This window comes from Ferdinandcohnia jepli (assembly GCF_047246645.1).
Lineage (GTDB): Bacteria > Bacillota > Bacilli > Bacillales > Bacillaceae_L > Ferdinandcohnia.
The window spans coordinates 1-57,671 of sequence record NZ_JBFOKR010000022.1 but is presented as its reverse complement, the minus strand read 5'-3'; the positions used below and the strand labels follow the sequence as shown (position 1 = coordinate 57,671).

Annotated in this window: 43 protein-coding genes (1 of these 43 running past the window's edge); 6 read left to right on the top strand and 37 right to left on the bottom strand. The window is 37.3% G+C overall.

Annotated elements, in window-relative coordinates; translation table 11 throughout:
- On the bottom strand, positions 1–252 hold the 5' portion of the coding sequence (locus AB3M96_RS20185; RefSeq protein ID WP_412969406.1) for a DJ-1/PfpI family protein. It extends 327 nt beyond the left edge of the window; 252 of the gene's 579 nt are visible here — the first part of the coding sequence; the start codon lies at positions 250–252; its stop codon lies beyond the left edge, outside the window.
- A gap of 457 nt (positions 253–709) precedes the next feature.
- On the opposite strand from AB3M96_RS20185, the gene treP reads away from it, so the two are divergent.
- Entirely contained in the window at positions 710–2,137 is a 1,428-nt protein-coding gene (treP, locus tag AB3M96_RS20180; RefSeq protein WP_412969405.1) for a PTS system trehalose-specific EIIBC component, read from the top strand.
- Positions 2,138–2,232: 95 nt separating this feature from the next.
- Positions 2,233–2,949, top strand: a complete 717-nt coding sequence (treR, locus tag AB3M96_RS20175; protein ID WP_412969404.1) for a trehalose operon repressor — start codon at positions 2,233–2,235, stop codon at positions 2,947–2,949.
- A gap of 43 nt (positions 2,950–2,992) precedes the next feature.
- On the opposite strand, the gene AB3M96_RS20170 is transcribed toward treR, so the two are convergent.
- The 4 genes from AB3M96_RS20170 to AB3M96_RS20155 all read right to left on the bottom strand — a co-directional run bounded on the left by AB3M96_RS20170 (position 2,993) and on the right by AB3M96_RS20155 (position 6,026).
- Positions 2,993–3,586, bottom strand: a complete 594-nt coding sequence (locus AB3M96_RS20170) for an NADPH-dependent FMN reductase (RefSeq protein WP_412969403.1) — start codon at positions 3,584–3,586, stop codon at positions 2,993–2,995.
- 391 nt (positions 3,587–3,977) lie between these two features.
- On the bottom strand, positions 3,978–4,571 hold the full coding sequence (locus AB3M96_RS20165; RefSeq protein ID WP_412969402.1) for a putative ABC transporter permease: 594 nt from the start codon (positions 4,569–4,571) through the stop codon (positions 3,978–3,980).
- A gap of 176 nt (positions 4,572–4,747) precedes the next feature.
- Positions 4,748–4,942 carry a hypothetical protein gene (locus tag AB3M96_RS20160; RefSeq protein WP_412969401.1) on the bottom strand — a complete coding sequence of 65 codons (195 nt, stop codon included), beginning with the start codon at positions 4,940–4,942 and terminating at the stop codon, positions 4,748–4,750.
- Between the two features lie 166 nt (positions 4,943–5,108).
- The gene (locus AB3M96_RS20155) at positions 5,109–6,026 is read right to left on the bottom strand and encodes a DMT family transporter (protein WP_412969400.1); all 918 of its coding nucleotides are present in this window, start codon (positions 6,024–6,026) and stop codon (positions 5,109–5,111) included.
- Positions 6,027–6,191: 165 nt separating this feature from the next.
- Between AB3M96_RS20155 and AB3M96_RS20150 the strand changes: the two genes are divergently transcribed.
- A complete protein-coding gene (locus AB3M96_RS20150) occupies positions 6,192–7,520 on the top strand; it encodes an ATP-binding protein (RefSeq protein WP_412969399.1) in 1,329 nt (442 codons plus the stop codon).
- 90 nt (positions 7,521–7,610) lie between these two features.
- On the opposite strand, the gene AB3M96_RS20145 is transcribed toward AB3M96_RS20150, so the two are convergent.
- Positions 7,611–8,816, bottom strand: a complete 1,206-nt coding sequence (locus AB3M96_RS20145; RefSeq protein ID WP_412969398.1) for a PDZ domain-containing protein — start codon at positions 8,814–8,816, stop codon at positions 7,611–7,613.
- A 185-nt stretch (positions 8,817–9,001) separates the two neighbouring features.
- Positions 9,002–10,456 (bottom strand): S41 family peptidase, encoded by a 1,455-nt coding sequence (locus AB3M96_RS20140; RefSeq protein WP_412969397.1) that lies wholly within the window; start codon positions 10,454–10,456, stop codon positions 9,002–9,004.
- A 439-nt stretch (positions 10,457–10,895) separates the two neighbouring features.
- Here AB3M96_RS20140 and AB3M96_RS20135 point away from each other — a divergent pair, with 439 nt between their 5' ends.
- Positions 10,896–11,336, top strand: coding sequence for a GNAT family N-acetyltransferase (locus AB3M96_RS20135; protein WP_412969396.1), 441 nt, complete (start codon positions 10,896–10,898; stop codon positions 11,334–11,336).
- Between the two features lie 201 nt (positions 11,337–11,537).
- Here the strand turns inward: AB3M96_RS20135 and AB3M96_RS20130 are convergent, their stop codons facing one another.
- Positions 11,538–11,981: a GNAT family N-acetyltransferase gene (locus tag AB3M96_RS20130; RefSeq protein ID WP_412969395.1), complete on the bottom strand. Its 444-nt coding sequence runs from the start codon at positions 11,979–11,981 to the stop codon at positions 11,538–11,540.
- 153 nt (positions 11,982–12,134) lie between these two features.
- Between AB3M96_RS20130 and AB3M96_RS20125 the strand changes: the two genes are divergently transcribed.
- Positions 12,135–12,734, top strand: coding sequence for a nitroreductase family protein (locus AB3M96_RS20125; protein ID WP_412969394.1), 600 nt, complete (start codon positions 12,135–12,137; stop codon positions 12,732–12,734).
- Between the two features lie 457 nt (positions 12,735–13,191).
- Here AB3M96_RS20125 and AB3M96_RS20120 read toward each other — a convergent pair whose 3' ends face one another.
- Positions 13,192–14,748 carry a catalase gene (locus AB3M96_RS20120; protein WP_412969433.1) on the bottom strand — a complete coding sequence of 519 codons (1,557 nt, stop codon included), beginning with the start codon at positions 14,746–14,748 and terminating at the stop codon, positions 13,192–13,194.
- A 764-nt stretch (positions 14,749–15,512) separates the two neighbouring features.
- Here AB3M96_RS20120 and AB3M96_RS20115 point away from each other — a divergent pair.
- On the top strand, positions 15,513–15,929 hold the full coding sequence (locus tag AB3M96_RS20115; RefSeq protein ID WP_412969393.1) for a Fur family transcriptional regulator: 417 nt from the start codon (positions 15,513–15,515) through the stop codon (positions 15,927–15,929).
- A 300-nt stretch (positions 15,930–16,229) separates the two neighbouring features.
- On the opposite strand, the gene ftsX is transcribed toward AB3M96_RS20115, so the two are convergent.
- The 28 genes from ftsX to ganS all read right to left on the bottom strand — a co-directional run bounded on the left by ftsX (position 16,230) and on the right by ganS (position 57,391).
- Positions 16,230–17,123: a permease-like cell division protein FtsX gene (gene ftsX, locus AB3M96_RS20110; protein ID WP_412969392.1), complete on the bottom strand. Its 894-nt coding sequence runs from the start codon at positions 17,121–17,123 to the stop codon at positions 16,230–16,232.
- Positions 17,113–17,799 (bottom strand): cell division ATP-binding protein FtsE, encoded by a 687-nt coding sequence (ftsE, locus tag AB3M96_RS20105; protein WP_412969391.1) that lies wholly within the window; start codon positions 17,797–17,799, stop codon positions 17,113–17,115. Before ftsE ends, ftsX begins: the two co-directional genes overlap by 11 nt.
- Positions 17,800–18,175: 376 nt before the next feature.
- Positions 18,176–18,508, bottom strand: a complete 333-nt coding sequence (gene cccB / locus AB3M96_RS20100; RefSeq protein ID WP_412969390.1) for a cytochrome c551 — start codon at positions 18,506–18,508, stop codon at positions 18,176–18,178.
- A gap of 55 nt (positions 18,509–18,563) precedes the next feature.
- Positions 18,564–19,430: a YitT family protein gene (locus AB3M96_RS20095; protein WP_412969389.1), complete on the bottom strand. Its 867-nt coding sequence runs from the start codon at positions 19,428–19,430 to the stop codon at positions 18,564–18,566.
- A gap of 484 nt (positions 19,431–19,914) precedes the next feature.
- Positions 19,915–24,825: a lamin tail domain-containing protein gene (locus tag AB3M96_RS20090; RefSeq protein ID WP_412969388.1), complete on the bottom strand. Its 4,911-nt coding sequence runs from the start codon at positions 24,823–24,825 to the stop codon at positions 19,915–19,917.
- Between the two features lie 393 nt (positions 24,826–25,218).
- Positions 25,219–30,093, bottom strand: coding sequence for an Ig-like domain-containing protein (locus tag AB3M96_RS20085; protein WP_412969432.1), 4,875 nt, complete (start codon positions 30,091–30,093; stop codon positions 25,219–25,221).
- A 5-nt stretch (positions 30,094–30,098) separates the two neighbouring features.
- Complete coding sequence (locus tag AB3M96_RS20080) at positions 30,099–30,683, bottom strand: hypothetical protein (protein ID WP_412969387.1); 585 nt, start codon at positions 30,681–30,683, stop codon at positions 30,099–30,101.
- A 240-nt stretch (positions 30,684–30,923) separates the two neighbouring features.
- On the bottom strand, positions 30,924–32,870 hold the full coding sequence (locus tag AB3M96_RS20075) for a protein kinase domain-containing protein (protein ID WP_412969386.1): 1,947 nt from the start codon (positions 32,868–32,870) through the stop codon (positions 30,924–30,926).
- Between the two features lie 242 nt (positions 32,871–33,112).
- On the bottom strand, positions 33,113–33,871 hold the full coding sequence (locus AB3M96_RS20070; protein ID WP_412969385.1) for a PP2C family protein-serine/threonine phosphatase: 759 nt from the start codon (positions 33,869–33,871) through the stop codon (positions 33,113–33,115).
- Positions 33,872–33,906: 35 nt separating this feature from the next.
- Entirely contained in the window at positions 33,907–35,163 is a 1,257-nt protein-coding gene (locus AB3M96_RS20065; protein ID WP_412969384.1) for a DUF6382 and FHA domain-containing protein, read from the bottom strand.
- A gap of 106 nt (positions 35,164–35,269) precedes the next feature.
- On the bottom strand, positions 35,270–35,572 hold the full coding sequence (locus AB3M96_RS20060) for a pore-forming ESAT-6 family protein (RefSeq protein ID WP_412969383.1): 303 nt from the start codon (positions 35,570–35,572) through the stop codon (positions 35,270–35,272).
- Between the two features lie 42 nt (positions 35,573–35,614).
- Complete coding sequence (locus tag AB3M96_RS20055; RefSeq protein ID WP_412969382.1) at positions 35,615–35,917, bottom strand: WXG100 family type VII secretion target; 303 nt, start codon at positions 35,915–35,917, stop codon at positions 35,615–35,617.
- Between the two features lie 90 nt (positions 35,918–36,007).
- A complete protein-coding gene (locus AB3M96_RS20050; RefSeq protein WP_412969381.1) occupies positions 36,008–36,199 on the bottom strand; it encodes a hypothetical protein in 192 nt (63 codons plus the stop codon).
- 49 nt (positions 36,200–36,248) lie between these two features.
- The gene (locus AB3M96_RS20045; protein ID WP_412969380.1) at positions 36,249–37,652 is read right to left on the bottom strand and encodes an Mbeg1-like protein; all 1,404 of its coding nucleotides are present in this window, start codon (positions 37,650–37,652) and stop codon (positions 36,249–36,251) included.
- A 4-nt stretch (positions 37,653–37,656) separates the two neighbouring features.
- On the bottom strand, positions 37,657–38,382 hold the full coding sequence (locus tag AB3M96_RS20040; RefSeq protein ID WP_412969379.1) for a hypothetical protein: 726 nt from the start codon (positions 38,380–38,382) through the stop codon (positions 37,657–37,659).
- Positions 38,383–38,515: 133 nt separating this feature from the next.
- A complete protein-coding gene (locus AB3M96_RS20035; protein WP_412969378.1) occupies positions 38,516–38,767 on the bottom strand; it encodes a methyltransferase in 252 nt (83 codons plus the stop codon).
- The gene (gene essC, locus AB3M96_RS20030; RefSeq protein ID WP_412969377.1) at positions 38,760–43,370 is read right to left on the bottom strand and encodes a type VII secretion protein EssC; all 4,611 of its coding nucleotides are present in this window, start codon (positions 43,368–43,370) and stop codon (positions 38,760–38,762) included. Before essC ends, AB3M96_RS20035 begins: the two co-directional genes overlap by 8 nt.
- A gap of 13 nt (positions 43,371–43,383) precedes the next feature.
- Entirely contained in the window at positions 43,384–43,833 is a 450-nt protein-coding gene (locus AB3M96_RS20025) for a DUF5085 family protein (protein ID WP_412969376.1), read from the bottom strand.
- Positions 43,830–44,285, bottom strand: coding sequence for a DUF5085 family protein (locus AB3M96_RS20020; RefSeq protein WP_412969375.1), 456 nt, complete (start codon positions 44,283–44,285; stop codon positions 43,830–43,832). The genes AB3M96_RS20025 and AB3M96_RS20020 overlap by 4 nt, the downstream gene beginning before the upstream one ends.
- Positions 44,286–44,334: 49 nt before the next feature.
- Positions 44,335–45,123 (bottom strand): hypothetical protein, encoded by a 789-nt coding sequence (locus tag AB3M96_RS20015; RefSeq protein ID WP_412969374.1) that lies wholly within the window; start codon positions 45,121–45,123, stop codon positions 44,335–44,337.
- Positions 45,124–45,132: 9 nt separating this feature from the next.
- On the bottom strand, positions 45,133–46,311 hold the full coding sequence (locus AB3M96_RS20010; protein ID WP_412969373.1) for a hypothetical protein: 1,179 nt from the start codon (positions 46,309–46,311) through the stop codon (positions 45,133–45,135).
- Between the two features lie 60 nt (positions 46,312–46,371).
- Complete coding sequence (locus tag AB3M96_RS20005; protein ID WP_412969372.1) at positions 46,372–47,049, bottom strand: hypothetical protein; 678 nt, start codon at positions 47,047–47,049, stop codon at positions 46,372–46,374.
- A gap of 15 nt (positions 47,050–47,064) precedes the next feature.
- Complete coding sequence (locus tag AB3M96_RS20000) at positions 47,065–47,394, bottom strand: hypothetical protein (protein WP_412969371.1); 330 nt, start codon at positions 47,392–47,394, stop codon at positions 47,065–47,067.
- Positions 47,395–48,347: 953 nt separating this feature from the next.
- The gene (locus AB3M96_RS19995) at positions 48,348–51,137 is read right to left on the bottom strand and encodes a glycosyl hydrolase 53 family protein (RefSeq protein ID WP_412969370.1); all 2,790 of its coding nucleotides are present in this window, start codon (positions 51,135–51,137) and stop codon (positions 48,348–48,350) included.
- A 195-nt stretch (positions 51,138–51,332) separates the two neighbouring features.
- Positions 51,333–53,396, bottom strand: coding sequence for a beta-galactosidase GanA (gene ganA, locus AB3M96_RS19990; RefSeq protein WP_412969369.1), 2,064 nt, complete (start codon positions 53,394–53,396; stop codon positions 51,333–51,335).
- Between the two features lie 486 nt (positions 53,397–53,882).
- Positions 53,883–54,728, bottom strand: a complete 846-nt coding sequence (gene ganQ / locus AB3M96_RS19985; protein WP_412969368.1) for a galactooligosaccharide ABC transporter permease GanQ — start codon at positions 54,726–54,728, stop codon at positions 53,883–53,885.
- A 6-nt stretch (positions 54,729–54,734) separates the two neighbouring features.
- Positions 54,735–55,991: a galactooligosaccharide ABC transporter permease GanP gene (gene ganP, locus AB3M96_RS19980; RefSeq protein WP_412969367.1), complete on the bottom strand. Its 1,257-nt coding sequence runs from the start codon at positions 55,989–55,991 to the stop codon at positions 54,735–54,737.
- Positions 55,992–56,119: 128 nt separating this feature from the next.
- The gene (gene ganS, locus AB3M96_RS19975; protein WP_412969366.1) at positions 56,120–57,391 is read right to left on the bottom strand and encodes an arabinogalactan oligomer ABC transporter substrate-binding protein GanS; all 1,272 of its coding nucleotides are present in this window, start codon (positions 57,389–57,391) and stop codon (positions 56,120–56,122) included.
- Between the last annotated feature and the right edge of the window lie 280 nt (positions 57,392–57,671).

The window sequence follows — 57,671 nt, the reverse complement described above, 5'->3', positions numbered from 1 at the left end:
TAAGTTAAATACTTCATCAACATCTTTTATGTGAATAAGATCTCCACCCGGGATAATAATGCCTTCGTATTCAGTCGGATTGACGTCCTGATAGGTAAGATGTGGTACAAATTGCAAACCGGATTCTCCTGTGATTTTCCCATATGTATCTGCTACAGTAACCACTTGATAATTCCCCCGAAGCATAGCCGTTGTAACAGTAATCTCAAACTCAGAAAACGAATCGTATATCACCAGCAATACCTTCTTCATATTCGAGCCTCTCCTTTACAAGTCATCTGAATTATATATTCCACATTTGGTTTGTGTATCCCTTCCTCCTTTATAGATTCGTATATGATTGACCAAGGCTCTTCTTTTACCTCCTGTGGGCTTTCATTTCTGGTAGGGATATTATCAGTTTGATAACTTCCTAAAGCCGTTACAACTATAATCTGTATTTTTGAAATTCCACATTATTTTATACCGTATATTTCGTATCGTTCATATCGCCTTAATCCATGGAATAAAATACCTTTACGTAGTAAAACCTATCTACAAAATAAATTTTATTTTAGTTTAAAAAATAGTAATTGACACACTTGTATATACAGGTTAGAATGAAAACGTAATCACAACTTGTATATACAGGATGATAGCTATGAAAACGTCATCATCATTGGGATATTAAGTTAAAAATAAATTTCCATTTATGTAGGGGGATAAAAAGATGAGTAAGTACACAGATCCTGCTAAGGAGTTGCTTGACCACATTGGTGGTAAAGAAAACGTTGCTGCTGTTACACACTGTGCAACAAGAATGCGTTTTGTTTTAAACGATCCTAAACAAGCAGATATCGAAAAAATTGAAGGAATTGGTCTTGTAAAAGGTACTTTTACACAAGCAGGGCAATTCCAAGTTATTATTGGAAATGAAGTTTCTACGTTCCATAACGAATTTGTAAAACTTGCAGGTATCGAAGGAACTACTAAGGATGAAGCGAAGGTTGCTGCAAAGCAAAACATGAACTGGCTTCAACGAATGATGGGACATCTTGCTGATATCTTCACACCACTTATTCCAGCACTTGTTGTTGGGGGTCTTATCTTAGGTTTCCGAAATGTAATTGGTGACATTAAATTACTTGAAGATGGCACAAAAACAATTGTAGAAGTTTCTCAATTCTGGGCTGGTGTTCATGCGTTCTTATGGCTGATTGGTGAAGCGGTATTCCACTTCCTACCTGTTGGTATCACATGGTCTATTACAAGAAAAATGGGAACGTCCCAAATTCTTGGTATTGTTTTAGGTATTACCCTTGTATCTCCACAATTGCTTAATGCATACGGTGTTGCTGGGGCAGAAGAAATTCCAGTTTGGGATTTTGGATTTGCAACAATTGAAATGATTGGTTACCAAGCTCAAGTTATTCCTGCAATTTTAGCCGGTTTTGTACTTGTATACTTAGAGAGATTTTTCCGTAAAATCTCACCAAATTCAATTTCAATGATTATCGTTCCATTCTTTGCTTTAATTCCAACAGTATTAATTGCTCATACTGTTCTTGGTCCTATCGGATGGACAATTGGTTCTTATATTTCTGATGTTGTTTACTCAAGCTTAACATCTGCATTTGGCTGGTTATTCGCAGCAATTTTCGGATTCGCATATGCACCACTTGTTATCACAGGTTTACACCATATGACAAATGCAATTGACTTACAATTAATGAGTGAACTTGGTGGAACAAACCTTTGGCCAATGATTGCTTTATCTAATATTGCTCAAGGTTCAGCTGTTCTAGCAATGATCTTTATCAATCGTAAAAATGAAGAAGAAAAACAAGTATCCATTCCGGCATGTATTTCATGTTACCTAGGTGTTACAGAGCCAGCGATGTTCGGTATTAACTTAAAATACGGCTTCCCATTCCTTGCAGCCATGATTGGTTCAATGATTGCAGCAATTATTTCAGTAGGAAGCGACGTAATGGCTAACTCAATCGGTGTTGGAGGTATTCCAGGAATCCTGTCCATCCAAGCTCAACACATGGTTATGTTTGCAATCGCAATGGTCGTAGCAATCGCAGTTCCATTCATTTTAACAGTTATCTTTTCAAAAGCTAACGTAGGCAAAATCTCTTTTGGTAAGAAATAATATTTGAGTATAAGGAGGGAGATAATCCCTCCTTTTTTTATTGAGATACGTTACAATTAAAGAAAAATGCATATCAGAAGGATTGGGGATTCCTTATGACAAACAAGTATTTAACAATCTATAGTGAAATTGTAGATAAGATTAAAGAAGGCGAATTAAAACCACATACTCTTATACCTTCCGAAAATGAATTAAAGGACGAATATAATACTTCCAGAGAGACAATTCGAAAGGCTTTAAACTTGTTATCTCAGAATGGTTATATTCAAAAGGTTAAGGGAAAAGGCTCGATAGTCATAGATGTTAATAAGTTTGACTTTCCAGTCTCTGGGCTTGTAAGTTTCAAGGAGTTAGCAGAGAAAATGGGAGACAAGCCAAATACGATTGTTAATGAACTATCTCTTGGAAAGCCAGATAATTTTATAAAGCAACAGCTTCAGTTATCAGGTAAGGACCAAGTTTGGAAAGTGATTCGTACCCGGGAGATGGGCGGAGAAAGGATCATCTTGGACAAGGATTTTCTTTCGAAAAAATTTGTTCCTGAGTTAACAGAAGAAATCTGTGAAAACTCCATTTATGAGTATCTTGAGAATGAACTTAATCTTTCTATTAGTTTTGCAAAAAAAGAAATCATTGTTGTAGAGCCAACAGAAGAAGATCAGGAACTGCTCGATTTAGAGGGATTCCACAACGTGGTAGTGATTAAGAACTATGTATATTTAGACAATGCAAGTCTGTTTCAATATACAGAATCTAGGCACCGTCCAGATAAATTTAGATTCGTGGATTTCGCTAGAAGAACTCATGTTTAAATGCAAAATGGGTGCTCCTCAGATGAGGGCACCCATTTCTCTATTATCGAATTGTTTTAAGAGCTTTGCTCCAAGTTACAACTTGATCTAGCATTAAGTTTACGTTATCTAAATGTAAAGCTTGAGGCTTGAACTCTGAACCATTTTCAAAATCAGTGAATAATGACAATGTTGGATGTGTACGAACATCGGCAATCATTAATTCTCCCATGATTCCACGTAGGTGTTCTGCAGCACGAGCTCCACCTGTTGAACCATAGCTTACAATACCAGCTGCTTTGTTATTCCATGCTTCACGCGCAAGGTCTAATGCGTTTTTCAAAGCGCCTGTAATACTGTGATTGTATTCTTGAACGATGAATACAAAACCATCTAAATTCGCAAGTTTTTCATTCCAAGCTCCGATTCCAGGAGCGTCTGCTTCTCCTAGGAATGGTAATTTGAAGTCTGCGATATCAACGATTTCATAGTTTGCATCTCCACGTTGATCAGCGATTTCCTTTACCCATGCACCAACCTGTGGACTAACACGTCCTTGGCGAGTACTTCCTAAAATGATACCTATGTTTAATTTTTCGTTTGACATTGTTTCTTCCTCCTTTGGTTGATTACCAAATAATCTATCTAGAAAACCCATGGATTCTCTCTCCTCACAATTGGTATTTTCTTGAAATACCTTTAATTGATTTATCTTAAATATTTTTATCTTAACTTCAAGATAAATAATACCTTATATTTAGTTTTATGTCAACAGTAAAAACTAATATTTCATTACAGTTCGCTTCTTCTATATAGATTTTATTTTCTTAGCATAAGGTCTGATTATCAATATGTCTAATGTTATAAAGATTCTTGAAGACACATTTCAAGGAAAAGGTTTATTGTCTGAGTACTTTAAAAGCGTATGGCAAAATTAACATTTTGAGCTGAACTACCAAAGTGTGGAGCTAAACAAGGATGGGGAAAACTCTATGGGGTTTCCCTGTTTTATTTTACAGAATGAAAAATAGAACTCGTCCATTCGAGTTCTATTGTATCTGTTTTGTCGGGTTTTCTTCCGTAACAGTGCTTGGTGTATGTCTCTTTATTGCGAGTATAAGCTCCCCAATAAAATATAAACCAACTGTCGGCCAGATTAGTGACCATCCGCTTTCAATTGCATCATACATCGCAACGATACCTGGATGTATATAGGTTAGTACCAATAGTGATAAAATAATCCAATACGCTGAGAATGTTAAGCATACATGTCCATGGAGTTGGAGTTTATGTTCTGAGTAGTCCCACCATTTTCGCCCAAAGGATCTCTCTAACAAAAAGCCGCTGCCATACTCCACAAGCGTTGGGACGATAAAGCATAATAGCAATACATATGCCCAATGCATGTTAGTTCCTATTAGATAAATCAACAAGATAGGAGCAAAGCCGTACATCGGCTTAAATGGACCTAGAAAGAAGTTCTCTTTTAAAAAAACTCTCTTCTTAAAGTAGTTATAACTATTTTCCAACATCCAGCCTAAAAATGAATACATAGTAAAATAAAAAAGGACTACCATTACCCCATCCATAGTTAGGAGTGTAGGCTTAAAAAAATCAAAACCATTTACTAAACTATGCAACATGGCTAACTCACCTCGTGGAGAATATTTCCACATATATGGTTAGCATATTCCATCTAGAATATACAAAAAAATTGTTTTGACTTTATATGCCCTTTTTGAGACTGTTGGGATAAAGAAAGCTTTATCCCCCATCTATTCACCTAACTATTATTTAATATTAAAATTGTACATTACTTTTATATAAACCACTTAACATATACTGCAATGGCAACTAACGAAAGCACAATGACAACAGCATAAATTAGGGTTAAATTAATACTATTCTTTTTTGCGGCACTTCGATAGTTTTCATCGCTTTTACCTGCCAGCATAAGTGTGGATATGACTGCGATAATTCCAATTAGAATGACAATAATAAATGCTATTTGCATGATGATACACCTCTTTATTTATTCAAATGCGCCTTGGCATATTTCCGCCCGTTTTTTCGATCTGCTCAAAAACCCTCTGAAAACCGTGGCATCCGCCGGTTATCCATGCTGTTTTGCCCCACGCAAATTAATTTGTCACATTAAAGCTGGGCTTCTGAGAATAAAGTTAAATTGCTGTATTCTTTGATAGAGTAGACTTTTTCGGAATCTTCTCCCTAGTCTCTTGTACGATGATTACTGCTGCTATTACCATTATAATGCCCGTGTATTGCCATAGATTTAATTTTTCCTGAAATACAAAAAAACCAATTAATGCTGCTACAACAGGTTCGATTGTTGCGATTATAGATGCCCTACTGGATTCTATATGCTGTAAGCCCTTTGTATATAAAATAAACGCCATCATTGTTGAAAGGAAACCAAGGCCTACAACGAACAGCCACGTTTTGAAGTTGGTAAATAAATGAATGACTTCCCATAACCCGCTAAACGGAGTAACCGCAACTGCCGCAAAAATAAACGTATATACTGTTACAGTGAGAGAGTCATATTTTGCAAGTGCGAATTTACCAAAAATACTATACAATGCATAGAAGAATCCTGAACCAACTCCAACCACTAAGCCAAACAAGGAAATTGAACCCGTAAAGTTTGGAAAAACGCCTATTACAAATGCACAACCTACAAAGGTTACGAATAGAGCAATCATTTTTCGTAGAGTTAGTTTTTCTTTAAATAGAATCCTTGCAAATATCGTTACAAAAGCAGGTGCCGTATAGAGAAGTATTGCAGATACAGAAATTGAGGTTTCTTCTATCGCCATAAACATGCACCAATTAAATAAAACAATACTAATAATTCCTGTACCGACAAAATACTTACTGTCGGCTAACCTGATTTTAAAAGCATTACGGTTCCGAAAGAGAGTATAGGAAACCAAAAAAATGGTCGCAATGATTGCACGAGCAGCAACCACCTGTAACGGCGAAAAGCCTAACACGTAGAGATTGCTTACAAATAAACCAATTATTCCCCAAAGTGAAGCACCAGCTGCTATAGATAGAACTGCCACTTTCTTATCCATAATTCGCCCCCTATTTACCAACATACGAATGTTGATTGTTAGACCCTACCAAAGCTTATGTACAAGTATACTACTTATTACATCAAAACGTCATTTTTATGTATCTATTTTTTAAATTTTCGGTTATATTTATTGTAAAAAACTAGAAAGTTTGTGATGAGTTGTATGTTCAAAAGTTATAAAGGCAGAATCATTGCAACGTTTTTCTTTATCATTGTGATCGTTCTTTGGGACATTATTTTTTATGGCTTTAATAACTATTCTTATAATCTGTTATTAGACCTTACCTTTACGATAACTATAGGGATTATCGTTTGGTGGCTCGCATCATACTATGATAGATCAACTAGTCTATTATGTGACCTTACACAAAGTGAAACAAGATATAAAGAACTTATTGATACTACTTCTTATGTAATCGATAACTTAAATCAGGTCGTTTATCAAATCGACAAAGACCGAAACTTTGTCCTTATCAACCCTGCTTGGGAATCCCTTACTGGTTTTACAATAGAGGAAAGCCTAGGACGTAGTATAGATTCGTTCATTTATCCTGAAGATCAAGAGTACGCTACTAATCGCAGAATTAGTAATACCATTCAATTAAAAAAGGAAACTGCTAGGGAAGAATTCAGGTTTCGAAAAAAAGACGGTGGATTTATTTGGCTACGTGTCGATTCAAAAATTTATTATGACGACAACAGTCATGTAGTAGCAATTATTGGCACCCTAACAGATATAACAGATTGGAAGTTATCAGAAAAAGGGTTACTTCAATTAAATGAGAATCTTGCCATTCAATCAGATAAACTAGGGGTTATTGCTCAAATGTCCGCTGCTATTGCTCATGAGGTACGTAATCCGTTAACTGCTATATCCGGGTTTCTACAACTAATAAAAGAACGTAAAGAATTTAAAGAAGAGTATGTAGAAATCATCTTTGATGAAATGAAACGCATTGAGTTTGTTTTAAATGAGATGTTACTTTTATCAAAACCCCAGACAGTTGCTTTTACAAAGGTGAATATTTCCCAAATATTGCAGCATGTTTTAACATTAGTACGACCAGATGCAAATATGAAAAGCATCAAAATCGAGGTTTGTTCTACATTCGAAGAACCAATTTGGGTGTATGGTGAAGGAAATCAATTAAAACAAGTATTTATCAATCTACTAAAAAATTCGATTGAAGCAATGGATGACGGCGGAAAAATATATCTTTATCATGCCTCAGATCAAAATAATATTTCAATCTATGTGAAAGATGAAGGTGTAGGTATCCCTCAGGAAACTCTTGAAACAATTGGACAACCCTTTTATACAACGAAAGAAAAAGGTACTGGTTTGGGGCTTACTGTCTGCTTTAAGATTATTGAAAACCACAAAGGCAAGATTCATATTTCCAGTGAGTTAGGTGTCGGAACGACATTTGAGATTTTATTGCCGCATTATATAGAGATTGAAAAGAACAGTACCGATAAGGCTATTGTGTAGTACCCCATCAAAAAAGGATGGGGCTTTTTTATATGATTATAATTATAAAATAGTAAAGCCCAACTACTATCGTAGTTGGGCTAATTTTTTCTATACTGCTCGTCCCTTCCATCGTTTGCCCTCTTCAACAAAAAGCAGGCCAAGTTCATGGTGCTCACCATCGTATAGTGCTCGTTGGACGTAACGTACTTCACCGTTCGCATTTAGCACATCCAATTTGCAATATGCTCTATTTTTTTGGAGAGATTCATAGAAATCAAACACTGTTTTCACTTGATTTCCATTTACCTTTACAATCGTTTCTCCTACTCGAATTTGCATTTTTTCTGCAGGTGAATATGGAATTACACCCAATACGATTAATCCATGATTTGTTTTGGAGAAAATAGATGATCTAGAATCATCAAAAATATAATGTTGTAATGAGATTAGTTCTCTTCCAACTATTGCAAAACAAGCCACAAATGTTGCTACTGCAGGGAGCCAAATACTAATAACGGCTGCGATTGTAAGAACCGCACCAAGGAAAATTACTCTTTGCCCAACCAATCGAATCGTTTTAACCGGAAGCATGCTCTTCACTTTATGATAGAAGCCAATTCCGAACGGAACTAAGAACAGAGAATAAGTTTCTCCAGAAAGTGTAAAGACTGGCCACCATTCATAATGAGTAGTAAGTGCTTCTCCCGGAACAAGCAAAAAGATTGGAGCCATCCATAATCTTTGCGTAATATGCGCCCCGACTGGTAGACCACGTTTACTTTTTAACAGATCAGGTGATGTCCCGATATGACCTCTTTTCATTATCAATATTCCTTCAGCAACTACTAACAAACCTAGTAGAATCGCAACTGCTGATAGACTAGTAGAACCCATGTCTGCTAGTAAACTACCAATAAATGTATCTTTTTCTACCGATAACTTTGATACAAACAGAAGTAGTAAAAACGAAATACCTAAAACATAGGCTGGTGAAAGCAATCGCGCTTTAATCGGTAAACTAAGAAGAAGAGTTATAAGTGCAATTAAAACAATCGTTCCAAACGGGATAACTACTCCTACTGCAATTGTTACGATTGATATAACCAACCCAGCTATCCAAGCTCCAGGAAGTAACGAACGTAAATCATAAAAACCATCATTTACTCGAATATGAAACGCACGCCTCTCCCGTTTTACACGAAAATAACCTAATAATATTGCGTAACCAGCAAAGAAATAAACCAATGGATGAAGAAGGAATCTGCCAATTCCAAGCAAAAGTTCCAGCAACCATGCAGTTATCAAAAAAATCACCACCTACTAATAAATTCGATTGTTTCATTCACGTTCAATATACTATTCTTTATTTTACCAAATACTTGACATAAAGCATACTTTGTTTTTTATGGAAATCTAGTGAATATAAGAAAAGCGCAAGCGTACATTTCCAACTCTAATTAAAAACACCTCTCCTTATGTAAGAGAGGTGCTTGTTATCCTTATTCAAATAGAACTTCAATCGCTTTTTTGAGCTGTTGGTCGTTCTTATCATCTCTAATTGCTTCAATTACTTTTGTTTCAAGTCTTGCTGCTGTTTTTTCATCTATTTTACCGGTTTCTTCTAAGTCATTTGCCACTTGGAAAGCTTTTACTGCTTTTACAGTTTCTTCACTAAAATATCCATCCACACGACCCGGATCAAAACCTAGGCCCTTTAGCATGACTTGTGCATTTTTGATTTTCTCATTGTTCATATTAAGCGCAAGTTCACTTTCGAATTGAATTGGATTTGCATAGAAAAACTCTGGTTGTTTAGCCTCTACTGTTGGTTCGATACCTTTTTTATGAATCCAATTTCCATCAGGAGTTAACCACTTGAACATGGTAAGCTTCAAGTTACTTCCGTCTCCCATATCACGCGCCTGCTGAACAGTACCCTTACCAAACGTTTTTTCACCAACAATGTCATATCCACCAGCTTCTTTTAACGCACCGGCAAGGATTTCAGACGCTGAGGCACTACCTTGGTCAGTTAGAACAACAATTGGATATTTCTTCTGCTCTTCAAGGGTAGAGAAAAAGCGCTGCTTTTGACCATCACGGTTCTCAATTTGTACATATGGCTTTTCCTTTGTAATAAGCTGTTTAAGGATTTCCTCAACACTTTCCAGGAGTCCACCAGGGTTACCACGAACATCGATTACAAGACCTTCTATCTTTTGATCTTCTAATTCACTAAGACCTACTACAAAGTCTTCTGCCGTTTTTTGAGCAAATGAAGTAATTTCGATATAACCAACCTTTTTATTTTTGAATTCCTTTACGGACGTATACACAGTTTCAATTGGGATTGTGTCACGTGTTACCTTCACTTCCATTAAATCAGTAACACCAGGTCTCATTACTTGAAGAATAACATCAGTTCCTTTTTCCCCACGGATTTTTAGAACTGCTTCATACAAATCAAGACCTTCTATACTTTCACCATCAATTTTGATAATTTGGTCATTTGGCTTCAAGCCAGCTTTTTCAGCAGGTGAATCCTTGAACGGAGCAACAATGGTTACCTTACCTTCAACCATACTTACTTCTGCCCCGATTCCTTCAAACGAAGATTCGAGAGAGTCGTTAAACTGTGCAGCTGTTTCTTCATCCATATAAGCTGAATATGGATCTTCTAAGGTTCCTACCATTCCTTGGATAGCGCCTTCTATAAGTTGATCTTCATCCACTTTTTCTACATAGCTTGATAATATAAGATTGTATGCTTGTGATATTTTAGATAGTTCACTGCCTTCAGATTCTTTTTGATCCCCTTGGTTATCTGTAGGGGCAGGCTGTTGAACGAGCGGTTGATCATTTCCTTTATCCAATAACTGAACTGTCAGGAATGTTACCCCAGACCCTAGTAGAAAGGTTAGTACCATGTATAATGCGACAATTTTACGATTCACCTATGTTCCTCCTCATCTCTTTAACAGTGCTTATAAAAGCCTTAAACATTTGTATGTATCTTTATCGGTTACTCCTTTAAAAGAATAATATTAATGTTTGTAGCTTTTATGTTCTTATTCATGTATTCCTCTAAGCAAATAGTTTGAAAGCCAAATCATTATCTAACTTTTGAACTATCCTACCAGAGTTACGGAAAAGGCACCACACATGCTTAGTGCGATGCCTTGGTATTTTACTATATGAAAAGCTTGTACCAGTTATGATTAGAAAATCTCGAGTGCCTGCCTACATGAGTAAAAATCAATGTGAAATTTCTTGATATTCCTACTATTTATTATAGAAGTTTTTTGAATGATGTAAAGAAAAATACTTTTTCTGTACTCTCACCGAAAGTTGGTGATGTATGATATAGAAAAGTGTTTTTAAGGAGTGAAGACTATGGGATATGAGATTTGTGAATTAAAAACTGTTGAAGAATGGTTAACTGCTTTTCCTGTGATGAATCAGCTACGAACACATTTAGACGAGGACATGTACATCCAGATGCTAACAGAAATGAGTAAACAAGGTTATCGGTTATTCGCGTTGATTGACGAAAATAAGGTATGTGCCGTAACAGGTGTCATTAATTTGATCAATCTATATAATGGGAACCATATTTATGTGTATGACCTTGTAACAGATGAGGAGAGCCGTTCAAAAGGCTATGGTGAAGCACTTCTTTTATATATACATGAACTGGCAGAGAATCTAGGTTGTTCCTCAGTTGCTTTAAGCTCTGGTTTACAACGTAAAGATGCCCATCGTTTTTATGAGGAGAGAATGGGTTACAAGAGAACGAGTTATGCATTTGTGAAAGAGCTGTGGAGTTTTTTGTAAAATGGCGGAGTGGTAACTCTGTGTTTTGCTGCTATCAGCCGTATTTTTTGAATAACGACAGTAAATCTAAGATAACGACAGTGTTTGTGTTTGCGGCCTAACAGCTGTATTCTTTATTTAAAGGCCGTAAACTCCCTTTATTTGTAAAATATTATTGTGTATTTTCAAATCCCCGTTTGTTTCTTAATCCAGACTGGGATTTCAAACTGATGACCGCTCCAACCCCCAGTAAATCATTCCCTTCATTTCCTCAATCCGCTTCATACCGAGCTTTTCTAGAACACGAATCGACGCAACATTATCTATATCACATTCCGCTTGAACTTTTCTAACTGCCTCATGTAAAAATGCCCACTCTACTAAAGCAATTGCAGCTTCCGTTGCATAGCCTTTGTTATGTTCGTCTGGATCAATCCCGTAACCTATTTCAACGGTTCCGTTGACAGGCTTACCTTTAAAACCAATGTCCCCTACCGTTTTACCGTCTTCCTTTCGTTTCGCCAACCATACATACCAACCAATTGTACTTTGGTCTGATTCTGTTTGGTTGAGTGCATATTGGATATGATCTAATAAGGGATAATTCGAATCAGTAAAAGATGCCAACGTGCATGGAACTAAACATAAACGCTCTGTTATTAACATGATATATTCTCCTTAATTTGTAACGAATGATAGATAGAATGTACCTTATTTCCTGTTAGGTAACAATCTATTTTTAGCTTAGTGGAAACACTATATTGGAAAAACAAAATGTTTGAAGCTAAAATAGAAGTATCTGCAAAGGAGGAGAATTTTGTGACACAAGTAAAAACAAAATCAGAAAATACACGCGAAGCACAATATGAAGTTAATCCATTATTTATAAACAGATGGTCACCTCGCTCATTTTTGGAGAAAGAGGTTCCTGAAGCTGACCTTTTAAGTGTCTTCGAAGCTGCACGCTGGGCACCTTCTGCCAACAATTTTCAGCCATGGAGATTTATCGTTGCAAAATCAGAGGCAGATCTCAAGCTATTCCATACGTTCATTAACCCAGGAAATCTTGTCTGGTGTGAAAAGGCTCCTGTCTTAACCCTATTGATTTCAAAAAAGACAACAGACAATGGGGAGAATCGTTACCATGCATTCGATTCAGGTACTGCTTTTGGTTATCTTGCTTTAGAAGCCGCGAACAAAGGATTAGTTACACATGCAATGGGCGGTTTTGACAGAGACAAAGCCAGAGAAGCACTACAAATTCCAGACGACTATGAAATTCAATGTGTAATCGCAATTGGCTACCAAGGAGAAAAGGAAGTTCTTCCTGAAAACCTGCAAGAACGTGAACAGCCAAATAACCGTCGTCCTTTAGCGGATACATTGTTTAATGGGAAATTCAATCAAACTCTGGTTTAAATGCAATATAGGCGTTAAACAAACGTTTGTTTAACGCCTTACCCCAATAACCACAAGCAATTCAAAAATAAGGCAAACGTTTGTCTGAATCGGGAAAACTCCTTCAAACAAATTTTTTTAGTTACTCGACCTTTAACAATGACTATGGGTATAACTTATCCACATTATCCACAAAACCCACATTGGTGGCAGTCACCACAGAAATACATTTGTCTTTTTACGGAGGACACTTCACACTGCTTTTTATCTTCCAAAAAAGCCGCTGTTTCGCTGCCTGACAGGCTTTACTCGAACAGTAAAAAGAGCCTTTTATGGCTCTTTTCTTGTCGTACTATTCTTAGAATGGAGTTATCCACAATTTCAACATTATCCACATTCGGCTTTTATTTCACAATAGATTTTAGCAGTTCTGCTTTTCAATCAGAATCTACCGCCACAATCTTTCACTCATAAGACATTAATAAGGATCTGCTTCGCGGCCCATGTTTTCAGCCTTGTCGACAGCTTTATCAGCTGCTGCAGAACTCGTATGGTCAGCATCCTTCATCAGTTCCATCGCCTTAGATAATCCTTCTCTTACACGTCTACCGTAATCTTCATCAGCATTTGTGAAGTATTCTAGCATCTTATTTTGTATTTCCGGCCGACAAATCTTAAGGTTATCAACCAAATTACGGATTAATTCTTCTCTTTCCCACTCTTCAAAGCTTCGATATGTTTCACCAGCTTGTCCGAAATCGTTTGGCCGGTCAATTTTTTCACGAACTAACTTGTCATTATAATGTGGCTCATGCACTTTGCCTTCCTGCTTTGCTTCCTTCAAACCACCGATAGTGGATGGTTCATAGTTGACATGTGGATTTCCGCTAGGAGGCGTATCCACTTGGTAAGACATTTGACCACCTCGTTGATTTGTAGCGACACGCTTTTTCGGAGCGTTAATTGGTAGTTGCAGATAGTTAGACCCCACACGGTAGCGTTGTGTATCTGAGTAAGAGAATGTTCTTCCTTGTAGCATTTTATCGTCAGAGAAATCTAAACCATCTACTAATACACCCGTTCCAAAAGCAGCCTGCTCCACTTCATTGAAGTAATTCTCAGGGTTTTTATTCAATACCATTTTACCAACCTTTAAGAATGGAAACTTATCAGTTGGCCATAGTTTTGTATCATCAAGTGGATCAAAATCCAGCTCCGGATGATAATCGTCACTCATGATTTGAACACATAACTCCCATTCAGGATAATCACCTTTTTCAATTGCTTCGTACAAATCTTGAGTGGCATGACTAACGTTGGTTGCCTGAATTTCATTTGCCTCTTTTTGCGTAAGGTTTTTAATTCCTTGCTTTATCGGTTCCCAGTGGTATTTTACAAGTACCGCTTCGCCATCCTTATTTACCCATTTGTATGTATTTACTCCAGATCCTTGCATTTGGCGATAGTTTGCCGGAATTCCCCATGGTGAGAACAGGAATGTAATCATATGTGTTGCTTCAGGAGTATTGGCTAAAAAATCAAACATCCTCTCAGGATTTGATAGATTTGATACCGGATCCGGCTTAAATGCATGAATCATATCAGGAAACTTCATTGCATCACGGATAAAGAATATCTTTAGATTGTTTCCTACTAAATCCCAGTTTCCATCCTCAGTATAAAACTTAACGGCAAAACCTCTAGGGTCACGCGCAGTTTCAGGTGACTCCATGGCACCAGCAACTGTTGAAAACCGTACAAATACAGGTGTTTTTTTACCAGCTTCCTGGAATAATTTTGCTCGTGTGTATTTTGAAACCGGCTCATCTCCTACTTTTCCGTAGGCTTCAAAATACCCATGTGCTCCAGCGCCTCGGGCATGAACAACACGTTCTGGTACACGTTCACGGTCAAAGTGTGAAATTTTTTCGATATAATCGTAATTCTCAAGTGTTGAAGGTCCGCGATTGCCAACTGTACGGATGTTCTGATTATCCGTTACAGGATGTCCCTGTCGATTTGTTAGAGAGTCCATTGATTCACCCGTACCTAAGCGGTCATCGCCAGGTCCTCCCACACCTTCCACATTTGTTCCATGGTGTTTTTTCTCGTTCATTTCAGCACTCCTTTAACTTCAATAAATTACCATCTAATTATTTCCATTTACCATTCATTTATGTATCAAGCTGAATTCTTTATAATCATTCTTCACTTATTCTCAAATGTAAGTAAAAATTAATACCTAGTTGATAATTGATAGTTTTAGTTCCATGGTACATCTCTACTTTTTTGTAGATTAACATCCTATTCCCATTACTAAATATAGCTAAGCAGAGACTCCAATCAAAAGAACCATTATTTTACCCATTCTTTAATTATAATTATTATAAAAAAGTATTGATTTTTTATTAAGAAGTGTTATCATTGTATTCGTAATGAAAAACATCTAAGAAGAGGTGATCTCGTTACATAACAATAGACTAACTACAAGTTGGGGGAGCTCCAGTCGGAGATAACCAAAACAACAAAGCAGATTCTGAATACGGAACTCGTATCGCACAAGGTCTGGCTTAGAAATACCTGCTGAAGTTCTAGCATAATTAGATAAAGCAAACCTATTATTCTTCATTTTATTCTCACACTCTAGGTATCCGGCTTCACACTCGGATACCTATGCTTTTACTAGATTTAATTTGATTCATCGCTGATATTAGAGGAAATTGAGGTCTTTTCATAGAACTTTAGAAGTAAATCTTATAGAATATAATATAAATATTACGATTACAGAGGATGTTTATTGTGGAAGAAGAACTAACTGAACTTATACCATTTCTAAAGGAACGTGGATTGCGCATTACACCTCAGCGAACTTTAATCTTACAAACCATTATATCTTTAAAGGGGCATCCAACTGTTGAAGATATCCACCGCAAACTGCCTTATATAAGCCTTGCTACTATCTATAACAATGTGAAACTCTTTGTATCATTGCGGATATTAAAAGAATTGCCTTACGGTAACGGATTAAGCAAATATGAACTAGCGAATCAACCAAATCACTATCATATTTTATGCGAGTCCTGCGGGGAAATTATCGACTTTAACTTTCCACCATTAAAAGAGCTTGAACATGTAGCCTGCAAACTAACTCAATTTAAGATCCGCTCTCATCAAATGGAAGTATACGGATTATGTACAACATGTCAAAATCAATAACAAGTACAAAAGAAGGTGAAATATTGAATTCAGTCAAAGAGATTTGTCCAAAATGTCAAACTGAAATTAAATCACTTAAGCATACGATCAGCTGCGAGTGTGGAACAAAAATAAAATTAAAAAAATCAATCGCTTAACCTGCACAACTTGTTTATGTGACTAACAATGTTGTGTTTTTTTTTGATTAATTTTACTAGTACGTTAGGATTCTCCCAGAAGTAAGTACCTAAAATAGAGTAGGTGAATACCCTATTGATGCAAATAAAAGCACACCCCAAAAAGAGATGTGCTTTTTCAACTCTATACTTTTAAGAATTTACGAACAGACATTAAGCTTCCCCATACACCGATAAATGCACCGAGAACAAGTAATAAACCAGATACTTGGAAGGCAAATGGATTAAATGGTAACAATTCTAAGAAGGTACCACTCAACTGTGGTTGAATTAAATCATACAGGAAGTTGTAAGAACCAAGAATTATACCAATTGGAATTGCTGAGCCTAGAATACCTAAGAATAACCCTTCTAGGAAGAATGGCCATCTAATAAACGAGTTTGTAGCGCCAACTAGCTTCATAATCTCAATTTCTCTTCTTCTAGCAATGATTGTAATTTTAATTGTGTTAGAGATTAAGAACATGGCTGTAAAAAGAAGCCCGATAATTAACCCTAATCCAATATTACGAGATACATCAACTGTACTAAAAATCTTTTCAATTTTACCTTTTCCATAGTTTACACTGTGCACGAAATCAAAGGTCTCAATTTTTTCAGCAACTGTAACAATGTCTTTTGGTTCCTTTGTTTTGATTACAAATACATCATAAAGTGGATTACTTTGTTCATAAAGCTTAAATATTTGTCCATCCTCACCAAAACTGTCAATCATGCTTTGGAGTTCTTGATCCTTTGATGAAAATGTAATGGATGAGACTTGCGTAATTTTTTCTATTTCTTTTTTCAATGCATCTTGTTCTTCCTCTGTAGCTGTTAAATCTACATGAACCGAGATTCGAACATCTTTTTCAAGTGAGGTTGCCATACTATTCAAGTTCATCATTAGAACAAGGAATACTCCAACTAAAATTAAGGTTACAGTTACAGCACTCACGGATGCAAAAGTCATCCAACCGTTACGGGCAAGATTTTTGGTACTTTCTCTGAGGTGGCGGGTAAAAGTATTAATCTTCATAACCATACTCACCCCTTACTTCATCACGCGCGATTTTTCCGCCTTCAATAGCAATAACACGTTTTTTAATTGTATTTACAATTTCACGGTTATGTGTCGCCATCACAATTGTTGTACCACGGAAGTTAATTTCTTCAAATATATTCATAATCTCCCAAGACGTTTCCGGGTCAAGGTTTCCTGTCGGTTCATCAGCAATCATCACGCCAGGTGAGTTAACAATTGATCGTGCAATTGAAACACGTTGCTGCTCCCCACCGGATAACTCTTGTGGAAGAAATCTAGCTTTATGCTTTAGCTTTACTAAATCTAATACTTCCATTACACGCTTTTTAATATTCTTCGGATTTTCCTCAATTACTTCTAACGCGAACGCTACATTTTCATATACCGACAAACGTGGTAGTAGCTTAAAGTCTTGGAACACAACTCCAATATTTCTACGAAGGAGAGGAACTTTGCTTTCTTTTAGCTTTGCAAGATTAATTCCATTTATCATAATTGAACCTTTAGTTGGCTTTTCTTCACGATACATCATTTTAATGAACGTCGATTTCCCAGCTCCACTTGGTCCAACCACATAAACGAATTCACCTTGTTTGATTTTCACATTTATACCGTTAACAGCCACTACGCCATTAGGATACTTTTTATATACATCTTGCATTTCTATCATTATGAAATCACCCATAATCGTTTTTTTGTAGTTTCTAAATGTATGAGAAACCCAATTTGGTTCGGTTATATATTTACTTATAGAGCATATCAAAACTTTGCGAAATAGAAAACGTCAAAAATCGCGTTATTTTTCACATTCTCCATTATAACATCAAAATTCGTCAAAATAAGACCAAAAATATTACATTTTGATTTCACTACGTTGAGGATGGTATAGGTTAGTTTGTCGAGAGTTAGTTTTGTAGGGTTTAGAAGTTATGTCTGTGGTAGAAATTGCTTGTTTTAGAAGAAAAAAACGATAACTAAGTCTAAATTTGAAAACTCTTTACAAAATAAAAAACTCTTTGCCGAAACAAAGAGTTTTTGTTATGGTATTATTTTTTACCTGCTAACCATTCAGCAACTGCATCTTTTTCTGCACCTTGAACGATTCCAGCACGCATTGCACCACGACCATTTTCAATGATGTCAGCAATTTCGTCTTTTGAGTATTTCGATCCAATTGTTTGTAATGTTGGACCTGCTCCACCAGATAAGTCTTTACCATGGCATGCTGCACAGTTTTGTTGGAAGATTTCCTCTCCGTTTGCAGCGGTTGCTCCACCATCACCTGCTGGCTCATCTGTAGCATTGTCGTCCCCACCACAAGCAGCTAGAGAGAATACAAGTGTAGTGCCTAATAAAAAGCCTAGTAGCTTACGTTTCACAAAATTTACCCCCTATTAAAATATTTACCATTATACAAATATTATTATACCCAATCTACGCCCTTTTAAAACCCTCACCTAATACCTCTGCAGCATCCATAACTACGACAAACGCAGTAGTATCAACGCTTCGAACCACTTGTTTCAATTTTGTGAACTCTGTCTGATCAACCACACACATAAGCATTGGTCGTTCATCGTCAGTATATCCACCATAGCTTGACAGCTTTGTAACACCTCTGTCCAGCTTTTCAAAAATCATTTGACGAACTTCATCCTGCTTGTTTGTAATAATAAGAGCCATCTTTGAATAGCCCAGACCCACTTGTACAAGGTCAATCGTTTTACTTGTTACAAACAAACCTATTAATGCGTATAAACCACTTTCAATATTAAATACAATTGCTGCTGCTAGTACAATTAGACCATCTATTAACAAAACACATTTACCAAGGGAAATCCCTGTATATTTATGTACTATTTGAGCAGCCAAGTCTGTCCCACCTGTAGAGGCGTTCCCACGGAATGTAATTCCTAATCCTAACCCGACACCAATTCCACCAAACAAAGAACCTAATAAAGGGTCAAGTGTAGCAGGCTCTAAATTCCGAGATAGAAACACTACAAGTGGTAAAAATAGTGTTCCTATTAAGGTTCGAATACCATACACCTTTCCCAGGAATATGACGCCTGCAATAAAAAGTGGAATATTAAATGCCCATTGAACATATGCCGGTTCCCAACCGAGAACTGCATACATAATTGTACTTATTCCACTAACTCCTCCAGACGCAACTTTATTTGGCAGCAAAAACAAATTAAATGACAGTGCAACTATAGCTGAACCAAGTAGTATGTATATATATTCCTTTACCATCTGGAGCTTTGGATTTATATTGTGCTGACGTCTTTTTTTGTACATGTTAAAACCCCCGTTAAAAGAAAACTCTTCTTTCTTTCAAAAAGTTTCTCTTTTTTTTGATAACTTCCATAGATGCAAGGTTTAGGAACATGCCCTTGTATTGTACTTGTTCCATGTAAAATCAATCCAAGATTGTTTTAGAAGAATCTTACCAACTATTCCTTTTTGAACCTCTAAACACCACTAGAATCAATAACCTTTGGAAGTATATCACGGCTTAAAAACCCTGTAAACGCCAGCAATATAACGTGGTAAAGCAACAAAATATACCCTACTACCCCTAGTTTGCAACAAGTAATGAATAAATATTACAAAACATATTCCTTTGCGCATGAACCTATCCACATATCCCCAAAATCCACATTGGTGTCAGGCACCACAAAAATACATTATCCCCGATTTGTCCACCCCAGACGGACACACCTACTAAAACGTCTAAAAAAGGACACCCAAAAGGGTGCCCAGAGAATTAATTTTTTACATGTTAGTCACTGCCAGACTTGTTTTGTTTCTGTTTTTTGCTTGATTGACCATTATCTTTCCCTTTGATAAAGGTCCAGATGTCAGAGACTGTTCTTCCGGTGTACTTATCCTCCACTACTACATACCATGAATATGTTTTACTAGGCTCCAATCCTTGCCAAACCGCTTCTGCAATACTTCCACTTTTTGCTTTGTCGGTAGCAATTATATTGTCTGTATATACATTAACCGCAAAATAGTCGGTAGCAACTCGTTTTTTACTTGGGGCCAAGTCCATATTAATAACAAACTCATCTTTTTCAGGGAATGCGCCAGGTTCATAGTAGTTATAGTCCTCTAGATACGGTGAATACGTATTTACCAATATACGATTGTTATCTTGATCGAAGTGAAGCAGTCTCATATATCCTTGACCACCTTCTGGTCCTGCTTGATAATCTGCAAGCATTTGTGTAACTAGACGTTCAGGTTCACCATCTCCATTATCGTCAATCTCATCTACTAAGGTTTGCGCCTCATGATAGTGGCCACTTAAAACCGCGATTACATTCTGATTTGGAACGACAATCTCATTATAAAGCTTTTCACCGAGAGGATGTCTTGAACCGGTTGCCAGTAAGTACTCATGGAAATTTAGAATCGCTTTTCGGTCTGGATGTGCAGCAAGCACGTCATTTACCCACTGGATGCCCTCATCTGTTACACCCCAGCCTAGATACACCATAATAAAGTCATTTCCGCCTGCTGAGATTAGATCATAGTGACCTCTGTTGTTTAAATATGATCCACCATAGTATGGTTTATCTTTGAATCGCTGCTCTCCAAAATACTTATAGTACTCTGTATAATCATTGCTTACTTGATCCACATCATGGTTACCTGCTAATACTCCATAAGGAATTTGGTTGTCATCAAGCACCTTCATAAATGTATCGGCATTTTTCCATTGATATTCCTGAGTTGACTTGTTCACTAAATCGCCTGTGTGGAAAACATATTTAATCTTCAACTCTTTCTGCTTTTCCGCAATCCACTGTGTTTGCCTTTCATAAATATAAGGAAAGCTTTCGGAGTAAAATTGAGTATCTGACATCCAGACAAATGTGTAATCATATTCATCCGGTGTACTTGGGATTTCATCTTGAATAAGTACGTTTATTTTTGAATCCTTAACATACTCTCCAACAGCAACTGGTCCTTTCAACTCAAAATCTTCTGTTCCATTGGCAACTTGATAATCAATTAAGATCCATTTTGCTGAAGCATAATTCCACGCGTACATCGATACTTTTCTACCTTCAAGAGAATTCCCTTTCCAAAAAAGCTCCACTTTGTCATTTTCGTCAACCGAATCGTCCACAGTTACATCAAAACGCTGGTATGGAAACTGAGTATCTGAGTCTGAAACTAAATAGTTACCGTCCTCCTCTGCAACAAGCGAAATCTCCTCGGATGAAAAAGCCTGTTCTCCTGCAGGAATCATTTCAAGAGGCGGCTCAAAATCAGTTGCATTTTTAAAACCACTCACATTCCCGTTTGAACTCACATCATACTTATATCCTTCATAAAAGGTAACATCTAATTTATCCTCGGTTGGATCTGTTACCATTACTTGTAAAATCGGGTCACCACCGACTGTTTCGTTATTTGATGGTGACACTACCTCTGGTGAGTCTGGATTTTCATCTACTACTGTAAACTCAACTAATTTCTTCTGTTTGTTACCCGCTAGGTCAGTTGCCGTGATAAGTAGCTCATGCTTCCCGGCTGTTAGTTCTGAAGAAGAGGTTTCAAAAGGAACTTCAATTTCTTTTCCATCCAGCATTACATGAAAGCTTTCAACACCCGATAGCTTATCTTTTACATCTGCATTAATTGAAAAGGAACCTTTGTATTCTTTTCCATCCTTTATATTGGTTTTGATAGTAGGTGATGTATTATCTACAACTACTTGGGCAGTTACCTCTTCATCAATATCTTGGACTTTTACAGTATGTTTTCCATCTTTAACTGAAGTTGTGTCCCACTTATAGGTTCTTGATCGTGCTTCATTATTAGAAATTGAAAATGTAAAATCAACAAATGGGTTTGCATCATTCATTTTTAAAATTTGATTTTGGTCACTGTAAGCAGGGTCTCTAATGATTGTTCCATCTGCGAGTACGAGGCGGACATTTTTCAAATCATAATCATCACGGTTTTCTGCTGAACCTAAATCAAATGGCGACGCCTTATTTCCTGACCGCACTGTAATAACTGTATCCCCAACAGCTAGGCGTTCAGGTGAAATTGGAATACTAAACGTCTTCCACTGTGTTAGCCAGTCGTCATCCATAATGTAAAGAACTTCTTCACCCATTGTTACAGCATTTTGAAAATACGTATTGAGGCCATTAACATCAAACGCAAAGTAAGCGGTATGCTCAACGGATTGATATAATCCATCTTTTATTTCATTTCCATCGATAAACATTTTAATATCTTCTGGGCCATCCTTTGCAGAGGTAGCCTTTAGTACCTTTTCTCCAATGAGCAACTCATCATTTTTAACATTTACTCGTAAGCTTGAGAAATCAAGATCATTTGTAATTGTCACGCGGTAGGTTTCACTTGTGACCTCTGTACTGCCATCAGAAACTACAAAATAATAGTCAACATACTGATTACCAATTAAATCAGGTGAGAAAATTGTATGATGATAAAGTAAATCATCGAAATTTTCTTGTAAAATTGCTTCTCGATACGTGTCCTGATTATCTATTTTGTAAAAGAGGCGTACTGATTTTACTTCTTTATCATCAGTTACGTTAGCTACGATATCAATATTGTCCTTCTGATTAACCTCTGTTACAGTTGTTAGGTTTTCGATAGTAGGCGGAACTGTATCCTCCTCCATTTGAACGCGCTTACCAGGGACCTGGAATCCTTCTACTTGACCTGGCGTCGCATCCAGTATTCCGACCTTTTTTACAACTGTTGATTTATCTAATGGATATTGATAGATGATTCCTTTATTTGCATGGGTATCATCTACATTTGGCTCATCATTGTAGTATGCAACTGATATCTCTTTATGAGTATTTGTACCAACCACTAGTCCACGCATACTGCCGTTTGCCATTCCATCACTAAAGATTTTAACGATATTTTTATTTTCAACTAAGCTTGAACCATAGTTCGCATTAAAATCAGCTACAGTAGCCTGTGTGTTTTGGGAATTAATAATCCAAAACACCAGTGTTTCTCCAGCAGGTACGATAACATCCTCAGGTATAGATGGCCAAACCACATCTGTCGCTGGGTCAGTCCCATATCGGTAATACAGCTTGTAGTCCTTAAAATTTAAATCCTTATTACTGTTATTATAGATTTCAATAAATTCATACCCATCAGATGAACCGACATTTGTAGAATCAGGTACTATCTCAGTAACTAGTAGATACGGTATTTTTTCATACTCAACATCAGGCTGCTCCACCTGAATGGAGTATTGCTCCGTATGACTAGAATTCACACCATCTGTCGCTTCAATGAAATAGATAATCGATTCGTATACATCAAAGCTAGGAATCTCTGCAGTGTATGTTTCTCCATTAGGAGTCATCGGAATCGTTGAAAAATCAGGATCACTTTCTTTTTTATAATGAAGCGTAACGATCGGAACTGTAATGTTATCTTTTACATTTGCTTCTACAAATACCGGAGTTAATGGTTGGCTCCTAGTCACAGGTGTGTGAGTAATAATTGGTGCTTCTGTGTCCTCTGGAATATCAGGTAGAGTTACTGGTGTTTCCGGCACTTGAACTAGTTCGATGCTCCCCGGTGTTGGTGAGGTTAATACCTGGTATTTCTCCATTTCAGTACTTGTTGTTGGATATTTGTATTCAATAACCGCTCCGGTATTATCACTTTCACCGCTGAGATAGCTGGCTGATATGACCTCCATACCCGTATGGTCCTTTATTGCAATGGCACGGTTTCCTCCATTTGCAAACCCAGGGAATGCATCTTTGAATTGTACAACCTGATTCCCTGTTAGCTCCGCACCAAAGTTTGCATTGAAGTCCGATAGTGTTTTATCTCCGTTATTGAACCAAAAAACAAGTGTCTGTTGTGGTTCTATTGTAGTGACTGGTAGTAAAAAGGGCAGTTCATTTCCGGTATCAGTATATCGATAGATGAATGAGTAATTTGATAAAGGTAGTGGTTGATTTGTATTGTTATATAGCTCAAAATACTCATAATAATCAGTTCCACCGCCTGCTGTGTTTGGTGAGATTTCAGTAATTAATAAGTGAGGTAGATTATTATAATCTGCTTCTGATGAAGGTGCTATTTCTTCAGTAGTATATTGATATTCCTGAGAAACTACTACCTCAATAGGCTCACCTTTCGGGAAAACTACTTCACTATTTGTTTGTGTGACAGCTATGTAATAGCGTAAATTGTTAGTTGAAAGTTCCTCCTGTGGAATGATAGCCTGGTAGGCTGCGCCTTCCAGCAGGTTCATTTGAACAATTTTAAATTCTTCACCTTCTGCAATCTGATAGTGAAGTGAGGCATTGAATTCAGTTGAACTTGTTATCTCAGCAGTAATCACCATATCTTCTGATGAATTTACTTCAGTAACTGGTGTGTGCTGAATTTCCGGGGTATCACTGGTTTCTTCTGTAGGTGTTGTCTGTCCTGCCTCGGATTCGTCTGTAGGCATCTCTGGAGTTGTTTCTTCTTGTGTCTTATTAGTACTATTTTCTGCTTTCTCTTGTGGAGTTGCGTTTGTGGTCTCATCCGTTTTCTCAGCATACACAGGGTTTGAATTACTTGTAAAACTAACATTTGAAAGCAACATTACTAGCACAACAGAAAACACTAACCCTTTTTTAAACTTGTTCCTCACACGTTTCCCTCTCATACGTACCTCCACTATTTATTTCTAAGCTTCTAAACCAATCTTATCTGTATTCTATTAATAGCCTGTAAACTTCATGTAAAAATTATAATAAATCTGTGAGGAATGAGAGGAAAGACCTAAATCAGTCTGGTGCCAGGCACCACAGAAATACACTTTCACCGATTTGTCCACCTCAGGCGGACACTATTGTGTTATTCCCCTGAATTTGCACTTTATTTGTTTGAGGCATAAGAAAATGGAGTAACCGTAAGTTACCCCATTTCAATATTCTTATCATATTACGTTCAATTCTTCTAAAATTTACTCCTATAATAAAACTATTCATAAAAAACAGGTATCCACTTAAGCGGATACCTATTTTAAAGGACTTTACCAACTTATACCCTTCAGTAATTACACATTTTTCGCGTCTCTACGGCGGATGATGCTTCGTCTTAGTGCGACAGCTCCTGCAGCAGCAGCTCCTGCAAGACCTACGATTGTTCCTGCGAATAGAGTTTTATTCTCGTAGAACTTAACAAGTACGCTTTTCTCAACGATTTCAAAGGAAATTTCCTCAGTATGTTCATTCCCCGCAACATCAGTTGCATGAACTTCTATTTTATACGTATTAATCTCTGATAACGTTGTTGTAATGACTTGATTTCCATCTTCATTTGTAACATCTGCTTCAAAAAGCTCACCATTAATTGTCACGGATTTAAGGTCATCAGTTGGATTATCTAATTTAATTGAAACTGTTACAGGGTCATGGTACGTTTCGCCTGCTTTTACGCCTTCATACACAACAGCTGGTGCTGTTTTATCAATGATGAATTCAACGCTTAACTGCTGGATATTACCCGCTTTATCTTTTACTTCAAAGAATAATACGTGCTTTCCTTCTTCTTCGATTGGGTCTCCAAGATTATATGGTTGACCATTTAAAGTTAGTGAGATGATATCATAAGCACTCATATCCTCTATTAATAGTTCAGGCATAATTGTTTTATTGAAGTACTCATTTGAAATTGGTTCTGAAAACTTAATTACTGGTGATGTTTTATCAATTGTAAATATAATTGTACGTGCTGAAACGTTATTCGCTAAGTCAAATATCTCAGCTTTTAATGTGTAATCACCTTCGTCTTCAAGGGTAATTCCATTTTCAAACGGGCGGCCATTCAATGTAACATATGAACGTTCACGATCTAAATATCGGTCAGAGAAGTTAACAGTTGGTGCCTGGTTTTTATTAAAGAACCCATCCAATATCCCAGAAATAGTTAGCGATGGTCTTGTGGTATCAACGATAAAGCTAATTTGAAGGGTTGATTCATTACCCGCTTTATCTCTGGCTACCACATTGTAGTTATATGTTATTTCTTGAGACGCAGTTGGAACTCTTCCTGTAACATTCGATCCATTTAATGTAACAGAAACTATCGTATCTTCACTTTCAGCAAGTGCAAATTCAGGTGTAAACACTTCATTAATATATTCGCCATCCGTAATCACACGGCTTTGACCTCTAAACTTAGGTGTTATTACAGGATCTGTTTTATCGATTGTAAAAGCAATTTGTTGACTGTATTCATTTCCAGCCTTATCAATTGCTGCTACTTGGATCACATAGTCACCTTCTTGGCTGAAGTTATGACTTAGTCTAGCTGTATTGTTCGAAACTGAGAAAGCACCAGCGTTATAGCCTCTTCCATCTCTTGTTACAGTAATACGATTTACATCTAGGTTTACGTCCCTAATAGCAACATTTACTGGTTTATCAATATTGTAATGTTGAGCATTCTCTACACCGGTAATTTCAATTGCTGGCTTTGTAGTATCGATTGTAAATGTCTTGCTTGCACTAATTGGTCCGTTTCCTGCCTTATCCGTAGCTCTAATGCCAACTGTATATAAACCGTCGTCATTAAAGTTATAGCTTAGGCTAGATAGTTTACTAGAGTTTTTCCAAGCACCAATATTAAAGGTAGCCCCATCTTTTGTTGCAGTTAATTCAACTTCATTAGTAGTAAAGTTCAGTTCATCAACCGATACAGTAACTCTTTTACCTGTTGGATTGAAAGATTGATGATCAACTCCATCAATTTTTACAACTGGGTTTGTTTTATCGATAATAAACAAAATTTGATTATGCTTTGTTTTATTACCTGATTTATCAGTAGATTCAAAGTTAAGTACATACTCACCTTCTTCTTTGAATGTATGAGTAAGACTTGCCACTGAACCTGACTTAGTAAATGATCCTACTTGATAGTCCTTACCATTCTTTGTAACGCGAAGTGAAGTAGTGTCAATGTTTGTATCTCTTACAATAAACTCAACTTCTTTATTTACTTTGTAATTGAAATCATGTTCAACACCTTTTATCTCGAGTTCAGGGTACGTTTCGTCTACGGTAAATGCTACCACTTGCTTCTCCCCACTATTATCCGCAGCATCAGTAGCTGCTACCGTTACAACGTAATCTCCATCATCATTGAAAGGTATTTCAAGACTTGATTCCACATCCTGGTTCTTCCATTCGTTAAATGGATAAGAGCCTCCATTTCTTGTAACACTAATAGTAACTTTATTATTTTTGTAGTTTAGTTCATTTACTTTAATTGTTGCCTTTTGTTTTTTATCGTAATAGGTACCGTTTTTCACACCGTCAATTTTTATAACAGGTGCAATATTATCAACCGTAAATGTATGTTGTTTTTCATTTGCTTTGTTTCCAGCAAAGTCCTCCGCATTTACAATGACCTCGTATTCTCCATCTTTCTCAAAGGTTTGAGTAAACAAATAACCTGCTTCTGTTTCTTCCCAATTAGCATCTTCCACTACTTTGCCATTGACCTTAACCTCTAGTAAGTCCGAATTAAAATGTAGGTCATCTATATTAATTGTTAACTGATTGTTCTTTTGAACAAATCCCTTATTCGGAATACCTGCAACTGAAATTTCAGGCAACGTACGGTCGATAGTAAACGCTAGTTCTTTTGTACTTTCTTTTCCAAAGTAGTCCGTAGCTGTTACCGTTACAAAATACTCCCCTTCGTCTACTAGGTTTATCGTTTTTCTTTGTGTAAATAACCATACAACCTCGTCAGCCCATTCACCAGTTGGAATTTCTGTTGTTTCACCATTATGCTTTCTTATGACTGTTATTTCTGGAAGGAACGGTGTGTAATCTTCAACCGAAACAGTCAAGTTTACTTGATTCTCATTAAAGTAAGTTCCATTTACAATTGAATATAAAATTTCTGGAACAGATTTATCGATTGTAAACTGTATAGTAGACGAATGCTGATTTCCTGCTTTATCCTTAGCACTGATTTGAAGCTGGTATACGCCATCTGCAGTGAATAAGTGTGAAGTTGTAGCCGCACCATCTTTCACCTCAAGTGGATCGATCGTATACTCTTTGCCGTTTTTAAGTACTGCTACATCAGCATCCTCAAGATTTATATCACTTACATCAATCTGAACATTTTTATCCTCGGCATATCTAGAGTTATTCTCTACCCCAGTTACATTAATAACAGGTTTTGTTTTATCCATTGTAAAAGTAACAGTCTTTTCAGTTGCAGTATTTCCTGCATCATCAGTTGAATTTAGAGTAATACGATATTCCCCATCATTTTTAAAAGAGTACTTTGCTTCAGCTGTAGTACCCGATTTTTTTGAGAATGTTACATCTGCTTTAAACTCTGAATCGCCAACCTTTTCAATTACCGCATTAATTTTAGTCTCGTTTAGAGTCAACTCATCAAATGCAGTCATCACTACTTCTCTATCAGTTTTATAATAACCATTATTTTCTACACCTGTAATGGCTAGTTCAGGGGCAGTTGTATCAATCGTAAAAGTAACCGGTTTAAAATCATCTTCATTTCCTGCTAGGTCAATAGAGGTTACATCTATTTCATAACTGCCATCTTCAGTAAAAGTTCGATTTGAAAAAGCCTCTACACCTTTTACCTCAAGGTACTTTGTACCATTGCGTTTAACTGTTAATAGTCTTTTAGTTGTATCTTCATTTTTCTCAGTTAAATTAAAAGAGATTTCTTTTGATTCCTTGTATTTGTTACCTTCAGTCACCCCAGCAATTGTTACAACAGGCTTTGTTTTATCAATTGTTAAGGTGTGCGGACCAAGCACGTATTTTTCCTGCTGCCTTCTATCATTAAAGGAAACCTTGATTTGATAAGCTCCTTCATCTTGTAGTTTTAAAGTTGCTTTTCTCCCTCCAATTGAAAAATTCGGTGTGACTGTAATTGGAATACCATCTTTTTCAATTGTTGCCTCAAAATTAGACATTCTGATATCATTTATTACTTCAATTTCTACATTCCCATTGTAAAAACCATTGCTAGTTTTATTTTTAATATTAAATTCCGCTTCCTTCTTGTAGATTGAGAATAATCTTGTTGCAGGAGGATTCGTAACATTCCCGGCTTTATCCGTTGCTGTTACTGTTACTACATAATCCCCAGCTTGCTTAAAAGTAATTGTTTCCTCTCCCGAACTCCAATCAAGTTCATCCTCAATAACAAAATCTATTTCATCTTTTTTAACAGTTACATTTACATTTGCAGGATTATAATTCTCATCACTTATACTGATTTTTATTGCAACATCTTTGTATTCAATTGGATTATCTTCGCCTACTCCAGTAAAGGAGATTCCTGGAGCACTTGTATCTCTTTCAATTGAAAAAGATGCTGCCACGTCATTAGGAATATTCCAGTCATTATTTGCAAAATCAATATGTATTGGAATAACTAAATCTTCAGTTTCAGCAGGCACAGTGACAGTAACCTCATATAAGCCTTGAAACGCTCCATCAGTTTCAACTTCCTTGATTGACGTTGTTCCAATTTCAGTAGTTGCTGAAAAAGGAATACCTACAACAGGAGGTGCTGGTTCCTCACCAGGCGTACTATTTTCTGTTCCATCTACCGGGTTTTCTGGTTCGCTACCATCACCGCCAGGGTTACTTAGTTCTTCTTCCTGTGGTTCTTCTGGAACTTTTATTGACTCCAAATAGTTTTGATAGTCTTCCGTCAAATCCACCTTAAAAGTAATCTGGTCTTGATTTGAGAGCCATTCTTTTGTAAAGTCTTCTGAAATATCCCATTCATCATTATTAAATATGACCTTTCTCTCAATATCTCCTTCTGAAAATACATTCCCACTAAACAACGCTACCGACAATACAACCAACAACACAGCCGGTATCCAAAATACAGTTTTATTTTTTCGATAACTTCTTGATATCATGCCTATCACTGACTAAATGCCCCCCTTTTTTCGATTACTTGGTTTGTGTGGATAATCATTACATCCACTTCTATTTCAAAATTTGATTTTTCTTTTGTTACGTTCAACAATGCGGTTTCTCCATCACCTTCTGTAAGAATCGTTGTTTCATCTTCGTCTTGCAGAAGTGTTGTCTCATCGTCATCATCTGATAAAAGCATTGTTTCTTCATCATCAGTACCTAATATCGAGGTTTCTTCTTCCATATAAGCCGCAGTTTCTTTTTCAACTAAAAGCTCCGTTGGTGCCATGTATTTCTGATCATTTGGCAGAATAGCTGTTGGCTCCAGTTCCTGACTCATAATTGCTGTATCTTCCACTGCAGCAGGAACATCTTTTTTACGAAGTTTTATTTCGCTAGTTGTTTTCTTTGTTTCTGTATCGGTACGTCTAGATTGACCAGTAACTGCACTTGCTTTTTTCCGAGAGCGGTAGCCTGTAATGTCCGTCAGCACCTGTGAGATTTTAAGTTTCATAAAAACGATAATTGATATAATGAGAGTGATTATTGCTCCTGCTAATCCTCCATAAAACATAATCTGATATTCCAACTGACAGCCCCCCTTTCAAAACGAAATGCGCAAGCGCCTTGGTCAGCCCCGACAAGCGCTGGCCGACTAAAGTCGCCACGTCCTGTGGCAACGTCGGCACTAGCACGTCCTGTGCGTCGGAACCCCGAGTAGACTGTACCGCCGCAGGAGGGGTGAAGCGACCTCGAGGGGCTAGGCGCTGGAGCTAGACACGAAAATTTATTAGTAGAAGTTTTTTTATTCATTCGTTATAAAAGTCCTTTACGATATATTCAAATTCGCCATTCTTCTCATAAGCTTTTTATATGCCTCATTTTCTTTGGCACCTTCCAGTTTACCTGCTTCATCACATATCTTCTTTGCTTCACTGTAGTTACGCTGAGCCTCATCTTTTCCTTGCTCGACATCTAGTAAAAGATTCCCTAGCTTAACATAAGCGTTCAGACTTTCCGGGAACATTTTAATTACCTTTTGAAACTGTTCTGTAGCCTGAGAGTACTCGCCCATCTCTTGATAAATAACGCCTAAATTGACCATGACCTCTTCTACGTTTGGTACGTTCAAGTCTAGTAAGAGATTATAATGCTCAACTGCCTGCTCAAAGTCCTCTCTAGCAGCAACTTGATCAACCGCTTTTACATTCACACCTCTACTATAAAAAGCCTGTGCAAGCTTTTGTTCAAAATCAATCTCGTACTTTAACTGTAGTGATTCATTTTCAGTTAACGCCAGTACATCCTTTGCTTTTTGAACAACGGTTATTGCTTTCGTATTTGCTTCAGGAATTTGTCCTTTATAGGAGATGTAAATATTCGCTAACGAATTATAGTTATCTACCTTTTTAGAATCATTTGGCAGGTTGTCATTATACGATTCAAACTCCAGTAGGTTGTCTGAGAACTCATTGTAATCAATGTTCATTCCACCTAATGTGGTAGCAAGCGTTTTATAGTAAGTCGCATCTGGAATATCTTCTGCATCGACTTGTTTAAAATATTTCAAAGCAACCGGGTAGTCCCGTTTTCTATCAAAATAGGTCATACCTAACTTAAATAAGACTTCACTATTTTTATGGATATTTCCATATTCGTCATTAACATATTGTTCAATCTTTGTAAGACCGGCATCAACCTCATTACGGTTAATGTAGACATCAAGTAGATTAATATAAGCAGAGGCTCGCCCCTTATCAACAGCAATTGCTTTTTCTAAAAGTTGAATAGCATCCGTGTCATTTCCTTCAATCAATGAAATACTCGATTCATTGACCAAGCCCATATAATCCTGGAATTGTTCGCTCTTCATTCCCTTATAGCCAAAGACCGTTGTTGTAGAAAAAGCGAGAAACAGTGTAGCTGGAATTAAAAATAAATATAGCTGTTTGAATAGTTTCTTTCGGTAGCCTGCTGTTAGCTTATTGATGTTTTCCAAGTCATAAAATAGTTCTTCACAGGTTTGGTACCGATTTTCAGGCTCTGCCTGGGTACATTTTAAAATGATATGTTCGAGCCCCTCAGGAAGAGAAGGATTCCAATGCCGAATTGGTTTAACCTCATACGGTGGGTCATTTAGACTTTTACCCGTAACTAGGTGATATAACGTAAGTCCTAAGCTATAAATATCCGTCCTTGCATCCGTACGTTTTCCTGATAATTGCTCAGGTGCTGCATAGCTCTTTGTTCCAAGATTGGTCGTATCAGTTAAACTTTCATCCTTAAATTCTCTGGCAATCCCGAAGTCGATAAGTTTGATTTTGCCTTCTGGTGTCAGCATAACGTTATCCGGCTTCATATCACGGTAAATAATTGGATGTGGCTTTCTTGTGTGAAGATAACCAAGTACCTGACTCAGCTGCTTCGCCCAATCTATAACTTCCTTTGCCCCAATCACTTTTTCCCGCTGCAGCTTTTGCTTAAGAGATTCCCCTTCGACATAGTCCATTACGACATAAATATCACCTTCAGACTCGATAATGTCGTAGATCTTTGGAAGAGCTCCATGGTCTAACTTCTTTAACATATTCGCTTCGACTACTAAACTATTAATGAGCAGTTCATTATTGCTGTTACCGCGTTTGCGAATATCCTTTACAACAAGGGATTTATTTAAACGATTGTCCATTGCCAAATAGACAATACTCATCCCACCGCGGCCAATTTCCTTGAGTATCTCGTATCTATCATCGATAAATGTTCCTATCTTAATCAATTGTAATTCCCCCAGAACTGATGGACACTTTTGCTTACAAAATAGCCATGTTTAATCAAATGCGCCTTGGCGTATTTGCGCCCGATTTTTTTCGAGCTTGCTCGAAAATTTCCTCTTAAAAATCGTGGCATCCGCCGGAGGCTTTAACTTTATTCAGTCGGAGTTTGCCCCCCGACTGAATTGTATACTCCATTTGCATTCATCCCCCACTTATAGAAGAAGGGGACTTCTGTTGAATAAAGTTAAACAACATGTGCTAAGACAACGGAAATATTATCAACCTCTCTCCGTTCCTTAACTGCATCAATTAGTTTAATAGCTTTGTATTTTAACTGTTTTTCATTTAAATATTGATTTGGTCGTAGTTCATCTAGTAATTCGTCTTCGGTGATTTTATGGTAAAATCCATCCGTGCAAAGTAAGAAGAGTGTTCCTGGACTTGTTTCACCTGTTAAAATAACAACATCCAAATCCTTTGTTGCACCTACACATTGTAGTAGGACATTGCGACGCGGGTCCTGAAGAGCCTGTTCCTCTGTTATATTGCCGCGCTCCACCTCTCTTGCAACTAAGGTTTGATCCTTTGTCAACTTTTCAACCTGTTGTTGTATCTGATAAGCCCTACTATCGCCTATATGAACAATAAAATAGGTGGATTGGATGATAAGTAAAGCAGTTAATGTTGTTCCAATTTGTATATTGGATTGCCCGCCATACTCTAGTATTTTTTCATTTTGTTCCTTCACACAGACTTCTAGGGCTTCACGGATATCTGCATCGAGCTGTTCTGAATGAAGTAGTTCTGGAAGTTGATTTTCAAACCAATCCGAGAGTCCTCGAACAACGGTTGCACTTGCCAGTTCTCCATGCGCTAAGCCACCCATGCCGTCACAAACAACGAATAGTCCTACATATCCATCAGGTGTTTTCGCCGTTTTAATCAGCAAGGCATCCTGATTCGTCTTCTTCTTAATTCCAATGTCTGTATGATATGCATGCATAAATGCCAATTACATCACGACCTTACCTCAAATAATTAAAATAACTTAAACACAAATTCTTCATTCGCAAGCTTAATCATATCCTCATGTTTAATCTTGACTTTATTGTTTGGGTCTAGCTTTTTACCATTTAGAAAACTGCCATTCCTGGATTCCTTATCCATGATAAAGTACTCACCGTTATCAGAGATGAACTCTGCATGTACACGGCCAACAACTTTGTTATTTGACGTGTAATCCGTTTGAAGTGGATCTCTTCCAATTTTGAATACGTTCTTTGTTAACGCGATTTTTTCATTGTTCTTTTTTGAAAGTAAAAAAGGTTGCTGGTAAAAGGAAGTTCCCACGCCTAGCGCTGTTGTACCCTCTTCCTCTTCTGGTTCTTGGCTGGCAGTAAGTACAGTTGTACCTTCTTCTTCTGGATAATCAGCCTCAATTGAAACCCGGTTACCAACATTCGGTTTAATATTGATTGATGTACCCCCAGCTAATATTGAGTTTCCTTCTCCAAGCTCAGTACGGGTAATGCGCTTATATTGAACCTCTTCTTCAATCTCGAGTTTCTGACTTGTCTTCTTATCTACCTTTTTAGAACTATATTCAGATGTAATCACTCCATCTTTAGCAGACGATTTCACTTCATTTTCATAACCGCTCGGACTATAGTAATTAGGAGCCTTTGGTTCTTCATCCTGAATAGGTATTTTAGGTTGTACCTGAGCAGCAGTAAAACTCACAAGTTCATGCAGTTTCTTTTGAAGAGCATATAAATTAATTTCCTGTGACGTTGCAAAATAATTATGTAATTTTACAAAAAAGGACAATTCATCATTTTCATCATAGGAGTGTGAGTGTAGGAAGGTGGTAAAAAATTCACGAATTGATACCTTTTCAAAAATATTATTTTTAATAGGCATATATAGTAGGATTAATCTGTTTGAAAAATTATCAATAAAGATGTGTCTCTCATCAAAAACAAAGTTGTTCACATTAAACCCGATTCTTTCTGACTCAATTAATGTTTCAACGATATTCGAAAAATAGCCAAGTAACTTCTCCTTCGTCATCTGCTCTGTAGCTTGTTGTTCAAGGGTGATTTCAGACACAACATCATAGCGAAAGAATGCCTCATCGTCCTTATTAATTACAATGCATGGTAAAAGACCAGGCACCTGGTTACTTTTCAGTTTGTCAGCCTCATTGAAATCCACTCTTAGCTGATTAGGAACCTTGTAAAATATGAATTTTGAAATACCGTAATTCTCAATATGTAAATCAACCTGTTTTATCATCACTCTTGCACTCCAGACTCATATTTTTATTTCTCTTATTGGAAATTTATCGGATTGTTAAAAGTGAGGGTAATTAGCAGAGCCGATTACCCTCCTCACATGTTTCTTATTTAAATGCGCTTGCGTTATTGTTGATTGCTGTTTCTGCTGCATTATAGTTTGTAACAGTGTTGTCTAAGAATTTCGCGTAGCTGTCAACTACTTGGCGATATTCTTCGAACCTTGGAGCTAATGCATTGAAATTAGCACGGATTGTATTAGAAGCATCAGAGTTCCATGTAGCTGATAAGCCGTTCATTTCCTTCTTAATGTCTTCTAATGTAGTTGCAAGGTTTTGATTTAGGTTTCGGATTTGGCCGGCTGTTTTACTAACCTCACCAAGGGAAATCTTAATTCCATCAACTGCCATTTGGGGCACCTCCTTTGTCTATGAAAATATGAAACAACAAAATTAGTTTGTTAAACGTCTAGCTTGGTTTACAACTTCGTTTTGAGTTTCGCGGTATGTTTTTGCACTTAGTTTTAAGAATTCAGAGTATTGTCTCATTAAGTTCGTCATTTTTTGGAAGTCATCCATGAAGCCCTTAATTTGGGATACGTATGCCATGTTATCAGTACCTTGCCACGCAGCACCCATGCCTTCAACCTCTGTATAAAGAGCTTTGTATAGTCTCTCATAATCAGCAGATTGTTGGTCCATGCGAGTTGCAGCAGTTTCTAATTTAGCTGGATCAACTGTAATTGAACGCGCCATTCTTTTTCACCTCCTTTAAAGTGGATAAATATATTAAACAACTGGGACTAAATAGCCCAAGGTGCTTACTATGTTACTAACTTAGTAGTTTTAGATTCTTCTCAGCTCATAGCCAACTCTGCGATACTTATCTGCAGCAGTCTGAAGGCTAGTGGCACATTTTACAGAACCAATGCCCTTAAATTCTCGGTTAACATCATTCGAGATCTGATCTAGCTCTCTTGAGATTGCATTAATCTCGTAAATAATATTGTTAATTTTTCGTTGAACGTGAGGTTTCATTTGGGTTCCTCCTTTTTATTGGTTATCAAAGGACTCGTAATTAGCACCTCTATCGAATAATCCTCGCCTTACCCACAAGCTTAGATTCATTATGCTCCAACAATTGAGCAGCATTTTGCAGATAATTTATATTTTGATTCAGCCTTGTATTAAACGATGTCAAAATGTCTGCACGAAGAATATTATCAATATCTAAGAGATCTACTTCCCAATAAAGTGAATCGATTCTATCGTTTAAGGCATTTACTCTTCGTTTTAAGTTTTCAAGTCTAGCAGCGTGGTAATAAAGTCGGTCGATATTTACTTTTAGGTAAGGTTCGACTGGGAAATAGCCGCCCATTTTTGCAACAAGTTTTACGAAGGCAATTGCTGCTTTTTTTGCTAGGTCATTAAAGAACTGAGTAATCTCAGCTTTAATTTTTTGAGTAAGTTCCTTAACTGTTGATATAAGTTTAGTGATTTGATCTTTAACAAATTCAATAGCCCTTTTGATCCCTTTTACTGCTGCCTCTAGTATCTGAACAACTGCTTCTCTTATATACACAGATACTTTGTATATCTGGACTTTTGGTAGATTTGATACTAAATACATAATCGATGCCACTGCTGCATTTGCATAGGTTCTTTCCTTTGATTGACCATCAAATGATTTTTCAAAGTCACCAGTTGGAGTAAAATTTACACTCTCTAATCCATGTGGGTACATTAATCCATCGTCTAAATCATTAATTGCAATGGTTTTGTCTACATATTGAGCATAACCCAGAGATGAAACCATATCTCCTTCATGTACAATAAAGGTATTTCTTTCTCCTCTTAGAGCATCCTTTTGTTCCTGAGTTAAATTCCACCAGTAGAGAGGAGCCCCATTGACAATGTAGGAGCTTAACCTCTCATCTAAATTATTTACAAGAACATAGGCTGCTAGATTGCCACCCTTTGAATGGCCAAAAACATATTGCTCACCATCTAATCCCTGAATGAATCTTTCGTAAAATGCGTTCGCCTCTCGTTGTTGACGAATTTCAACTCCAAGGCCTGCATCCAAATTTGATACCCAGTCAGTAGCTACATGGCCCACATTTGTATAATCCTCACTCCCCCTGAAAAGCGCGGTCCCATTACCCTCTTTATCGATAAAAGCATAGCCAACAAAACCACTATAGGAGCTACCATCAGAGTTATTTGCACTTGTTGGATTATTATTCTCGTAACCAACTAACCTAATATCTTTTAATGGTGAGAACGCATTTTCATTATTATTAATGTATGCTTTTATTTCATCGAACTTTTTCTGGGAACCTTCATCCAATCTCGCACTACCAAGTTCTTCAATAATCCGTTCAATTGTAATCGGCTTATTTTCACTTGGCCTTAAGTTTTTTGGTAAATCTAAGTATGACAACTGCAGCAAAATATACTTTTCTTCCTCAGTTAAATTGGAAAGAGACATGTAATCACTCCTCAAAAGCTTCGTAATTATCGATTACATTTGCAGGGCTTTTCATGATCACACTAGGAGCAACAAGATCATCTGGATTATCAGGATCGAGTCTATCGTCTACATTTACTTCTCCATATACTTTTGCGTTTAAATTTGACCACGGTAGATTATTAACAAATGAAGTTTGAATATATTCTGTAATATCTTCAGATTGATCGACGAATCCCACTGATAATATATACCGTTCAACTCCTAAGCCTTTTAATAAATTAAATAAATTATAAATACCTTCACTATACTGGTTAATATCTGGTTCAGAAGCAGTTTTTACTCCAGCTATTATTTCCACCCTGACATTCTTGTTAGTTTGCAAGTAGTCGTCAACTGACATGTTTTTCATTGATTCATCATATTGATCGGTACCAGCTGCTAAAGTCACCTTAAAGTTGCTTCCTTCCGGTAATTCCTTTGCAATATCGTCATAAAGCTTTTGCTGCAACTCATAACCCCATTTTGCCGAAAGATAATCATCGATCCATTCACCTTTATCGTTATACTCCTCTACAACGAAAACGACATTTTCTTCACCTTTTGGATGAACAACGACTTTATCACCACCGTATAAATCCTGAAAAAGCTTACTTCCTTCTTTCGAATACATCACTTCAAATTCCTGGTCATACTTCTTCTCTAAATATTGAATTGCTTTTTCTTCAGTACCAGCACTACTTGAACTCATACACCCTGTTCCTCCTATTATTAAAATGAATAGAAGAAGGAATAATGCTACCCTCTTTTTCAACCTCATTTGGCACCTTCCTTGTTTTAAAAATTACTAGGACATTACTGTTTCATGTTTGTGTAAATTTCATTCAAACCAGCATCAACTTCGTACCATTGATAAACCCAAGCTCTTCAACTGTCTTATTGATGTCAAAAACAGTACCCGTTTTACTGTCACACACGATTGTGGTGTCCGTTGCAACAAAATAGCCATTTGATAGTTCGGTCATTGTATTTGCTAACAGGAATGTGACTTCATGAAGCTTGCTTTTGACTGGGATAAACACATCATGGGTTTCGTTCGATGCTGGGATATAGACTTCAACGAGAACTTTATCCATAATAGACAGCCTCCTCTTTCTTTGCTGCCCCGGTTAGTAATTTAACCAGCTTCACTTTTCCTTTTGTTAACACATATCCAAAGTCTTCTGGTATGTCCTGATACATGCTGTTTGTTACCTTGGATACTTTTAATAGATATTGGTCGGTAATGCCATTTCCAATCCAAATGCCGTCGCTTAGTGAGGTCTGCTTTTTAAACCAAGGCTCAAAAGCAATTGAATTTAGTCTGTCAGCTTGATCTGAAATAATAATATGAACATTCAGCGAGTCCCCTCTTTCTAAGAAGACCTTCAGTTTATCCATACCATCTTCAGATAAGTACTGTTGCATATCCATAAACGAATCCATTACACAATAAATCGGTTCAAACACTGGCGCTTCTGCACCTTCTGCAAGTGCATCCTTTGTTGTGTTATTACGGAATACAAGTGTGTTAAATAGGTAAACAATGGTTTGTTCGATATCGTGTGAGCTGGAAACATATTTGTATCTATCTCCATGTACGAGCTGCTCATTTGGATCAAGAACGATTACTTCATTTTTCTCATTTGCAATAAGAATTTCTGTGATACCCTGCATAAATCCAGAGCATGCCTCAGACGTATTCGCCAATACGAGATTTACAAAAGACGTTTTGAAATCAAAGTACATTACTTCTAGCGATTCCTTTTCAACTCCAACTGGTAGTTTACTTGATTTACTATAATGGACTTCATTACGCAGGTATTCAATATCGACCTTATCAGGTAAGACTGGAATTCGTTTAGCAGCTGCATTGCCCCACTTATCTCGGAGACCTTTACAGTAATTGGTGATGTATTGGTACATATCCTCGACACCTTCAGTAATGTGAGCCACTTGGAATTCGTAGACTCCATCTGACTTAAAAATACCTCGGCCTTTGTGTTTGGACGGGAAGACACCATTTACATTACCCAGTACACCTGAATATTCAGTAGTATCGTTAAGCTGCAACACGTAGATTTGCTTGAAGTTTTGCATTAAGCGGTAGCGAATTGCACCGGTATTGGCTGCCGTAACTATAAAATAAATACCGTACTTCGTTCCTTCACGTGTTAGGTAGGAAATTCCTTCTTCCTGTGCTTCATACATTTCTGAAAACGCTGAGTAGTTATGAATCACAATCACAATAGATGGTAGACCATCCTTAGATAAACGGTTGTACGTTTGTAAGTCGCCGCCATAATTTGAAAGCAGCTTTTTACGAGTCTCAATCTCGCTGTGAAGCATTTTAAAGAGATTATCAATCTTTTCTCCATCATGCGATAACAGAACGTCTCCCACATGTGGTGACTCACGGAACCAGCTAAGAGTTTCAGAGCTGAAGTCTAGTAAATACGTATTTAACTCGGCCGGACTATGTGACTCCATTAGCGAATACATTAGCGATGCGATAAATGTTGTTTTTCCACTACCTGCAACACCATAAATAACAGTATTGCCATCTTGAGTGATTGGTAGTCTCATAACCATTTGACGCTGGTTTGCCGGGTCATCATATTCTCCGATAATTGGGTTGAGTTCAAAGCGTGTTGTTGTTTCTTCTCTGTATTTATTAGCTAGTCGATCTAAGTAAATCAATGCAGGTATTGGCTCTAACCAAAGCTGCTTCACCTTAATATTTTCTTGTTTTGCTAGACTCTCTAAATACTTTGTTACTTCATCTATTTGCTTAGGTGGATTTTTTACCAAATTCTTTCGTTCGATCTTAGCACTCTTAACGACACGACCTAGATGGTCAATCACGTTTATGCTATTATCAACTCGTTTTTCAATCTTATCGGAAGGATAATAAGGTGCCCCTCCCCAAGCCGATTGGCCAAGTTCAAACAACTCGTTATATCCAACCTGTAAATAAAAGCGTCCAGTAGTTGATAGCTCAGCAGCATCTGGTCGTTTAATAACCTCCATACTATCTGCTTTTTCCTGAACCTTAAGTGAGATTCTGAATTTACTGTTACTCCAGATTTGATCATCTACAACACCTGAAGGTTTTTGCGTAGCCAGAATTAAATGGACACCTAAGCTACGCCCAATCCTCGCTGCACTTACCAACTGCTCCATGAACTCAGGCTGCTGTGTCTTCAGTTCTGCGAACTCATCCGAGATCATGAATAGATGCTGCAATGGTTCTTTTACTAAACCTTCACGATATAGTTTTTGATACTTATAGATATCAATATTACTTTCATTCATCCGTCTACTTGCTTCACTGAAGATAGATTGGCGACGCTTCAGCTCACTTTGAATTGAGATTAGTGAGCGATTTACTGCTGCTCCATCTAGGTTTGTAATCGTACCTGCCAAGTGTGGAAGGTTTAAGAAGGCATTCGCCATCCCTCCACCTTTATAGTCAATTAAGATAAACGCCACTTCGTCAGGGTGATAATTGACTGCGAGCGATAAAATAAATGTCATGATAAATTCACTCTTACCTGAACCCGTCATACCCGCAATTAACCCGTGTGGACCATGGTATTTTTCATGAAGGTCAAGCTTGAACAATTCACCCATTGTATCTACACCAATTGGTGTCTCAATAGATAACACAGGGTTATTTTCCTTCCATCGAGTAAGTGAATTTAAGTGCTCAATTTTACTAACCCCAAACATCTCCAAGAATGTCAGCATTTCTGGTAATGTGTATGCCTCTTGAGAGGATGCCAGCTTAATATTCGCTAATCGTATTGCAAGCTCCTCAGCATCATCACGCCCATAATACTCCGCATCAAATGACGTATAAGAACCTGAAATATCGTCTTTATCAAAAATCTTCGACATATCATCGGCAAGTTCAACAACCATTGAGCATTCTTTTGGAAGATTTTTAAGTTCGTCATACAAAGTGACTAAGCTGATTCCTAAATTCTTTTTCTCTTCTAAAAGAACATTCATCATCTCTGCCCTTGAAGCTAACCCTTTATTCATTGAAAAAATCAGATAGTGCTGGTCAAGGTCCTTCAACTCTTCATCAGATAAAGCAGTACGGTGTGCTATTTCCTTTTCAAAGTATGATGAAAGTTCCTTTACTTCAGTTGCATCTGTTGCAATGAATCGAATTTGACCACTCTCATCCCAGACATGCGGTAGCCATTTCGTAAACTTCCAATCCTCTTCTTCTTCTTTGTCATATAAGAATACTAGCTTCAATTCGTCATAGCTGTGTAATGCCGTTAGCTGAAAAATAAGTCCTTTTACAAAGTCCTGAACTTTTCTTCTGTCACCAATCACACCACTTACATACTCCTCAACAAAAGAAAGTGTAACAGGTACTTGATGTAAAATATGGGGTGCTTCTACCATCTTGTATAGCTCATCTTGCAGATTGTCATCCTCGAGCATAAATCTTTTTTCAGGATATTTGAGTTCCGCATTTAGTGGTAAATCTCCAATTCCTAATCGGACCTTTAAGAAATCATTTTGGCCGATCGCTCGTTCCCATAAATTTCTCTTTCTCATCGTGATTCGAGAAATACAATTTTGTAAGGCGACATGATTTTCATGGAGGATATCACTTTGATGCTTACATTCCTCTTCAATCACCTGTTTCATGTCCTCTATGTATTGCTTGTATTTCTCTTGCCTTTTTCCTTCATGCTCAATTCGTTTCTTCTTTTCGTAGCGCTTGGTTAAAATCGGCCAAAGCACTGTACCGACTAACATACTTAACGACATCATCAAAGTAGGCATTGCGTACATAATATCTCCGTTCGTACGCATCACATTTTGCAGGGTAAATAATCCTGTAAACAGTGAAGCCATCCCCATTGTAATTGACGGACCAAGCATAAACATTAATGGAGTTTCATCGAGATTTGCTTGCTGTGGAGGTGGATCTATTTTAATCTCTGCTTTTTTAATATCCCGTTTGAAACGTGGTGACCGGTAATACAGGTCATCATTTTTTTCTTCTGTGTGAAAATCGTCTAGATGCTCTTCCGTCTCAATAACAGGCTTTTGCACCACAAACGGGCGAAAAGCATTGCGATCTAAGAAGACTAACTGATGTGGGTTGTTCAACGAAAGTAACTTGCCATTAAAGATGATTTTTAGTCCCATTATGTAAATAACGTCACCTGTGGAGAGAAGTTTTTCCTGCACTTTCTCACCATTTACATATGTACCATTCGAGCTGCCATTATCTCGAATAATTGCCTGCCCTTTTGAATCGTATTGAATAACACAATGAGCACTTGACACCAGCTTATTTGAAAAGCGAATATGACAATCATTACCTCTACCAATCTTGATAGAGTTGCCAATTACTTCATGCTTTGTATATTCATTTCGGTCCTTTGTAGGCGGCTCCACATATAAAAGTGCGGACGAATCATTGTTTCGGTTGATGGTATATGTTTTAAAAGGTTCAATTTCTATCTTTACGAGTTTCTCCTGCTTTTCATTTGTAAGAAACGCAGATTTATTGGATTTTAAATACCAAACGCCGTCCTCGGCTTCTACTGCCATCATATCGGCAGCCTTGCCAAGTGCGTTTTCACTTCTAAGTATGTATCTACCAGTTACTCTCTCTGGCAAAACAAATGTAAATGCCTTCTCTCGATCAAAAAGAGTTAGTATCAAAAAGATCTCTCCCTTAGCTTAGCGCTTCAGCTACACCTATCTTGATAAACACATACTGAAACGTGTCATCCCCTGATACAACATGAAAAAATGGTGTTGCCGGACGAAGTTGCACCTCTTCGATATGGGTTAGTAGCATATGATAAGCAACTTCAGTATTACGTTCTATATCTGTATGTATACATAAAGAAATCATATCTTCTATTGAAAAATAACTATGAAAATACAAATCTCCTGACGATTCTATATAACTTTCTTCAATTGGCATATATAAAATACCCTGCACAATTTCATCCTTAGGTACATTTGTGAGTGAGTAAAATAATGGACCTTTTGGTGTAGCTTCTTGCTTAATTACTTTGTTTAAAAATGTCTCTACAGTTTGATTCAAATCCTTATAATGACAACGGTAACCAGATGATAGTACATTTGAATAACGGATGGAATCATACGGATTAATCATCCGATTCCCTCCTTTGTAATTGGAGCATATACGTCAATTATTCCTTCTCCATAAACATCTAGATAAATATTGTAAAAGGGCTCCTGTAACTCAAACTCATTTGCATCGGCTACTTCTCTCAAGAACTCATATGTAACATTCATATCATCTTCTAAATCAGTATGTCTAAACACTAAACCATCATCAAATTTCCATTCTTCGACGAAATGATATCGGTCGTTTTCCGGCATTTTCAGAGCCATATTTACTGGAATGTAGAGCGAATAATCCGCTTCATTCTTTTCTTGGTCAAAATTTGAAATTTGATAGATAATCGGCCCTGTACTGTATAAGCCATTCTTGAGGATGGCGTTACGGAAATCCGCTGCAACAAGATGCCAATCATTTATCATGCAGCGTGCTTTTGTACCTAATACATTGTGAAATACGAGTGGACTACGTTTTACTTTCATTGATAACTCCCCCAGCCTGAAGAAGGTTGCAGCTAATTCAACCTTTTATTTACCGTTTCACCTTTTTACCCGTTGTTTTTATGTTCTTTTGAGCATTATTTGTCTTTGGTATTTTTAAGCGAAATGATTCAAAACGAAATTTCCCGTATGATAGCAGAAAAAACTCCGGCCAAACCATAGCAACAGCATATTGAATGACGACAGTGAGCAATAGGATAAAGAACAATCCAGTCATCTCGCCTAATGTAGTTGCACTATTTGAAAGAATTTGGCCAATTGCCCCACCTAGCATGGTTGCTCCAAAAATGATAGGTAGACTTATATATGTTTTCGATTTCTTAAAATGATACAGCCCCTGCCCATCTTCTTTTAATTCACCTTTTTTTACTCTCCCTATTGCTCGTATAGTAGAGATTAATAGATAAACAGCTCCGCCAATAAGAAGTAGCAGTCCTACTGTCGTCATAAATCCTGGTGCGAAACGATCCTCTACTGCCAGGAAATAAAAAGGATAAAATTCAAAAGAGAATTTTATTGCAACCAAACATAAAACTACTGACTGTAAACGTTGAAATTTATACGAAAAGTTCTTTTTTGAAAAGAATAAACAAACTATAAAATGAATTACCAATAAGACTATATTTGCTTGTATAATCGATGACCAAATTGGATTTGTAATGTTAACACTATAACTGACAGTATCACTTACAAAGAAGGCCATGCCTGCACCGATGGCAAATGTAACCCATAAAAATGCTGTGATTGCTTCTGGCTTTAGCCTGTCATACGCGACATCACCGATTTGTTCTAAATCCTTTTCCGTGTATTGTTTAAGCATAGCTTCCTCCTACCAGAACACATTACTTAGTTTTTTGCCAATTCCACCTACGAAGTCCCCAGCAGCATTCGCCAACTTACCTGCTTGTTCGCCAACCCAGTCAACTGCCTTATTCATATCTTCCTTTCGGCGATCAATAAAACTCATTGGCGGGTCACCGTACTTCCAGTTAAATCCGGCATAAATAACAGAACCTACTGCAGCTCCAACTACAGTCCCTACAGGTGGTAAGAAGAATGATCCTGCAGCAGCACCTGCCGCCATAGCACCAGTACCAATACCTACATCAACTGTTGTATCAACTACAAACTCCTTAATGTTCTCACCAGACCAATCCCATTCCCCAGCTGGGTTTTTAAAGTTATCCATGAAATTACTGTAAACATCGATACCAATTCCAAGGACACCTGCACCTTTTCCAAGTTTGGTGAGATTTGTGGCTCCTTTCCAGCCTTTAAAACTCTCCCAAACCTTTAGCTCATCAACAAATGTTTGACCGGCTATTTTATATCGATCTGTACTAAGTTGATTGATATAAGTACCTAAATCACCAAATTGCGTATTTATTAGTTTATTACTATTGCTTCCATAGAATTGACCAGATTTTCTACTCTGCTTTTCGTATAAAGGTACACCTTCATTTACAAGCTTAGTAACCCAGTCTCGTTTCCATTTCGCTGAGCCCCCTAGGCCTTCCTTAAGTAATTGACGGTATTTTTGATAATCTGCAAGAGACCTAATCTTATCTCCCATAATCTTGATGTAAAAGTTTTTATTTTGTTTAAATAATTTAAATTGAAGTCCATTTTTCAATCGAAGAAGCTTACTTGAATTTAGAAGACCCGCACCTAACCCAATAAGCGTATTCCTTATTGCAGTTGCATCAAGGCCAGACTCATCTCCGATGTCCTTAACATCCCTGCAAAGTTTATTTTCTGTGTTGGCATACCTTGTAACTGAGTGTTGAATAAATGTTTCTAATTCTCTTACTTGACTCTGTAGTTGGTCGATATCCGTTTTGGCTCTGTTGAGTCTTGTGCCAATACTTCTTCGACTCGTAATCTTACTATCTATTGAATAACGTAGTGAGGAAACTCCACTTTCAATATTGGATAGATTTTGATATGACTGAGAAAGCGTTGTATTCGTATCTCTAACATATGCGGGTTTAATTCTAATCTCTGACAAAGCTACTAACCTCCTCAACGGTCTTGAACAATCTTACAACGAAAACGGCGACATAACGTTTCAATTCTGCTTTGTAACCTTTTTAATCAGAAAATACCTATGTAGTTCAAGCATGTGATAAAAGAAAATATAAGAAATCATAAAGTATAAGCCAATCATTATAATATACATCGTGTTATCAGATATAATCCGCAAACTCATTGTGCCAGCTAAGTATCCAAGAAAGGCAAAGGTAGACGCCGTTTTCTTTATTACTCTTGTCCCGGATGCTTTCTTGTTTTTCTTGTCTCGCTTACTCTTATCTTCGTACACTGTCATAATTTGATCTTTAAAAAAGAAATATAAAACCACACCGTATCCCGAAAACGACAGGAGAAAAAACAGTGGCGATGTTAACCCTAGCATGTTGTAAGCAAATTTTTGAATAATGAAAAAGCACCCAATAGAACCTACAACACCATATAAACCTTTTATTAAAAAGAAAGTTATATTCTGATATTTTTTTCCATCTTTTCTGGAAATAATCATGTACCAAACCGCCACTATAGCCATTACAAAAAATGGCGGTAACACTAGAACTGCATACAATAGTTCGAATGGTGGTGCAAAGATTGGAATCAGTACAAACATGGCCGGCAGAAGAAAAACTACAACCATAAAATTCGACACTTCGATTTCAGACGGGATATGGGATACATATTTTTTAATATGTTTATTATCATTCAATTGACTATTCAAAGGGCACTCCACAAATTAACGTGTTCGATTTTTCATCGCTGCCTCTTCTGCAGCTTTAGCTCTAGCTTCAGCAGCTGCCCTTGCAGCAGCTTCTTCCTCAGCCTTAATCTGATACGCAACCGATGTTATATCTGGAGCAATCGATTCAAGCTCGGAAGCAATATTCGTAAGCTCACGATTGATCTTCTCAATGGATGAATTAATATATTTCATTTCTTCTGCTTGCCAGCCTGCGTTTAAGTTATTCCTAAATCCATTTATGGTATTTTTTAAACTCCTAAGCTGTGAAGCATAGTTTCGTAACTGATTAGCCTGGGAGTTTGCTAATGAGACGTTAATCCCCATAAAAATCACCCACTCTTCGAATATAAATATAGTTTGTGTGAAATCTTCTAATCTTCACTCAATTCCCTTGTATAACAACAAATTGCCGTCCACAATATGTTCACATAATTTCCAAATATATAGTAAAAATTACTTGATAATACGTATACGGTCAAATAACCCAATGGTTTCCACATAAAAAGAAAACAAGTCTTTAGACCTGTTTTCTCTACATTTTTCTACATTTTCAGTGTCGATTCGGGACATTTTCGTTTTGTAAGCAAACCTTTTACCTAGTCTAGAATACAACTGGAATGCGTTTCCAACCATTGGAAACTCTCGACAAAATATCCTGAATTCAAGCTTCTTGAACACCTTTATTACAATTCGTAGGTAGTTAGTCCCTTTCTCGTTAATCTTTGTAATATAATTGTAACTTGACAATATTAAAATTAGACGTATTCATTTTTGTCAAAGTGTTGACGTAGACCTTCTCCTAGTATCGTAAGGATAAATATCACAATCGTTAGTTAGTGCTAATGCAGGAAAGAAAGGAATCCAAAATGCCGTAAGTAGATCTCCACGAGATTCACCTAAAAATGTAGCCCAATTTATGCTCGTATTTCGCAGATCACCAATCCCATACCTTGTCTGGACAAACTCCTGTGTAACAAAAATGTAAAAAACACATAATTGTCCAAGCAAAAGTATGACTCTTCCCAGATCCAGACAAAAAATTCATAACAATCTGCGGCAGCAAATTAGGTATATAGTAATTCGTAAATAACCGAATTGAACCTACTCCAACTGTTATTCCCGCCTGCACGAATTGTATTGCTAACTGTTGAATAATATACCCTACTCTCCCAACCTCAATCAACGCAAGGATAATGATTGTCCATTCGATTTGGTTATCACCACATACTTATAACAGTAAAAAGGCGAGGAAATATCCTCGCCCTTCATTCGTGACTTTACTTCTGAGTTACTCCTCTATATTTGCGATAAACAAATAATGAGGCTCCACCAGCAACAATTAATAACAAACTTAGCAGTAATGTATTAAATGTGTTCGTTGCAGTTTTTGGTAGTTTTTTACCTTCTTCTGATTTACTAGCTTTTCCATTCTCAGACTTGTTTGGTTTTTCAACTTCATTTTTATTCTTTGGAGTTTCAACGTTCTTGTCTTCTTCCCCAGTACTTGGGTCATTTCCATTATCCTGTCCAGACCCTGGATCTTTCCCATCTTCCTCTTCATTCCCGGTGTCTTCTCCAGCACCAGGTTGATCAGTATTATTATCATCCTGTCCGTTATCATAATCTCCTACACGGTATAGATAGAAATCATCTAACGTTCCCCATGCATTAGCGTCAGCTTTAACACTTGCACCAATTGTGAGTGTTCCATCCAACACAAGGATTTGTGTGATTTCAGGATTGCTCCAGTTCACCCAACCATTAACAGACGTATCTGCTCGATGGCTTTCATCATTTGTATTTGCAAAGAGATACATTTCTGCGTTGTGTGCATCTCCACCTTGAATGAATACTGAGAGATTATAATAACCTGGCTCAAGACCTGTGATTGTTTGTTCTACTTTAAAATCAACACCAGTTCCAGACCAAAAGCTTAGCGAATATTCACCAGTTTTTGCATCTGAAGCTTTTTGAGCGAATGAAACTTGAGGTGTAGCTTCAGTAATTTTCCACATGCTTCTATCTTCATTTTCAAAGCTTGGGTTTAGCACAAAATTTTCAGGGTTAATAGTTAGGTTTGCTTGTACTTCGGATCCGCCTTCTACCACTCCATCAATTGTGTATGTTCCAACCCCATTATTGATTGCTTGTTCTAAAGCAGTTTGATCCCATGTAACATTGACAGAACCTGTTGTACCATTGTTGTAAGTTACTGTTACTGTACTAGGCAATGTGATTTCATCTCCTAGAACAGCACTAACTGTAATATCTTTTATTTCATCAATTTTCACATCTGTAATTGCACCAGTATCTACATATTTAAATACGTTCAGTGATGATAGTGGTTTTCCGTTGAAATCAAATAACGCTTGGTTATCAACTGCAGATCCTCCATACCATGCACCTGCATCATGTGGATCGTATTCAGCAGCATAGCTAGTTGCCCAACCGGAGCCAAATTCTTCCCAAATTGCTTTGTTTTGTTCTAGTTGATTTGCTGGACCAACCGGTAACCAAGCTGGCTCCCAGTAAAATACACCAATACCCGCGTCTCCAACCTTCGCAACAGCGTCAATTACATCACGCACTGCTGTAGCTTGTCCTTGAACTGTGATTGGGTAATTTAAGGTTTGTCCTGAGCTTTTTGGAGCTGTGTTTCCATGACCATCTCCATCTTCAGCTGTATACGTATAAGAAGTTTCAGCAACCATTACTTTTTTATCATATTTTGTAGCAACATCTTTTAATACCTTTGTTAAGTTTGATAGAGTTCCATGCCAGAATGGATAGTACGAGCTTGCGAAAACATCGTAATCAACGTTATTGTTTTTAAGAGTTTCAGCAATTGACGTATATCTTCCAGTTGTTTCCGGATTAGTAAAGTGTAAAGCTACTAAAATATCAGAGCTTACATCTCTTACCGCTCTACTTCCTTCATTAAATAGCTCACTCATTTTTGCCCAGTCTTTTTCACCAGCAAGTCCACCGTTTGTTTCGTTACCAACTTGAACCATACCGATGTCGATACCTTCAGCAACCATTGCATCTAAACTAGTTTTTGTAAAATCATATAGTGCCGCCTTTTTATCTCCAAAGGTCATAGTAGCCCATGCCTTAGGAGCTTGTTGTTTCGCTGGATCAGCCCAGAAATCAGAGTAATGGAAGTCTACTAAAAGCTTCATTCCATTTGCAGTAGCACGCTTACCGATTTCAATTGCCTTTGCTACATCATTGTTTCCTCCGCCATAACCATTACCGTTTGCATCGTATGGGTCGTTCCACACACGTACACGTACGTAGTTTACGCCAGCTTCACTGAGTGTTGCAAAGATATCTTGTTCTTGTCCTGCTTCGTTATAAAACTTCACTCCACTTTCTTCTAACGAAATAATACTTGATACATCAACACCTTTGATGAAGTCATCTGCTAAACCGTCTACTCGTTGAACGAAGATGTTGGATTGGACTGGGTCTGGAATCTCTGTTACTTCATCTGTATTTACCAATGTGAAGTTATCAATGTATCCCCATGCCTTAGGTGCTCCTGAAACAGTTGCACCAACTGTAATTTCTGAATTTGCTTCTGTTACTTCAAATGGTACAGATATTGTGCCCCATGTATTGTAGCCTGTTGTCACTGTCCCCTCTGAAGTTTGGTCTCCTGCAAATATTTTTACAGTCCCTGCTTCAATAGCAGAACCACCCATTGATTGAACCGATAGTTCATAGTTACCAACTGGTAGATTTGATAGAGTTTGCTCTACTGTAAAAGATTGGTTTTCAGTTGTAGCATCCTTTATCCAGTATTTTAGCGCATACTCTCCTTCGGCCGGTGTCATCCATGAATCATTTGCAAATGCAAAGTGAGTTATCTCAACAAAATCCCAACTTGATGGGGTAATCTCCCATGAAGATTCTTCAGACCAGAAATCTGTTTCAAAGCCAGCATTTCCTATGTCCGTAGTTTGAGCTGCTTCTATTGTCTTTCCGGAAAAATTCGTAAACAACGTGCTAAACATCATTACAACTGCAACTACCATTACAAAAGTCTTTCTGCTATTATTCATTCGTATTCCACCCCTAGTTTATAGTAAGCGTTTGCATATCAGTTAAAATATTTACTAGATTAGTCTGACTCTCCTGCAATAGAGCCAAAACCAATCTAGTCATACTATTAAATGTTGGAAACTATGTGTTATCAGCTAGAGCTAGGACTTTGTCAATTAGTGGTAGTGCCGCCCAGCCCTAGCATATAACTTTAATTACTTCTTTTTCTCAACAATACGAACTTCGTATTTTTCTAGAATTACATCACCTGAGAGTTCTTCTCCAGTAACAACATCTGTAACACTAGATTCGAAGTTGATTTGTTGTTTTTCTTCTGTAAAGTTCATAACAAAAATATAGTCTTTATCAGGTGCTTGTCTAACCTGTACGGATACACCTTTACCATGCTTAATTTTCGCAGCAGGCTCAAGAGATAATTCAGCAATGATTTCCTTATAAAATTCACGTTGGAAATCATCTTCTAAGCGTGCTCCAATGTAGTATGTTTTACCATTTTCATAATTATGGCTTGTTACAGCAGGTGTGTTGGCATAAAAGTCTTCTTCATATACAGCTTCTGCATTTGCAGTGTTCAACTCAAGTACAGTTGCATAGTCCTTCATTTCGTATGACTTACCTTTGAATGTCACATGATTGCGATCAGATGGATAAAGCGTATCTGTTTCAAGTGGCTTCATTCCAAAAATGTCCTGTAAATCCTTTGGCCATCCACCTAAATAAGTGAGGTCAGATTCATTCACTAGACCGCTAATGTATGTCATAACCAATGTTCCGCCGTTTGAAACAAACTCTTTTAATCTAGCTATTGTTTCTTCACTTGCCAGATAAAGCATTGGAACAACTAGTAATTTATAAGGTGAAAAATCATGTTCCTTCGTAATGACATCAACTGAAATATCCTGTTCCCAGAACGTACGGTAATGCTGATGCATTGTTTGCGGATAACGTTTTGTTCTATTACTGAAACCTTGTGCATCTCCAAGTGCCCAGTGATTATCCCAATCATATAAGAACGCCACTTCTGACGTACGGTTTGTGCCTACAACATCAGTAAGCTTTCCAAGGGTTTCACCAACTTTGGTAACCTCTTTGAAAACACGATTTTCAGAGCTATTATCATGGTCGACAACTGCACCATGGAATTTTTCAGAAGAACCTCTTGATTTGCGCCATTGGAAGTAAAGAATACTATCTGATCCATGCGCAACCATCTGCATTGAGGATAGCAAATGCATACCTGGTCGTTTTCCTTTATTCACATCATGCCAATTCACATAACTTGGAGTTGATTCCATTAATAAGAATGGCTGTTGCTTCAAGCTACGATACAAATCATTAATAAAAGCAACCTTCATTGCTAAATCTGCCGTTGACTCCCAATCATTATGCCAAGCCGGATACGCATCCCAGCTAATTACATCTAGGTGTTTTGCAAACTTACTATAATCTAGTCCTTGGAATGGAATAAGATCATGTGTATCTCCCATAAAGTTTGTTGTAATCGGAATTTCCGGTGTAATCTCACGAATTGGAACAATTTCATTTTCATAAAAAGAAATCGTTTGATCTGATACAAATCGGCGCCAATCTAGGTTATGTCCGTGAACCATATTCTCTCCAATTGGAGACGGAGATTCAATTTGTGACCAATCAGTAAACGTATGGCTCCAGAATGGACCCCACCAAGCATCATTTAACGCCTTAAGATCGTTGTTGTATTTTTCTTTTAACCAATTTCTGAATGCATCCTGACATAGGTCACAATGACACTCGCCACCATATTCGTTAGAGATATGCCATAAAATTAAAGCTGGATGATTTCCATAACGTTCTGCCAATAGACGGTTCATCTGCTGTGTTTTTTCACGATACACTGGTGAAGTGAAGCAATGATTATGTCTCGCACCATGAAGCTGTTTTACACGAGATGCGTTCACACGTAGTACTTCTGGATATTTCTGAGACATCCATGCAGGACGTGCTCCACTCGGTGTCGCTAAAATAACTCTTCCACCAATTTCGTAAATATTGTTAATGATGTCATCAAGCCACTCAAAGTTGTAAACTCCCTCTTCCGGTTCAAGCGCGCTCCAAGCGAAAATCCCAACTGAAAATGTATTGCTGTTCGAAAGCTTCATTAATTTAATATCATCAGCCAGGATATCTGGACGATCTAACCATTGATCAGGATTGTAGTCTCCTCCATGAAGCATAAAACCTGCTTTTGTGACATGGGTTCTTTCATGTTGTTTTGACATAATACTCTCCCTTTTACTTCATTGTGGCGCCTCGGTGGTGGGTGCACCTCCCTCCGAGACTGTGTTTCTCTTTGTACAATTGCTAAAATGCGTAAATTTCGATTATCGTGCGTAAATCTCATTTATTATGCACAAATTCCGATTAACGTGCATATTTTCCAATTAAAATGACAAATCCAAATTATAATGCATAAACTCATTTTTTATGTTCAGATTTATAGGTTCATAGCTCAGTCTAGTACTAATCTAGGTTTCTATTACAAAAGTTCGGTTGCTCCTCGGTGAATTTCATAAAGGCTAGACAACTTTTTCCCGCGAAAAATGCTAAAAACCGTATTTCCTGATTAAAAATCGTAAATTCGTTTTAAAAACCGTATTTCTTAATTAAAAACCGTATTTTCCATTTAAAAACCGTAAATCCAAATTAAAAACCGTAAACTCTAAATTTCGCACTTTTTTTCAGACCGAACCTACAAAACCAACTACTTATCCCTTCGTTCCACCTGCAGTTAAGCCAGTAACGAAGTGTTTTTGCAGCATTAAGAAGATTATTGCTATTGGAATACTGATTAATATCGCTCCAGCTGCGAAAGTTGTGTAACTTGCGCCCATTACCTCGTTAACAAGGTTGTATAAACCAATTGGTAGAGTGTAAGATTCGGGTGTTCGTAGGATTGTTGAAGATAAAACGAAGTCTCCAAGTGGTCCTGTGAACCCGTTCATCGCTACTACCGCTAGCATTGGTCTTGATAGAGGCATGATGATTTGTAAAAAGATCCTTGTATTGCTTGCTCCATCAATTCTTGCACTTTCATCAAGGTCCATCGGAATGGAATCCATGTAACCCTTCATTAAATATGTGTTCATCGGAATTTGTCCACCGATGTACAGTAAGATTAACAACCAGTGACTATTCATCATTCCAAGAATTTGCGCTAATACGAATAACGCGATTAGAGCTGAGAACTGTGGAATCATTTGTAATAACAAGAATAGTGTTAATGCATTTTTTCTACCTTTAAAACGGAAGCGTGAAAATGCGTACGCTGTAAACGAAACTGAGATGATTGTTCCAAGCATCGTAAACACACTGATTTTTAACGAGTTCATGTACCATTTGCCGTATTGCAAACTATCTTTTCCTGCAAAAAGCTCTTTGTAGTGGTCCAACGTTGGATTATCTGGAATAATTGATGTACTTACTAAGCTGTTACCAGGGTTAAAGCTTGCTCCTACTGTCCAAAGCAGTGGATACACGATGATTACCGTCATAAATAGTAAGACAAAGTACGTGAAAAAGAGGCGGATGAATTTTTTCTGCTTCATATTCATTTGTGATTAAGCCCCCTCTTTGAAAGAATTTGTTCTTCTGAATTGCCATAATGCAATTGCGATAACAAATACTGATAATAGAATTGTTAATGCCGCTGCTAATGAGTATTGACTTGATTGCATTGTCAATTTGTAAATCCATGAAACTAAGATATCTGTTCCACCAGCAGTTGATCCTGGAACAGCTGGCCCACCGCCGTTAAATAGATAGATAATATTGAAGTTATTGAAGTTGAACGTAAATTGAGTAATGATAATTGGTGCCATTGCTAGTAAAATCATTGGCATCGTAATATTTTTAAACTTAGCAAATACTGAAGCACCGTCAATTGTCGCCGCTTCATATAAATCTTCAGGAATTGATTGTAAAACACCTGTTGTTACAATGAAGATGTACGGGAAGCCTAACCAACCCTGCATAAGGATTAGCGCCACTTTTGACCAGTTTGCATCTGTTAACCACGGAATCGGATCAATTCCGAAAAACGCTAGGATATCTAAGTTGATTGCTCCAAAAGAGTCATTGAATAATCCAGCAAAAATAAGGATTGTTACGAACCCAGGAACTGCCCATGGTAAAACTAAAATTGTACGGAAGAACTTTTTAAAACGTACGTCCTTTTGGTTTACAACAACAGCCAGGAAAATACCTAATGCAACTTGAAGTGTAGAAGCTACAACAGTCCAAATGACGGTCCAAGCTAAAACATCAAAGAACGTTGCACGCCAGATATCAACTGTAAAAATTTTACCGAATGTATCAAATCCAACCCAGTCTGCCAGATTTGCAGGTGGAGAATGGTATAAATCATAGTTTGTAAAAGCTAATGCAAAACTAAATAAAATTGGAAAAACTACCGCGAAGATCAAAATAAACAAAGACGGTCCACTAATTACATACGGATAACCTTGTGCAATTAGATTTTGATAGTCCTCTTTTAAAGAACTCGGTGCCATATTGTCGTCTCGTTTTTGGCCATTTTTATATGCGTCACGTAAATTCAGATAATAGATTGCTAGACCAAAACAAGCAACAATTACCGCAATAATACCTTCTGCCAATAAAAACATGGAGTTGTCTCGTGGCACTTCAGTACCTAATGTAAACAGTCCCCAAAAACCCATATTGAAAAGATCTTTAAACGCAACAATGAATGATGATCCTAAAATTAGAAATAAGAGACCTTTCACCCATTGCTTATTGTAAAATTGACCGAGCCCTGGTATTACCGATAAAAGTAAGGCCGTTTTACGATGTTGCATATCTTTCACCTCTCTATATAAAGACTGAGCTTTGTCAGTCTATCTTTCAAAATTAAGTAAAAATACTACTATAAAGGGAATGGTGTCAAACTCAAATCTGTGTTTGACACCATTTTTACTATTACTACTTATTTACCACCGTGGTTTGCTTCGATTTGTCCTTTAATTGTTTTTACAGCTTCTTCTAAAGCAGCTTTTGGAGTTGCTTTACCAGTTGCAATTGTTTGAAGTGCAGCGTCTGCTGGAGTCCAAACTTCATTCATTTGTGGAATATTTGGCATTAATTCAGAGAACTGAGATTGCTCAGCAACAGCTTGTGCAGCTTCGCTTCCAGTTACTACTGGGTCATTCGCAAGAGAAGCTACAGCTGGAACTTCTTTTGTAATTTCAAAACGAGTTTTTGAGTTTTCTTCGTTCGCAATAAACTCGACAAATTTTTGAGCTAATTCAGCATTTTTTGAGTAAGCACTTACGTTATAGCTCTTTACGTTAACAAACGCGCTCATGTTTTCGCCATTTTCAAGACCAGGTAATTTTGCTACACCGTAGTTGATACCAGCTTTTGTGAATGGCTCGATGTTCCAAGGTCCAGAGATAATTGCAGCCGCTTTACCTTCTGTGAATAGAGATTCTAATACGTTAATACCTTGCTCTCCAATGATTCCTGTTGGGAATAAACCTTCAGAGTAGAACTTTTGGATATATTCAGCACCTTTAATTGCACCTTCGTTATCTAAACCGATGTCAGTAGCATCAAATCCACCGTCGTTACCGAAGATGTAACCGCCGTAACCACTCATAACACCTTGAGCATAATAAATTTGATCAAATAAAGCTAAGAAACCAAACTTTTCTCCATCAGCAACACCTTTTGAGTACTCATACCACTCTTCTAGAGTTTGTGGTAATTCTTCTTCAGAGATAAGGTCCTTATTGTAGTAAAGCATTGTTGTTTCTACAGCTTTTGGTAAACCGTAAACCTTACCGTCTACCATTTGAGATTGCATTGCTGATTCTGTATAGATAGAAGTAACATCTTCAGCAACTGTTAATTCTTTGATTAACCCTTCAACTACAGCAGTACCAATCTGGTCACCAGGCATTGTTAATACATCTGGGCCTGTACCAGCTGGGCCATCTAAACGTAGATCTTCAATTTGTTGAGCATATGCTTTTTCTACAACCTTAACTGTTACATTGTGCTCTTCTTCAAATTTAGCGATAGCATCCTTAATGCCTTCACCTTTTTGTATATCTTCCCAAACTACTAACTCATTAGTTTCAGTAGCCTTTTTTGTATCTTTCTCAGCGTCGCTACCACTTTCTTGTGGTCCACAAGCAGCAAGTGATAGTGCTAAAGCAAGAGTACCAATTACACTAAAATACTTTTTTAATTTCATGGTAAGACTCCCTTTCAAGTTGTTTTCAAACAGTTTCATAATTTCTATGTATGTCATTTATGAAACCGCTTTACAAAAAACAATATACCATCATGAGAAAAAATAGTAAACTTTTTTTACTCATTCTAGTAAAATATTTTACGAAAACTTTACAGAAATATGTCTCACATTTAGTAAAACCTATATTTTTAAGGACTTTAGAGGCATCGAGTAGGAGGATAATCATTATTTGACTATCCGACCTCTCACACCACCGTACGTACGGATCCGTATACGGCGG

Excerpts from the sequence above, each read along its gene's own strand:
- AB3M96_RS20135 (WP_412969396.1), top strand. The coding sequence starts at position 10,896 with ATGGGATATGAGATTTGTGAATTAAAAACTGTTGAAGAATGGTTAACT.
- AB3M96_RS20120 (WP_412969433.1), bottom strand. The coding sequence starts at position 14,748 with ATGGACTCTCTAACAAATCGACAGGGACATCCTGTAACGGATAATCAG.
- AB3M96_RS20050 (WP_412969381.1), bottom strand. The coding sequence starts at position 36,199 with ATGAAACCTCACGTTCAACGAAAAATTAACAATATTATTTACGAGATT.
- AB3M96_RS20055 (WP_412969382.1), bottom strand. The coding sequence starts at position 35,917 with ATGGCGCGTTCAATTACAGTTGATCCAGCTAAATTAGAAACTGCTGCA.
- AB3M96_RS20085 (WP_412969432.1), bottom strand. The coding sequence starts at position 30,093 with ATGATATCAAGAAGTTATCGAAAAAATAAAACTGTATTTTGGATACCG.
- treP (WP_412969405.1), top strand. The coding sequence starts at position 710 with ATGAGTAAGTACACAGATCCTGCTAAGGAGTTGCTTGACCACATTGGT.
- treR (WP_412969404.1), top strand. The coding sequence starts at position 2,233 with ATGACAAACAAGTATTTAACAATCTATAGTGAAATTGTAGATAAGATT.
- AB3M96_RS20095 (WP_412969389.1), bottom strand. The coding sequence starts at position 19,430 with ATGTACAAAAAAAGACGTCAGCACAATATAAATCCAAAGCTCCAGATG.
- AB3M96_RS20090 (WP_412969388.1), bottom strand. The coding sequence starts at position 24,825 with ATGAGAGGGAAACGTGTGAGGAACAAGTTTAAAAAAGGGTTAGTGTTT.
- AB3M96_RS20150 (WP_412969399.1), top strand. The coding sequence starts at position 6,192 with ATGTTCAAAAGTTATAAAGGCAGAATCATTGCAACGTTTTTCTTTATC.
- AB3M96_RS20025 (WP_412969376.1), bottom strand. The coding sequence starts at position 43,833 with ATGATTAATCCGTATGATTCCATCCGTTATTCAAATGTACTATCATCT.
- AB3M96_RS20035 (WP_412969378.1), bottom strand. The coding sequence starts at position 38,767 with ATGGATAAAGTTCTCGTTGAAGTCTATATCCCAGCATCGAACGAAACC.
- AB3M96_RS20060 (WP_412969383.1), bottom strand. The coding sequence starts at position 35,572 with ATGGCAGTTGATGGAATTAAGATTTCCCTTGGTGAGGTTAGTAAAACA.
- AB3M96_RS20015 (WP_412969374.1), bottom strand. The coding sequence starts at position 45,123 with ATGCTTAAACAATACACGGAAAAGGATTTAGAACAAATCGGTGATGTC.
- AB3M96_RS20160 (WP_412969401.1), bottom strand. The coding sequence starts at position 4,942 with ATGCAAATAGCATTTATTATTGTCATTCTAATTGGAATTATCGCAGTC.
- ftsX (WP_412969392.1), bottom strand. The coding sequence starts at position 17,123 with ATGAAGATTAATACTTTTACCCGCCACCTCAGAGAAAGTACCAAAAAT.
- ganS (WP_412969366.1), bottom strand. The coding sequence starts at position 57,391 with ATGAAATTAAAAAAGTATTTTAGTGTAATTGGTACTCTTGCTTTAGCA.
- ganP (WP_412969367.1), bottom strand. The coding sequence starts at position 55,991 with ATGCAACATCGTAAAACGGCCTTACTTTTATCGGTAATACCAGGGCTC.
- AB3M96_RS20170 (WP_412969403.1), bottom strand. The coding sequence starts at position 3,586 with ATGGGTTTTCTAGATAGATTATTTGGTAATCAACCAAAGGAGGAAGAA.
- AB3M96_RS20155 (WP_412969400.1), bottom strand. The coding sequence starts at position 6,026 with ATGGATAAGAAAGTGGCAGTTCTATCTATAGCAGCTGGTGCTTCACTT.
- AB3M96_RS20040 (WP_412969379.1), bottom strand. The coding sequence starts at position 38,382 with ATGAGTTCAAGTAGTGCTGGTACTGAAGAAAAAGCAATTCAATATTTA.
- AB3M96_RS19995 (WP_412969370.1), bottom strand. The coding sequence starts at position 51,137 with ATGAATAATAGCAGAAAGACTTTTGTAATGGTAGTTGCAGTTGTAATG.
- AB3M96_RS20000 (WP_412969371.1), bottom strand. The coding sequence starts at position 47,394 with ATGGGGATTAACGTCTCATTAGCAAACTCCCAGGCTAATCAGTTACGA.
- AB3M96_RS20130 (WP_412969395.1), bottom strand. The coding sequence starts at position 11,981 with ATGTTAATAACAGAGCGTTTATGTTTAGTTCCATGCACGTTGGCATCT.
- ftsE (WP_412969391.1), bottom strand. The coding sequence starts at position 17,799 with ATGATAGAAATGCAAGATGTATATAAAAAGTATCCTAATGGCGTAGTG.
- ganA (WP_412969369.1), bottom strand. The coding sequence starts at position 53,396 with ATGTCAAAACAACATGAAAGAACCCATGTCACAAAAGCAGGTTTTATG.
- AB3M96_RS20020 (WP_412969375.1), bottom strand. The coding sequence starts at position 44,285 with ATGAAAGTAAAACGTAGTCCACTCGTATTTCACAATGTATTAGGTACA.
- AB3M96_RS20165 (WP_412969402.1), bottom strand. The coding sequence starts at position 4,571 with ATGTTGCATAGTTTAGTAAATGGTTTTGATTTTTTTAAGCCTACACTC.
- AB3M96_RS20065 (WP_412969384.1), bottom strand. The coding sequence starts at position 35,163 with ATGATAAAACAGGTTGATTTACATATTGAGAATTACGGTATTTCAAAA.
- AB3M96_RS20045 (WP_412969380.1), bottom strand. The coding sequence starts at position 37,652 with ATGTCTCTTTCCAATTTAACTGAGGAAGAAAAGTATATTTTGCTGCAG.
- AB3M96_RS20070 (WP_412969385.1), bottom strand. The coding sequence starts at position 33,871 with ATGCATGCATATCATACAGACATTGGAATTAAGAAGAAGACGAATCAG.
- ganQ (WP_412969368.1), bottom strand. The coding sequence starts at position 54,728 with ATGAATATGAAGCAGAAAAAATTCATCCGCCTCTTTTTCACGTACTTT.